Genomic DNA, 55,431 nt, shown 5'->3' with positions numbered 1-55,431 from the left:
GCTGGCCATCGCAATGACGTGCTGCCAGCTGTCTTCACGCTCTTCATCGTCCGGCTGACGATCGCGCGGCAACTGCTGCAGCAGCAATCCGCGCGCTTCGCCATTACTGGCATCGAGCCAGAAGCGGGTGTTGAGCTGCTGCGACTGAACGAAGTAATTGGTGAAGCATTCCGACAGCGTGGCGCCATCGAGGTCGACGGTGCCCTGGTAGCGCTGGCCTTTGATCGGGTCGATGGTCAAGGTCAGGTGGCCGTCCGGCATCAACTGCGACAGGGTCGCGTCGTCAGGAATCTGGTCAGCCTCATAGCGCGCCATGCCGCGGATCTCACGCTCGCTCGAGCACTCCATCATCAGCAGTGGGATCGGCCCTGCCGAACGCGCCTGCAGGATCAGCAGCCCGTCGAACTTGAGCGCACCGACCAGCAGCGAGGTCGCCGCCATCAGTTCACCAAGCAGCTTGGCGACCGGTTGCGGGTACGGATGGCGAGCCAGCACATCGGCATAGCTCTGGTCGAGCGACACCCACTCACCGCGCACATCGCGCTCGTCGAAGATGAAACGTTGGGTGAAATCTGTATCTGGCAAGTCGCTCATGGTTGTCTGGCTATCTAAAAATGATGACAAAATAATTACAGGGAGTTACGAACCCCCGTGGCAGAGCGCTCAAAAGGCCGCTCCGTTTCCTGTTGGCAATAGAGGTATTTTATGGACAATCGACCACTGTTCCAAGCAAGGTGGTCCTGGGGCCCCTTGGCAGCCTGCACTTTGCTGCCTATCGCCCTACTGTGTTTCTGGTTATGGCCCATTGGCCAGATCTTGTGTCTGACAGTCGACGAATGGCTATTCCATAGCCTGAACTCACCGCTGGCCGATCACACCCTCTGGCGTTACACCTGGACCGTCGGCAGCCTACGGCCCTTCGACATCGTCGTGGGCCTGATCCTGCTAGCCCTGCTCATCCGTGGCGACTGGGTGTTCAAAGCCTGTCAGGTGCGCCAGGCGTTTTTCGGCTTCCTGGTCACCCTGTTGCTCTTAGTGGTGATTCGCGCGCTGTTTTCCAAGTGGGTGGATGCAATGGGCTGGCAACACGACAGTCCGTCGATGATGTTCGACGACGCCGTGCACCTGAAGGATTACTACCCCAACCTCGAAGCCAAGTGGGAGCTCAAAGACCGCTCCAGCAACAGTTTCCCTGGCGACCATGCCTCGGTGCTGTTGATCTGGGCGCTGTTCATGAGTTTGTTCAGCCGCCGCCTGATTCAGCACCTGGTGATCTGGGGTCTGGCGTTTCTGTTCATGATGCCGCGCCTCGTCGCGGGCGCGCATTGGGGCCAGGACGATTACATCGGCGGGCTGCTGATGGCGGTGCTGGCGTTGGGCTGGAGCTGCCACACGCCGCTGGCGGCCAAGGCAAGCGAAGCACTGGTGCGTTGGACAGAACCGTTGTTCGGGTTGCTGGGGCGGGTACCGTTTGTCGGGCGATTAGCGATCCTTCGTTAGCCGCCTGGGCGTTGCCCCACTGCCATCGCCGACAAGCCGGCTCCTGCAACAATCATCGTGGGGGCTGGCTTGAAAGCGATAGGGCGCAAGGCATCCCAACTACTCGAAACTGCCGTGCAGTTGGTGAATCTGACGCCGCTGCTTCTTGTTCGGCCGGCCATCGGTGGTTACGCCCATCGCCCCTGCCTTGCGCATCTCGGCGGCCTGCTCCCGGCGCCGCACGCTATCCTCGGTCTCCTCGTACAAGGTCTGCGCCTCTGGCGCGCCACGGCGCACCACCGAAAGCGCCTTGACTACCACCGTGCGTTCATCGAAGCCGGTCCGCAGCACGAATTCGTCCCCCACCCGTGGCTCCTTGCCAGGCTTGCAGCGCTCGCCCCGGCAATGCACCTTGCCACTCTCGATAGCCGCCTTGGCCAGGGCGCGGGTCTTGTAGAAGCGCGCTGCCCACAGCCATTTGTCGAGGCGTACTTTGTCGTCGTCTTCCGGCTTCTGAGCCATCCCGATACCTCAAATTCTGTCTTTCATCGAACTGTACTACCTTCACTAACGGATGCAAAAAGTCCGCGCCGTGCTTACAGTTCACCACCTCATTCGCAGGGTGTGCTTAGTGAAGACATTTGACCATCTGACAGTGATCGGCCTGCGCGAGTGGGTCGCCCTGCCCGACCTCGGCGTCGCAGGCTTGCGCGCCAAGATCGACACCGGCGCCAGCACGTCCAGCCTGCATGCCACCGACATCGAACCCTTCGAGCGCGATGGCCAGCCGTGGGTGCGCTTCACCGCTCACCTGGGTTCGGTGGTGCAACTGCGTCACCGTCGCTGCGAGGCGCCGCTGGTGACCATGAAAACCATCAAGAGCTCCAACGGCCAGGCCCAGACCCGCTACGTGATCCGCACATCGCTGGCCCTGGGCGATGGTGTGTGGGAGGTCGAATTCACCCTGGCCTGCCGCAAGAACATGCGTTACCGACTGCTGCTGGGGTCCAAGGCACTCATCCATGGCCAACTGGTGGTCAACCCGGGCCTTAAATACGTTCAAGACAAACCGGCCTTCCCGGCCACTCTCTCCACTGTCACAGGTGCTGCATGAAGATCGCTGTGCTGTCGCGCAATCCGCGTCTGTATTCCACCCGCCGCCTGGTCGAGGCCGGTACCCAGCGGGGCCATGAAATGGTAGTGATCGATACCTTGCGGGCCTATATGAACATCGCCAGCCACAAGCCGCAGATCCACTACCGCGGCAAGCCACTGGAAGGCTTCGACGCGGTCATTCCGCGCATCGGTGCCTCCGTGACATTCTACGGCTGCGCAGTGTTGCGCCAGTTCGAGATGATGGGTGTCTACCCACTCAACGAGTCGGTCGCTATCGCCCGCTCGCGGGACAAGCTGCGTTCATTGCAGTTGCTGTCACGCCGTGGCATCGGTTTGCCGATCACCGGCTTCGCCCACTCGCCGGATGACATTCCCGACCTGATCCAGATGGTCAATGGTGCCCCGTTGGTGATCAAGGTGCTCGAAGGTACCCAGGGCATTGGCGTGGTGTTGTGCGAGACCACCAAGGCAGCCGAGTCGGTGATCGAGGCGTTCATGGGCCTGAAGCAGAACATCATGGTTCAGGAATACATCAAGGAGGCCGGTGGCGCGGATATCCGTTGCTTCGTGGTTGGTGACAAGGTGATCGCCTCGATGAAGCGCCAGGCCAAGCCGGGCGAGTTCCGCTCCAACCTGCACCGAGGTGGCGTCGCCAGCCTGATCAAGATCACCCCTGAAGAGCGCATGACCGCCATTCGCGCCGCCAAGGTCATGGGGCTGAGCGTAGCCGGGGTGGACATCCTGCGCTCCAACCACGGGCCGCTGGTGATGGAGGTGAACTCATCGCCAGGGCTTGAAGGCATCGAGGTGACCACCGGCAAGAACGTGGCCGGGATGATCATCGAGCATCTGGAGAAAAATGGCGGGCCGAATCAGACCCGAACCAAAGGTAAGGGATGAGGGTGATGGCGCCGGCCTATTTTGCGGCTAGAGTCGCTCCCACAGCTACAGCGCAGCGCTCAGGCACTGCGCAGTCCCTATAGGCGCGGGTCTACCCGCGCAGAGACCGGCACAGCCCTGAAGGATCAGACGGCATTACGCGGCAGCAACAGCCCCAACGGCAGACGCACCCGCGCCTCGATCCCGCCGCCAGACCGGTTGCGCAGTTCCACATTTCCGCCGTGCTGCGCCGCGATCCGCTTGACGATCGCCAAGCCCAACCCGGTGCCCTTGCCGCCCCGGGCACGGTCACCGCGGATGAACGGGTTGAAGATGGTCTCAAGCTCCGATTCGTCGATCCCCGCCCCACGGTCCAGCACGCTGAGCACCACGTACGGCGCGCTTTCATCACCCGACACGTAAGCCGCCACCTCGACGCCTTTGCCGGCATGGTGCAACGCATTGCCAATCAGGTTGCCGAGCATGCGCTTGAGCGAAACCCGGCGCAGCGGGAACGGTGGAATCGGCTCCAGGCACAGGCGCACCCGCTCCTCGGGCTGGTTGTAGGGCGCAACCACCTCGCGCACCAGGTCCGCCAGGTCCACTTCCTCCACCGGCTCGTCACGGCCATCCCGAATGAAGGCCAGGAACTGGTCGAGAATAGCGTCCATGTCCTCGATGTCGCGGACCATGTCGTCGGTCAGCTCGCTGTCGTTGGCCATCAGCGACAACGACAGGCGCAGGCGCGTGAGCGGTGTGCGCAGGTCGTGCGATACCCCTGCCAGCATCAGCTCGCGCTCGCGACCGGCCTGCTCCACATCCTCGGCCATCTGGTTGAATGCGCGGTATACCTCGGTCATCTCGCTGGGCGTATCGCTGATCGGCAGGCGCACGCTGCGGCCCTGGCCCAGTTGGCGAGCCGCAAACACCAGGCGCTTGAGTGGCTGGTTCAGCTGCCGTACGAAGATCCACGCCGACGCGGTGGACAACAGGCCGATGGCCAGGAACCAGCCCAGCACGTTCCAGATTTTCTGCCCGCGCAGCGGGTGCGGGTACAGCGGCACCTTGAGCCAGCCAGGCCCCAGGCTAGGCGCATTGACCCACAAGGCCGGCGGCGCATGCACGCGCAGGCGAACTTCGGTGTCCTCGCCCAACTCGGCCTGCATCTGCCGCTGATAGATTTCGCTGTAAGGCCAGTGCTGCTCACCCTCGGGCACCCCGGAACCCGTGACCCGGATAAGCCCTGCCGCTTCGGCGATCTTGTCGCGGTTTTCTTCATCCGCAGCCCAATAGGCCCGCAGGGTGAGTGCCACGCCGTGGCTGTACTGGCGGTCGACCAGCACGTCCTCGTTCATCAGCAGGTAGACCAGGGTCAGCGCCTTGGAGAACAGGACGACGATCAGCACCAGCCACAGGGTGCGGGCGAAGAAACTTTGCGGAAACCAGAGAGGCGTTTTCATCGAGGACAACTACTGCACAGACGCGAGACTGGCTCGCCAACAACGCCGACCGGCGCAGACGAAAACAGGGCGACCCGTTCGGGTCGCCCTGTCGCGTCCTGGCAAGCCAGCAGGCCGACCATCATTTGCCGGCGTTTCCGTCCGGCACGAAGACATAGCCCACACCCCAGACCGTCTGGATGTAGCGCGGCTTGGACGGGTCCGGCTCGATCATGCGGCGCAGGCGCGAGATCTGCACGTCGATGGAGCGCTCCAACGCGTCCCACTCGCGACCACGGGCCAGGTTCATCAGTTTGTCGCGGGTCAGCGGCTCGCGGGCATGCATGACCAGGGCCTTGAGCACTGCGAACTCGCCGGTGGTGAGCATGTGCACTTCATCGCCACGCTTGAGTTCGCGGGTGGCCAGCGACAGCTCGTAGTCGCCGAAGGTGACCGACTCGTCCTCGCTGCCCGGCGCACCCGGCACGCTTGGCGCCTGGCGACGCAACACGGCCTTGACCCGCGCCATCAGCTCGTCCGGGTTGAACGGCTTGCCCAGGTAGTCGTCAGCCCCCAGCTCCAGCCCCTTGATACGGCTGAGCTCGTCGCCCTTGGCGGTGAGCATGATGATGGGGATCTGGTTGTTGGACTGGCGCAGCCGTTTGCACGCGGAAAGGCCGTCTTCGCCAGGCATCATCAGGTCCAGCACCACCAGGTTGAACACTTCACGCGACAGCAGCCGATCCATCTGTTCGGTGTTGGGCACTGCACGGGCGCGGTAGCCCTTGCTGGTGAAGAAACGTTCCAGCAGGCTGCTCAGCCCTGGATCGTCATCGACGATGAGAATTTTTTCGCCTTCAGCGTTGTTTGCAGTGCCGGTCATGAATAACTCCTCTGATATCGCCGTGCATTATGGCGTAGCCATTGCTGCGCGTGCCGTGAGCATTGTTAGCAGATTTTTCCCATGGTGCCACTTCCTGGCCGCGCAGCAGTGGCTGGGCGCCATCACCGCAAGCCGTCCCCGATGGGTATAATGCGCGGCTTTCACCCTGTGTCGCCGGGCCTTGAGCCCCACCGCGGCCCCCAGCATTCACATTTGTCAGGTGGTTTACATGGACAGCATCAACAGCCGTATCGCCGAGGAACTGGGCGTACGCCCCCAGCAGGTCGAAGCGGCCGTGGGCCTGTTGGACGAAGGCTCGACCGTGCCCTTCATCGCCCGTTACCGCAAGGAAGTGACCGGCAGCCTGGACGACACGCAATTGCGCCACCTGGAAGAGCGCCTGCGTTACCTGCGCGAGCTCGACGAGCGCCGCGCCAGCATCCTGGCCAGCATCGAGGAACAGGGCAAGCTGACCCCGGAACTGGCCCGCGAGATCAAGCTCGCCGACACCAAGACCCGCCTCGAAGACCTCTACCTCCCCTACAAGCAAAAACGCCGCACCAAGGGCCAGATCGCCCTGGAAGCCGGCCTGGGCGAGCTGGCCGACGGCCTGTTCAACGACCCGCAGCTGACGCCGGAAACCGAGGCCGCGCGCTTCGTCAACGCCGACAAGGGCGTCGCCGACGTCAAGGCCGCTTTGGAAGGCGCCAAGTACATTCTGATGGAGCGCTTCGCCGAAGACGCCGCCCTGCTCGACAAGCTGCGCAACTTCCTCAAGCAGGAAGCGGTGCTCAGTGCACGCGTGGTGGCCGGCAAGGAAGAGGAAGGCGCCAAGTTCCGCGATTACTTCGCCCACGACGAGTTGCTGCGCAACGCTCCGTCGCACCGCGCCCTGGCCATCTTCCGTGGCCGTAACGAAGGTGTGCTCAGCGCCTCGCTGAAAGTCGGCGAAGAGCTGCCCGGCACCCTGCACCCGTGCGAACTGATGATCGGCAACCACGTCGGCATCGAGAACCGCAACCGCCCGGCCGACAAGTGGCTGGGCGAGGTGGTGCGCTGGACCTGGAAGGTAAAGCTGTACACCCACCTGGAAACCGACCTGTTCGGCGAGCTGCGCGACAACGCCGAAGGCGAGGCGATCAACGTCTTCGCCCACAACCTGCATGACCTGCTGCTGGCCGCCCCAGCTGGCCCACGCGCTACCCTGGGCTTCGACCCGGGCCTGCGCACCGGCTGCAAGATCGCCGTGGTCGACGCCACCGGCAAGCTGCTGGACCACACCACCGTGTACCCGCACGCACCGAAGAATGACTGGGACCGCACCATTTCCATCATGGCCGCCCTGTGCGCCAAGCATTCGGTGGAACTGATCGCCATCGGCAACGGCACCGCCAGCCGCGAGAGCGACAAGCTGGTGGCCGAGCTGGTGAAAAAGTACCCCGCCCTGAAGATCACCAAGATCATGGTCTCCGAGGCCGGCGCTTCGGTGTATTCGGCATCGGAACTGGCTGCCCGCGAATTCCCGGACCTGGACGTGTCGATCCGTGGCGCCGTGTCGATCGCCCGCCGCCTGCAGGACCCGCTGGCCGAACTGGTCAAGATCGACCCGAAATCCATCGGTGTCGGCCAGTACCAGCACGACGTGTCGCAGGTGAAGCTGGCTCGCGGCCTGGACGCCGTGGTCGAGGACTGCGTGAACGCCGTGGGCGTGGACGTCAACACGGCTTCCGTTGCGCTGTTGACCCGCATCTCCGGCCTGAACGCCACGCTGGCGCAGAACATCGTCGCCCACCGCGACGCCAATGGCCCGTTCGCCACGCGTGCCGCGCTGAAGAAAGTCAGCCGCCTGGGCGAAAAAACCTTCGAGCAGGCCGCCGGGTTCCTACGGGTGATGAACGGCGACAACCCGCTGGATGCCTCCGCGGTTCACCCGGAGGCCTATCCGCTGGTGCAACGCATCGCCGCCGACACCGGCCGCGACATTCGCTCGCTGATCGGCGACAGCGCCTTCCTCAAGCGCCTCGACCCGAAGAAGTTCACCGATGAAACCTTCGGCCTGCCGACCGTCACCGACATTCTGCAGGAACTGGACAAGCCCGGCCGCGACCCACGCCCCGAGTTCAAGACCGCCACCTTCCAGGACGGCGTCGAAGACCTCAAGGACCTGGAGCCCGGCATGATCCTCGAAGGCGTGGTCACCAACGTCACCAACTTTGGTGCCTTCGTCGACATCGGCGTGCACCAGGATGGCCTGGTGCACATCTCGGCGCTTTCGGAGAAGTTCATCAAGGACCCACGTGAAGCGGTCAAGGCCGGCGATGTGGTCAAGGTCAAGGTCATGGAAGTGGACATCCCGCGCAAGCGCGTCGGCCTGTCCATGCGCATGAGCGATACCCCGGGCGAGAAGGTCGAGGGCAACCGTGGGGGCGGCAACCGCGGCAACGGCGGCAACCGTTCGCAGCAGGCGCCCCGCCAGCGTGAAACCGCGACAGCCGCGCCGGCCAACAACGCCATGGCGGCATTGTTCGCCAACGCCAAGCAGCTGAAGAAGAAGTAATGGACGTTCCTCGCGAATACGTCGAAAGCGCCTTCAGCCAACTGCTGGGCTGCCGCCTGCAACGCCTGGACACAGGTGTTGCCGAGGTGGCCCTGGCGGTCGAAACGCACCTGCGCAACCGTGGCCAGAAGTTGCACGGTGGGGCGATCTTCAGCCTGGTGGACATCGCCATGGGCCTGGCCTGCTCGGCCAGCCATGGCTTCGACCAGCAAAGCGTGACCATCGAATGCAAGATCAACTACCTGCGCGCCGTCAGCGACGGCGACGTGCTGTGCACCGCCCGCGTATTGCACGCCGGGCGCCGCACGCTGGTTGTCGACGCTGACGTAGTCCAAGGCGACAAGCTGGTGGCCAAAGCGCAAGGAACCTTCGCTGTTCTCTAGCTCCCAAAGCAGTATCTGCGGTATTTTCGGCAGCAGATGAGGGCCGCTTCGCAGCGCGAGGCGGTCCCAAGTCGGCGCTGGCACTGCCGAGAACCCAGGCAAACCAGGCGACAACGCCAGTTCCTTTTCCAACTACCCTTGTAGACCGTCAACGCTACCCCCATATTGGGGCGACTGACGCGTGAAGGAATCCATCTTGAGCGACCTCCTCAACCGCCGCCTGAGCCTGCTCGGCGCCAATCTTCCCCTGCTCAAGCAGTGCCTGCACGGTATTGAGCGCGAATGCCTGCGCGTGACCGACGAAGGTCGCCTGGCCCAGACCCCACACCCGGAAGCATTGGGTTCGGCGCTGACCAACGAGCAGATCACCACCGACTATTCCGAGTCGCTGCTGGAGTTCATCACCCCGGCACTGGCCGACCCGGCCAAGGTGCTCGAAAGCCTTGAACAGACCCACCGCTTCGTCTACAGCAAGCTGGGCGACGAGTACCTGTGGAGCCCGTCGATGCCCTGCACGTTGCCGGCCGAGGAGGATATTCCGATCGCCGAGTACGGCACCTCGAACATCGGCAAGCTCAAGCATGTCTATCGCAAGGGCCTGGCCCTGCGCTACGGCCGCACCATGCAGTGCATCGCCGGCATCCACTACAACTTCTCCCTGCCTGAAGCCCTCTGGCCGCTGCTGCGCGAGGCCGAGGGTGGTCAGGAGAGCGACCGCGACTACCAGTCCTCGGCCTACATTGCGTTGATCCGCAACTTCCGCCGCTACAGCTGGCTGCTGATGTACCTGTTCGGTGCCTCGCCGGCGCTGGACAAAGGCTTCCTGCGCGGTCGTCCGCACCAGCTCGAAGAGCTGGACGCCGAGACCCTGTACCTGCCCTACGCCACCAGCCTGCGCATGAGCGACCTGGGCTACCAGAGCAACGCCCAGGCGGGCCTGACGCCTTGCTACAACAACCTGTCGAGCTACACCGACAGCCTGCGCAAGGCCGTCGGCACGCCCTACCCGCCCTATGTCGAAGTGGGAACCCACAAAGATGGCGAGTGGGTGCAGCTGAACACCAACATCCTGCAGATCGAGAACGAGTACTACTCGAACATCCGCCCCAAGCGCGTGACCTACACCGGCGAGCGGCCGATCCAGGCCCTGACCTCGCGTGGCGTGCAGTATGTCGAGGTGCGCTGCCTGGACATCAACCCGTTCCTGCCGGTAGGCATCGACCTGACCGAAGCGCGTTTCCTCGACGCGTTCCTGCTGTTCTGCGCCCTGGAGAACAGCCCGCAGCTGGACAACGGCGAATGCGGCCAGTGCACCAGCAACTTCCTTACCGTGGTCAAGGAAGGCCGCCGTCCTGGCCTCGAACTGCGCCGTGACGGCCAACCGATCGGCCTCAAGGCATGGGCCAGCGAGCTGATCGAGCGTATCGGGCAACTGGCCGAACTGCTCGACCGAGCCAACGGTGGCGACGAGCACGCCAAGGCGCTGCGTGCCCAGCAGGCCAAGGTCGATGACGCTTCGCTGACCCCTTCTGCCCAGGTACTGGCGCGCATGACCGAACATGACGAATCTTTCGTCAAGTTCGCCCTGCGCCAGAGCCGCCTGCACGCCGAGACCTTCCGAGACCAGCCCCTGCCCGTCGAGCGCCAGCAGGCTTTCGAAACCCTAGCCCGCGAGTCGCTGGCCGAGCAGGCGCGCCTGGAACAGCAAGAGGTCGGCGACTTCGACCTGTTCGTCGGCGCCTACCAGGCCAGCATTCTGGCGATCAGCAACTGATGACCCGTACCGTCACCCCCCGCAAGCCACGCGCCAGCAGCCAGGCCAGGATCGAAGCGATCCTGGCAGCGGCACGCGAGCTACTGGCCGATCAAGGGGTGGCAGGGTTGTCGATCTACAGCGTGGCCGATCGGGCGCAGATTCCACCGTCGTCGGTGTACCACTTCTTCGCCAGTGTTCCGGCCTTGCTCGAAGCCTTGACCGCCGATGTGCATCGCGCCTTCCGCGAGGCCCTCAGCGCGCCCATCGACAGCTCGGCATTCAACACCTGGCATGAGCTGTCACGGCTGATCGAAGAGCGCATGCTCGCCATCTACAACGAAGACGCCGCTGCCCGCCAGTTGATTCTGGCGCAGCACGGCTTGAGTGAAGTGGTGCAGGCTGACCGCCAGCACGACATGGAGTTGGGCGAGCTGATGCACAAGCTGTTCAACCAGCACTTCCAGTTGCCGGTGATGCCTGTGGATGTGGATGTGTTCGCCTTGGCCATGGAGCTCAGCGACCGGGTGTATGCGCGGTCGGTGCAGTTGCATGAGGCGATTACCCCACGCATGGCCGAGGAAGGCAAACGGGTGTTCGAGGCGTATCTGGGGCTTTACCTGCCGCCGTTTCTGAGCAAGCGTCCGGTTTGAGATTGTTGGGGCCGCTGCGCGGCCCCGGATGGCCAACCTCACAACTTGGCGATGGACACTTCGGTCGACTTCACGAAGGCAATGACCTCACTGCCAACCTGCAGCTCCAGCTCCTTCACGGAACGGGTGGTGATCACCGAGGTGACGATGCCGGAGGCGGTCTGCACGTCGATTTCCGACAGTACCGGGCCTTCGAGGATTTCTTTCACAGTGCCTTTGAACTGGTTGCGGACATTGATCGCTTTGATGGTCATGACTTGATTCCTTCTATTTGGCTTCTGGGGTTCAGTGCGCCCAACGCAGTTGCGTGGGCAAAGGGGCTACAGGGTCCGGCTCGGGCGCAGCGCCCGGCACGGAAAGAACACGGTCGAGCACTTCGCTTTCCAACGCCGCCAGGCGGTGCGAGCCACGCGCCCTGGGCCTTGGCAAGTCGACGACCAGGTCGAGACCGACCTCACCGTCCTCGATCAGAATCACGCGGTCGGCAACGGCAACCGCTTCGCTGACATCGTGGGTAACCAGCAGCACGGTAAAACCGTGCTGGCGCCACAGCCGTTCGATCAGTTGCTGCATTTCGATCCGGGTCAGAGCATCCAGCGCACCGAGCGGCTCATCCAGCAGCAGCAGGCGCGGCTGATGGATCAGGGCACGGGCCAGGGCCACGCGCTGTTTCTGGCCACCGGACAGCGCCGCCGGCCACTCGTTGGCGCGATCGGCCAGGCCGACCGCCTCCAGGGCATCCAGCGCCTTCGTCCGCCAGTCGCCCGACAGGCCCAAGCCGACGTTGTCGATCACCTTCTTCCAGGGCAGCAGGCGTGCGTCCTGGAACATCAACCGGGTTTCCTCGCGCGCCTCGGCCAGAGGCGCAGCACCGGCCAGAAGCTCGCCGGCAGTAGGCTTGTCGAGACCGGCCAGCAGACGCAGCAAGGTGCTCTTGCCGCAGCCGCTGCGGCCAACGATGGCGACGAACTGACCGGCCGGGATGTGCAAGTCGATGCCACGCAACACTTCACGTTTGCCAAAGGTCTTGCGCAGGTCGTTGGCAGCCAGGGGGATGCCACGCAGCAGGCGTGGCGGCTGTTCATTGAGCACGGTCATGCGCCCTCCTTCTTCGCCGGCTGATAGGCCGGGTGCCAACGCAGCCAGACACGCTCCAGACCACGGGCCGCCAGGTCGGCGAGCTTGCCAAGCACGGCGTACAGGACGATGGCCAGCACCACGACGTCGGTTTGCAGAAACTCACGGGCATTCATGGCCAGGTAACCGATGCCGGCGTTGGCCGAAATGGTCTCGGCAACGATCAACGTCAGCCACATGAAGCCCAGGGCGAAGCGCACGCCCACCAGGATCGAGGGCAGCGCCCCCGGCAGGATCACCTGACGGAACAGCGAGAAGCCTGACAGGCCGTAGCTGCGCGCCATTTCCACCAATGCCGGGTCGACATTACGGATGCCGTGGTAGGTGTTCAGGTAGATGGGGAACAGCGTGCCCAGCGCCACCAGGAAAATCTTCGCCGACTCGTCGATGCCGAACCACAGGATCACCAGTGGAATCAGCGCCAGGTGCGGCACGTTTCGAATCATCTGCACCGAGCTGTCGAGCAGGCGCTCGCCCCAGTTCGACAACCCGGTGATGAAGCCCAGCACCAGGCCGATGCTGCCACCGATCAAGAAACCTAGGCCTGCCCGCCAGCCACTGATGGCCAGGTGAGACCAGATCTCACCGCTGCGCACCAGCTCGACCCCGGCACTGATCACCGCGCTCGGGGCCGGCAGGATGCGGGTCGACAGCCAGCCAGCGCTGACCGCCAGTTGCCAGACGGCCAGGAGCAATACCGGCAGCGCCCATGGCGCCAGACGCTGCTGCAAGTTGGATGACGTTGCACGACTCATGGCCTGGCCCTCAGCTCTGCGCGACGGATTTGGGCAGGATGTCGTTAGCCACCATCTCGCCAAACGGGCTCACGTAGCCACCACTGCTCGGTTGCTGTGGACGCTGTACATCCAGGTGGGGGAACAGCAGTTCAGCCACGCGATAGGACTCTTCCAGGTGTGGGTAGCCCGAGAAGATGAAGGTATCGATGCCCAGTGCCGCGTATTCCTTGACCCGCTGCGCCACCGTCGGGCCGTCGCCCACCAGTGCAGTGCCTGCGCCACCGCGAACCAGGCCGACGCCGGCCCACAGGTTGGGGCTGACTTCCAGCTTGTCGCGGTTACCGTTGTGCAGGGCCGCCATGCGTTGCTGGCCGACCGAATCGAACCGCGCCAACGAGGCCTGGGCGCGAGCGATGGTGTCGTCGTCCAGGTGCGAGATGAGCTTGTCGGCGGCGGCCCAGGCTTGCTCGTTGGTTTCCCGCACGATTACGTGCAGACGAATACCAAAGCGTACTTCCCGGCCCTGCGCCGCGGCCTTCTCACGCACCTGGGCGATTTTCTCGGCCACGGCGGCCGGCGGCTCGCCCCAAGTCAGGTACAACTCGACCTGTTCGGCGGCCAGATCCTGGGCAGCCTCTGAAGAGCCACCGAAATACAGCGGCGGACGCGGCTGCTGGATCGGCGGGTAGAGCAGTTTGGCGCCCTTGACCTGAATGTGCTTGCCGTCGTAATCCACCACTTCGCCTTCGAGCACCTTGCGCCAGATGCGGGTGAACTCGACGGACGCTTCGTAGCGCTCCTGGTGGTTAAGATGCAGGCCATCACCGGCCAGCTCGTCCGGGTCGCCACCGGTAACCAGGTTGAACAGCGCACGGCCATTGGACAGACGATCGAGGGTCGCCGCCTGGCGGGCAGCGACGGTCGGCGAAATGATGCCTGGGCGCAGGGCGACGAGGAATTTCAGGCGTTGAGTCACGGGGATCAGCGATGCCGCGACCAACCAGGAGTCTTCGCAGGAGCGCCCGGTGGGAATCAGCACACCACCAAAGCCAAGGCGGTCGGCGGCCTGGGCGATCTGCTGCAAATAGCCATGATCGACTGCGCGGGCGCCCTCGGAAGTACCCAGGTACTTGCCGTCGCCGTGGGTCGGAAGGAACCAGAAAATGTTAAGGCTCATTGGAGTTGTCTCCTCAAGGGTGGCTCAAGCCGGCGCGGCGCCCCGGCGTAGCGAATGGTTCAAGGCGCGCTGGCGACCTTGGCCGGGGGTGTCCAGATCACGTCCTTGATGCTCAGCGGCTTGGGAATCAGCTTGAGCGCTTGGAAGGTGTCGGCGATCTTCTGCTGCGCGGCGACCACTTCCGGCGTCAGCGGCGCGGCACCGTAGCCTTGGCGCTTGACCGACGTCAGGGTGATGTCGGCAGGTAGGCCAAGCAGCGGCGCTACCTGTTCGGTGACTTGCTGCGGGTTGGCCTTGGACCATTCACCCACACCGCGCACCTCATCGATCAGCGTGTTGATCACCGCCGGGTGCTGGGTCGCGTAATTGCGGGTAGCCAGGTAGAACTGGTGGTTGTCGACCAGGCCTTTGCCGTCGCGCAGGGTACGCGCCTGCAGCTGCTGCTCAGCGGCGGCCTGGTAAGGGTCCCAGATCACCCAGGCATCGACGCTGCCTCGCTCGAAAGCGGCGCGGGCATCGGCAGGCGGCAGGTAGACCGGCTGGATATCGCTGTACTTGAGGCCGGCGTCTTCCAGGGCGCGGACCAGCAGGTAATGAACGTTGGAGCCTTTGTTCAGGGCAACTTTCCTGCCTTTGAGATCCTTGACCGACTGGATCGACGAACCCTTCGGTACCAGGATCGCTTCGCTGTGCGGCGCAGGTGGCTCATAGGCGACATAGAGCAGGTCAGCGCCAGCTGCCTGGGCGAACACGGGTGGCGTTTCGCCGGTCACGCCGAAGTCAATGGAGCCAACGTTCAACCCTTCGAGCAGCTGCGGACCGCCGGGGAATTCGGTCCATTGCACCTGAATGCCTTGCTCGGCCAGGCGCTTTTCCAACGTACCCTTGGCCTTGAGCAGCACCAGGGTGCCGTATTTCTGATAACCGATACGCAGGCTTTCAGCCTGGGCCTGAGTGATGGCGCCGAAGGACACAGCCGCCGCGAACAGGGCGACCAGACCACGACGCAAGAAGACTGTGCGCATGGCGCTCTCCTGTGCGAATGAGGTTCGGGTTGCACCTGCTTGCCTCGTTGACGGGCGAGTAAGGTGGAAAAGCAGTGAAGCGGTGTTGCCGGGTCAGATGCTCCAGCGAGCACTGATCAGGCGTTCGTTGAGTACGCCAGGGGCCACGGCGCTCGGCCGACGGGCCAAGGCAACGTGGAAGGTTTCCAGCGAGTCCAGCAGCCGCGCTTCCAACGCGGGTGTCAGCTGGGCAGGCTTGCTGCCCTCTGCGTAACTGACCTGGCTGTCGTCGGCGAAGATCCCTTGCAGGGTCTCTTGCGCCTTAAGTGCCGACAGCACGGGCTTGAGTGCGTAATCCACCGCCAGCATATGGGCAATGCTGCCGCCGGTAGCGATGGGCAAAACGATCTTGTGCACCAGGGCGCGCTCGGGCAGCAGGTCGAGCAGGGTTTTCAGGGCACCAGCGAAAGACGCCTTGTACACCGGGGTTGCGACTATCAGGCCATCGGCCTGGGCGACCACCTGCTGGAAGTGCTGGACATGCGGGCTGTCGAAACGCGCATGCAGCAGGTCCTCGGCTGGAAAGTCACGCACCTGGAAGTTCACCACTTCGACACCACGCTCCTGTAGCCAATGGCGCGAACGCTCGAGCAGCACGCCAGAGCGTGAACGAGGACTGGGGCTACCACCGATAGAGACGACCAGCATTGGAGCGCTTCCTTGAGTTCTATGGGGAGAGACATTAACAGTCGGCTTATATATCTAGAAATCATATTTTTTTATTTGTTTATTCCATTTTGCATTTGCATTGATGCGTCAATCGAGCGCCGCCCGCACGGCGCATCGCGAGCAAGGCTCGCTCCTACGTTTGTTTCGGGCCAGTTATGCCAGCGGGAAATGCGCGCGACCGCTTTGGCGTGCGCCGCGATATCGAGCCGAACAAACAAGGCGGTCGCGCGCGTCTGTCACAGGCGTTATTGGCCGTAAACAAACGTAGGAGCGAGCCTTGCTCGCGATGCGCCGCGCGGGCGGCGCTCGTTCTCATGATCACCGTACCTCTCGCGCCAATCACCCAGCGGCCCGAACACCATTCCTGCAGCCATAAAAAAGGGCCGTCGAAACGGCCCGAATATCCCTGCTATGGCTAAGAGCAATGCAACGAGGATCCTTAACGATTAGGTTGCGGGGTCAGACGCAGATAGGGCTTCACGGCACGGTAGCCTTTAGGGAAGCGCTGCTTGATCTCGTCCTCGTCCTTCAGCGACGGCACGATCACCACGTCGTCGCCGTCCTGCCAGTTACCTGGCGTGGCGACCTTATGGTTGTCGGTGAGCTGCAGCGAGTCGATCACCCGCAGGATTTCGTTGAAGTTGCGCCCGGTACTGGCCGGATAGGTAATGGTCAGGCGCACCTTCTTGTTCGGGTCGATGACGAACAGCGATCGCACGGTGAGGGTATCGCTGGCGTTGGGGTGAATCAGGTCGTACAGGTCGGACACCTTGCGGTCGGCGTCAGCGATGATCGGGAAATTCACCACGGTATTCTGGGTTTCGTTGATGTCGTCGATCCAACGGTGGTGGGAGTCGACTGGGTCTACCGACAGCGCGATGACCTTGACGCCGCGCTTGGCGAAATCGTCCTTGAGCTTGGCGGTCAGGCCCAACTCGGTGGTGCATACCGGCGTGAAATCGGCCGGGTGGGAGAACAGCACACCCCAGCTGTTGCCGAGCCATTCGTGGAAGCGGATATTGCCTTCGCTGGACGCTTGTTCGAAATCGGGGGCGATGTCGCCAAGTTTGAGACTCATGGGCTGCGGCTCCTGTGCTGTGTTTGCCTTATGGGATTCAATGTGCCTGCATTCGATTCAAAACAAAAAGAATAAATATTGATTTATTTATAACCAGGTGGAATACAGAAGTTGAGACACAAAAAAGCCTCGCACTAGGCGAGGCTCTTTTTGTGGTTACGACTTACAGGAAGCTGTAAGTGTAGTTCACGATGAAGCGAGTTTGATCCTGGTCGTTCGCGGAGCCCGAACCCGTGCCACGGTAGACACCCTGGCGAAGGCTGAAGCCAAGACCTTTGAGGGTGCCTTCCTGCAGAACGTAGTCGATGCGCGCGTCACGCTCCCACTCGCTGAAGGTGCCGTGGCCATCAGTGCTGCGACCATCTTCACCACGCAGATAAGCTACCGACGCCTTCAAACCAGGCACGCCCAAGCTTGCAAAGTCGTAGGAGTACTGGCCGAAGGTGGTGTTTTCACCGGCTTTGGCGAACTGGTTGATCATGCTGTCGGTGAACAGGTAGAAGCTGGAACCTGCAGCGCCCTCATTGACGAGGCTACCTTGGTTCAGCCACACGAAACCACCGTCGTCGCTAACCTGCTGATGACCCAGCATCAGCGCGTGGCTACCAAGGGTGTAGGTGAACATTGCGGACCAGGTCTTGTTGTCCACTTCACCCTTGTTCTTGGCATAACCGTTGTTGTTTTTGAACTCGTACCCAGCTTCGCCGTTGCGGCCGTCCTTGCTGCTATCGAAGTAGCGCAGATCAGTCTTGAAGGACTGATCGTCAGCGATCTTGAACACATGGGTAGCGCCCAGGAAGTGCTGCTTGTAGAAATCTTCAAGATTCGAGTAGTAGTACTGAAGGGTCAGGTCGTTTGTGACCTTCCAATCGGCACCAGCGTAGCGGAACTTATTGCTTTCCTGAGTAGCACCCTGAACCGACAGACCAGTTCGGTTGCTAGATGCACGGCCCATCGCATGAGTCAGCTGACCAGCATTGATGGTGAGGTTGTCGATTTCCTTCGACTGAATGGTGCCACCCTCGAAGGTCTGGGGCAGCAGACGGCCGTCGTTGGCAACCAGGATCGGCAGGTTCGGAGCCAGCGCGCTACCGAAGTGCGCTTCGGTTTTCGAGAAGCGAGCTTTGGCGTTGGCGCCGAAACGAGCCCACTGGGCCGCAGAGCCTTTGCCATCATCCGGGAAGAAACCACTCTTGTGATAACCCTCACCACCATCCAGGTGGATACCCCACAGTGCCTGGGCATCAACACCGAAACCTACAGTGCCTTCAGTGAAACCGGAGATGTAGTCGAGCTTGAAGCCCTGACCCGATTCACGCTGGTCCGGACGCTCGAAGTTGGTAGTGCTGCTCGCGTGAGCTTCACGGTTATCGTTATTGAAATACATGGTGCGCGAGCTCAGGGACAGCTTGCTGTCCTCTACGAAACCGGCAGCGCCTGCTTGTTGGGCGAGAACCCCCAGTGCCACGGCCAGAGCCAGGCTGGACTTGTACATGTTTTGCTCCTCTACGTTCTAATTCTTGTAGGTCTCAGGTGGCCAGGTCTTCTGCCGTGCTCACCATGGATTGGCGATTTAGTCCCAAAGTGTGACTGTCTAGTCAATGGTTACTAAACATTTCTAGACTTTGGTCTAAGGCGCCGCCTGGGCTACAGGATAATGACAATCCTATAAATCCAAAATGACCGTTTTATGAATTTCTAAGATTTTTGCGGAATAAGGTAGGAACCTTTACAGCCAAAAGTTGTATCGTCCGCGCAAATCATACCTTTAGGTTATTTGCAAACGTTTGCCAACCTGCTAGCCGCCCACCTCTCTTCTAAAGGCAAAAGAGCCTAGCAGCGGAAGCCTGTTTCGCCAGCGGCACCCAGACCACTTGACAAGGGTTAAAACCTTTGGCTCCTAAGCTAATTCCAAAACGTTATTTATTTCTGATTTCTTAGATCATCTAGTCTTCTCGCCATCCATCACCACGATTGCCTGACGAGGAGTTCAACCATGATCCCGCACGCTCCGCTGCGCCTGTTCGCCGCCCTGACCCTCGCCAGCGCCAGCTGGTTGGCCCAGGCCGCTGACCTGACCGTGGCCTACCAGACCACCGTCGATCCGGCCAAAGTGGCCCAGGTCGATGGCGACTATGAAAAAGCCAGCAAGGCCAGCATCGACTGGCGCAAATTCGACAATGGCGCCGACGTGATCACCGCGGTGGCCAGCGGCGATGTGCAAATCGGCTACCTGGGCTCCAGCCCGCTGGCTGCCGCCGCCACCCGCAAACTCCCGGTCGAGACGTTCCTGATCGCCACCCAGATCGGCGCGGGCGAAGCGCTGGTCGCTCGCGACACCATCAAGACCCCGCAAGACCTGATCGGCAAGAAGGTCGCGGTGCCCTTCGTCTCGACCGGTCATTACAGCCTGCTGGCGGCGCTCAAGAGCTGGAACATCGATCCGTCCAAGGTTCAGATCCTCAACCTGGCGCCTCCGGCCATCATCGCCGCCTGGAAACGTGGCGACATCGACGCCACCTACGTTTGGGACCCGGCCCTGGGCGTCGCCAAGGAGAACGGCAAGGTGCTGATCACCTCCGGCGAGCTAGCCGAGAAAGGCGCACCGACCTTCGACGCGTGGATCGTGCGCAAGGACTTCGCCGCCAAGCACCCTGATGTGGTCAAGGCCTTCGCCAAGGTCACCCTCGACGCCTACGCCGACTACCGCAAGGACCCTAAAGCCTGGTTGGCCAACCCTGACAACGTCGCCAAGCTGGCCAAGCTGTCCGGCGCCAAGCCATCGGACATCCCTGTGCTGCTGCAAGGCAACGTCTACCCGCTGGCCGCCGACCAGGCCAGTGCGCTTGGCGCGCCGACGACCCAGGCCCTCACTGACACGGCCACCTTCCTCAAGCAGCAAGGCAAGGTCGACGCAGTGCTGCCTGACTACTCGCCGTATGTCAGCGCCCAGTACATCCCCAACTAAGACTGCAACCGACGGGAGGCTGTCATGGCCTTGCTTGAGCTGGAGCGCATCAGCGCACAGTACCCCGGCACCACCACCCCGGTGCTGGCCGACATCAACCTGAGCCTGGGGCCGCGCCAGCTGCTGGTGGCCCTCGGGCCTTCCGGCAGCGGCAAGACCTCGCTGCTGAACCTGATCGCCGGCTTCGTCGCCCCCAGCGGCGGACGCATCACCCTGGATGGTGTCCCGGTGCAAGGCCCTGGCGCCGAGCGTGGCGTGGTGTTCCAGGACGATGCCTTGCTGCCTTGGCAGAACGTGCTGGGCAACGTCGCCTTTGGCCTGGAACTGGCCGGTGTCGCTCGCCCGGAGCGCGAGGCCAAAGCTCGCGAGATGCTGGCCCTGGTCGACCTGGAAGGCTTCGGCGAGCGGCGCATCTGGCAGTTGTCCGGCGGCCAGAAACAACGCGTGGGCCTGGCCCGGGCGCTGGCGGCAAACCCTCGGGTACTGCTGATGGACGAACCGTTCGGCGCCCTGGATGCCTTCACCCGCGAACAAATGCAAGAGCTGCTGCTGCAGGTATGGCAGCGCACCGCCAAGCCGGTGTTCCTGATTACCCACGACATCGAGGAGGCGGTCTTCCTGGCCTCCGAACTCGTCTTGCTGGCGCCGAGCCCCGGCCGCGTGGTCGAACGCTTGCAACTGGACTTTGGCCAGCGCTACGCGGCTGGCGAACCGGCCCGGGCGATCAAGTCCGATCCTCGCTTCATCGAAACCCGCGAACACGTGCTGGCGCGAGTGTTTTCCGAACGTGAAACGGCCCGCCGGGAGGCATCCGCATGAGCATCCTCGAACTGCCGGTTGCCACCAAGCGTACCGCGCCAGCGGCCAAGCCCCGCAAGCCACTGCCAACCCGCTGGATCAGCGCTCTGACCCTCGGGTTGCTACTGTCCTTGTGGTGGCTGGTCACTGCCGCTGGCTGGATCGAACCTTTGTTCCTGCCCTCGCCCGCCGACATCCTGGCCAAGGCGTGGACGCTGCTTACCCAAGGCTACATGGACGCCAGCCTGTGGCAGCACCTGGGCGCAAGCCTGGGCCGCATCGGGCTGGCGCTGGTCGCGGCAACGCTGACCGCCATCCCGGTCGGCATCGCCATCGGCTACAACCGCGTGGCCCGGGGCATCCTCGACCCGCTGATCGAGTTCTACCGCCCGATTCCGCCGCTGGCCTACCTGCCGTTGATCGTCATCTGGTGCGGTATCGGCGAGCTGTCCAAGGTGCTGCTGATCTACTTGGCGATCTTTGCTCCGATCGCCATCGCCACCGCCACCGGCGTGCGCACCGTCGACCCTGCCAAACTGCGGGCCGCGCAATCGCTGGGCGCTACCCAGGCGCAATTGATTCGCCACGTGATCCTGCCAAGTGCCCTGCCCGACATCCTCACCGGCATTCGGATCGGCCTGGGTGTCGGCTGGTCGACCCTGGTGGCCGCCGAGCTGATCGCCGCCACCAGCGGCCTGGGCTTCATGGTGCAGTCTGCGGCGCAGTTCCTGGTTACCGACGTGGTGGTACTGGGCATCCTGCTGATCGCGCTGATCGCCTTCGCCCTGGAGATGGGCCTGCGCGCCCTGCAACGCAAGCTGGTGCCCTGGCATGGGCAAAGCCACTGATTTCCGACTGACCACGCTGGCACGCCGGCGCTAGAACGAGACAAGACATGAGCCTGACCGTTACCCCTCTCAGCCCAGCGCTCGGTGCGCTGATCAGTGGCGTGGATATCAGCCGCGAGATCACCGTCGAGCAACGCGATGCCATCGAACAAGCGCTGCTCAAGCATCAGGTGCTGTTCTTCCGCGACCAACCGATCACGCCTGAACAGCAGGCCCGTTTCGCTGCCCGCTTCGGCGACCTGCACATTCACCCGATCTACCCCAATGTGCCGGAAACCCCGCAGGTGCTGATCCTCGACACCGCGGTCACCGACGTGCGCGATAACGCGGTCTGGCACACCGATGTGACCTTCTTGCGCACCCCGGCGCTGGGCGCGGTACTTAGCGCCAAGCAGCTGCCGGCCTACGGCGGCGATACACTGTGGGCCAGTGGTATCGCCGCCTTCGAGGCGTTGTCAGCGCCGCTGCGCGAGATGCTCGACGGTCTGACCGCCACCCATGACTTCACCAAGTCGTTCCCGCTCGAGCGCTTCGGCACCACGGCTGAAGACCTGGCGCGCTGGGAAGCTACCCGCCGCAACAACCCGCCGCTGTCTCACCCGGTGGTGCGCACTCACCCGGTGAGCGGGCGCAAGGCGCTGTTCGTCAACGAAGGCTTCACGACTCGCATCAACGAGTTGAGCGAACTGGAGAGCGAGGCGCTGCTGAAGTTGCTGTTCGCCCACGCCACGCGGCCAGAGTTCAGCATTCGCTGGCGGTGGCAGGAGAACGACGTGGCCTTCTGGGACAACCGCGTGACCCAGCATTTCGCGGTGGATGATTACCGGCCGAGCCGGCGGGTGATGCATCGGGCAACCATCCTGGGGGACGCGCCGTTCTGAATGCCCTCGGCCGGTGGCCGCGGCCTTGTGTCGCGAAAGGGCCGCAACGCGGCCCCCGCGATCTATCGGACCAGGTGCAGGAACTGCATGTGCCGTTCGTACTGGTCGAGTATGTCGTTGATGATCTGCTCCTTGCTGTAGCCCACCAGGTCGTAGTTCTGGCTGCCCTCGCTCAGATGCACCTCCGCCCGGTAGTAGCGGCGGTTCTTCAAATCCTGGGTCCCCAATCCACCCAAGGCGAACGATGGCGTGAAATACCCGCGCATCTGCACCTGGTAAAGGAATGGCTGCTCCTCGCCATGGCCAATCTTCAGGCTGACGTTGTCGTGACTCGGGTCGTCCTGGGTAATCAGCGCCAGGCCCTTCTGCTCGAACACTTCGGTCACGTCGGCAATCGCCGGGCGCACCACGTCATCCATGAAGCGATACACCTCATCGCGTGACGGGAAGTGCACCGCCTGGCTCAGACGCTGGCGCCAGCCACCACGACCACGACGTGACTGGGCGAACGGCGCCAACGAGTGCATCTGCGCGATCTGCCGCTGGGACTCCAGGTAAAACGCCTTGTGCAGCCCCCACATCATGCTCAGCAAAATCAGCGAGAATGGCAGCGAAGTCAGCACCACCGCCGACTTGAGCGAGTCGATGCTGCCAGCGAACAGCAACCCGCTGGTGATCAGCGCCGTCATCGCGCCCCAGAAGATCCGCAGCCAGTTCGGCCCATCTTCATCGGCACCACCGCCCTTGGCGGACAGCGTCGACAGCACCACCGTGCCCGAGTCGGCCGACGTGACGAAGAACACGAAGCTGATGAAGACCGTCACCGCGATGACGGTCTTGCTCCACGGGTAGGTTTCCAGCAGCAGGTACAGACTCATCGACGGGTTATCCAGCGCCGACTGCCCGAGCGCGGTCATGCCGTGGTTGATCACCTGGTCCAAGGCGCTGTTGCCGAAGATCGACATCCACGCCAGGGTGAAGCCCAGCGGAATCAGCAGCACGCCGAAGACGAATTCGCGGATGGTCCGGCCACGGGAAATACGTGCGATGAACAAGCCCACGAACGGAGCCCAGGCAATCCACCAGGCCCAGTAGAACACCGTCCAGCCGCCGAGCCAGTCGCGATTCTCACCGTAGGCGTATACATCGAAACTCTTGCGCGGCAAGGCACCGAGGTAGTCGCCGAGGTTCTGGATCAGGGTGTTGAACAAGTGCTGGGTAGGCCCGGCGAACAGCACGAACAGCAACAGCGCACAGGCCAGGAACAGGTTGATGTCGCTCATCACCCGCACGCCCTTCTCGACCCCAGCCACCGCAACGGCTACCGCCGCACCCATCATCAGGGTGATGAGGATGACCTGCACCCACTGGCTATGGCTGATACCGAACAGGTAGTCCAGCCCGGAATTCAGGTGCAGCACGCCGAAACCCATGTCGGCACCGAGGCCGAAGACCGTGGCAATGATGCCAAAGCCGTCAACCGCATAGCCGATGGGGCCGTTGATACGCTTGCCGATCAGCGGATACAGCGCCGACCGCAGGGCCAGCGGCAGGTTGTGGCGGTAGGCGAAGTAGGCCAGGGCCATGCCGACGAAGGCGAACACGCCCCAGCCATGCAGGCCCCAGTGCAGGAACAGGATCTGCATCGCCTGGCGCCCGGCCTCCGCCGTACCCGCTTCGCCCTGAGGCGGTTGCAGCATGTGGGTCAGCGGTTCGGAGACGCAAAAGAAGAACAGGGTAATGCTGATGCCAGCGGCGAACAGCATGCCGGCCCAGGACAGGTAACTGAACTCGGGTTCGTCGTGGTCGGCACCGAGCTTGATCTTGCCGTAGCCGGACAAGGCGGTGACCACCACGAAGACCAGGTACAGGGTCATCGCCAGCATGTAGTACCAGCCGACCGTGTTGGCCGCCCAGTTCTGTGCCGCCAGCAGCCACTCACCTGAGGCTTGCGGGAATGCGATGACCACCAGGCCGAACAAAAGGATGAAACTTGCCGCGAAGTAGAACACCGGAGGGTTCATGCGGATCTTGCCGTGGGCAAGGGAAGCGGTCGGTGCACTCATTGGGCATGCACCTCGTCGAAGGACGTGAGGTTCGGATTGAACGGGTTCAGCAAAGGAATCCTCCTGTTGAACACCGGCAGCGGACCAGCGTTTTTCGTTGAACAAGCGTTCAAGTTAAACATGGATCGACTTTCAATGCGACCTGGGGTGCCGACTGGCGAAGGTAGAACCAGCTTGTGGCGGGGCTCCCACAGGCTCACTCAGGCCCCTGTGGGAGCGGGTTCACCCGCGATGGCGCCAACCCGACCCGCCCCCCATCAGGTCAAGTCTTGTCCTGGCAATCCAACTGCAAATTCGCCTGGGTGATGTTGCTCTCGGCTGGCACGCTGCGCGTCAGCCACACGTTGCCGCCGATGGTCGACCCCTTGCCAATGGTGATCCGCCCCAGAATAGTCGCCCCGGCGTAGATCACCACATCGTCTTCGACGATCGGGTGGCGCGCCAGGCCCTTGTGCAACGTTCCCGACTCGTCGCTGGGGAAGCGCTTGGCGCCCAACGTCACCGCCTGGTAGATACGGACCCGCTCACCAATGATGGCGGTTTCACCGATCACCACACCGGTGCCATGGTCGATGAAGAAGCTCGGGCCAATCTGCGCACCCGGGTGTATGTCGATACCCGTGGCCGAGTGCGCCAGCTCCGAGCTGATCCGCGCCAACAACGGCAGGCCGGCCTGATAGAGGTGGTGCGCCAGGCGATGGTGGATGATCGCCAGAATGCCGGGGTAGCACAGCAGGACCTCATCCACACTACGTGCCGCTGGGTCGCCGTGGTATGCGGCCAGCACATCGGTGTCGAGCAGCACACGCAGATTCGGCAGGGCCGCAGCGAAGTCCTGGATCAAGCGCAGGGCCTGGGCGTCCACGGTACTCAGGTCGCCCTTGTTGTGCCTTGCCGCGTAACGCAACTCCAGGCGCGCCTGGGCCAACAGCGCGGTCAGCGCGGCATCGAGGGTATGACCGACATAGAAGTCTTCGCTTTCTTCCCGCAGGTCCACCGGCCCCAGGCGCATGGGAAACAACGCCCCGCACAACTGTTCGAGAATGTGCCGCATGGCCTCGCGCGAGGGCAGTTCGCGCCCGCCTTGCTCACCACTGCTACGGCCATTGCGGGTGCGCCACTGCTCCCGGGCGCTGCGCAGGCCGCTGACGATGCTCTGCAATTGCCAATGCCCAGATGAAGATTGTTCGCTCACGGTGTTCTCCTGCCGGTGTTCTCGAATAGGCACGCATCCCCTGTAGCAACCGGCTTGTCGGCTACGGCATCCGCCGCCCACAAAGGAAGTGCCAGCCTTTTGTCCCACGATACGTCAATTCTCCCCCTTGGAAAAAACAACGCTTTATTCCATCCTGAGCTAACTCGGGCATAAGCTGATTCAAAATCGGGATTTAGGAATAACAACCTGATTTTTTATTATTTCCCGACCTATCAAATTCACCCCTATAGTCGCCAACCACTACTTCCACAACAAGCGCGGGGCCTGTCATGCCGAAATTTGCCAAACCGCTACTCAACGCTACCCTGGCCGTCCTGCTGGGCGCCGGTCTGCTCAGCCAGGCCTTCGCTGGCGAGCAACTGAAAACCATCCAGGAAAAAGGCGTGATCAACGTCGGCCTGGAAGGCACCTATCCCCCCTTCAGCTTCCAGGACGAAAACGGCAAGCTGACCGGCTTCGAAGTGGAGCTTTCCGAGCTGCTGGCCAAAGAGCTTGGGGTGAAGGCCAAGGTCCAGCCGACCAAATGGGATGGCATTCTCGCGGCACTGGAATCCAAGCGCCTGGACGTGGTGATCAACCAGGTCACCATTTCCGAGGAGCGCAAGAAGAAGTACGACTTCTCCGAGCCCTACACCGTCTCCGGTATCCAGGCCCTGATCCTGAAGAAGAAGGCTGACCAGCTGAACATCCACAAGGCGGCAGACCTGGCGGGCAAGAAGGTCGGCGTGGGCCTGGGCACCAACTACGAACAGTGGGTGAAACAGGACGTCCCGCAAGCCGATGTGCGCACCTATGAAGATGACCCAAGCAAGTTCGCCGACCTGCGCAACGGCCGCATCGACGCGATCCTGATCGATCGTTTGGCCGCGCTGGAGTACGCGCAGAAAGCCAAGGACACCCAACTGGCCGGCGATGCGTTCTCGCGCCTGGAGTCCGGTGTTGCCTTGCGCAAGGGCGAGCCTGAGCTGCTGGCGGCCATCAACAAGGCGCTGGACAAGCTCAAGGCTGACGGCACGCTGGCCAAGCTGTCCGAGAAATACTTCGGTGCCGATGTCACTAAATGATCGCTGAAAGCCTGCAACTCGTTGTCGATTCCGCGCCCTTCCTGCTCAAGGGCGCGGGTTATACGGTACTGCTCAGTGTCGGCGGCATGTTCTTCGGCCTTGTGCTGGGGTTTGCCCTGGCACTGATGCGCCTGTCGAAAATCCTGCCACTGAACTGGCTGGCACGTGTCTACGTGTCGTTCTTCCGGGGCACACCCCTGCTGGTGCAGTTGTTCGTCATCTATTTCGGCATGCCACAGATCGGTATCGAGCTCGATCCGATCCCGGCATCGCTGATCGGCCTGTCGCTGAACATGGCGGCCTACATCTGCGAAATCCTGCGGGCGGCCATCTCGTCGATCGACCGCGGCCAGTGGGAAGCCGCCGCCAGTATCGGCATGACCCGCACCCAGGCCATGCGCCGGGCCATCCTGCCGCAGGCCTTGCGAACCGCACTGCCGCCGTTGGGTAACAGCTTCATTTCATTGGTCAAGGACACTGCCCTCGCGGCGACCATCCAGGTGCCAGAGCTGTTCCGCCAGGCGCAGTTGATCACCGCACGCACCTTCGAAGTCTTCACCATGTACCTGGCTGTTGCGGTGATCTACTGGATTCTCTGCAGCATCCTCGCGCACTTCCAGAACCGCATGGAAGCGCGGGTCAACCAGCACGACCAGGAGCATTGAGCATGATCGAAGTAAAAGGCCTGACCAAGCAGTTCAAGGGCCAGACCGTGCTCAACGGTATCGACCTGACGGTGCAGCCCGGCGAAGTGGTGGCCATCATCGGCCCCAGCGGCTCGGGCAAGACCACCTTCCTGCGCTGCCTGAACCTGCTGGAAACCCCTGATGCCGGGCAGATCCAGATCGGCAACATTCGCATCGATGCCAACCGCCCGCTGGGTAGCCAGCAAGGTGCAATCCGCCAGCTGCGCCAGCAAGCCGGCTTCGTGTTCCAGAACTTCAACCTGTTCCCCCACCGCACGGCCCTGGAAAACGTGATCGAGGGGCCGGTGATCGTCAAGAAGACCCCGAAAGCACAAGCGGCGGAATTGGGCCGGCGGTTATTGGCCAAGGTGGGCCTGGCTGGCAAGGAAGATGCCTACCCACGGCGCCTGTCCGGTGGCCAGCAGCAACGGGTCGCCATTGCCCGCGCCCTGGCCATGGAGCCGGAAGTCATCCTGTTCGACGAGCCGACGTCGGCGCTCGACCCCGAGCTGGTCGGAGAAGTGCTGGCCACCATCCGTGGGCTGGCCGAGGAAAAACGCACCATGATCATCGTCACCCACGAGATGAGCTTTGCTCGCGACGTGGCGAACCGGGTGATTTTCTTCGACAAGGGCGTGATCGTGGAACAGGGCGAGGCCAAGGCACTGTTCGCCAACCCCAAGGAAGAGCGCACACGGCAGTTCCTGCGCAAGTTCCTGGGAACTGCGGCCGGCGATTGAAGGCCATCAGCCGGCGCGCTGGACCTTCAGTCAGCCGGCTGCTTGAACACGTAGAACAGATTCGGCTCGCTGACCAGGTAGATCGTTCCGGCTTCATCCATGGCGATACCCTCTGCCTGCGGTACCGTTTCCTTCAACCCCTGATAGCCCTTGCGCAGCGACAAGGAGCTCAGCGGCCGGCCCTCCACATCCAGTTCCAGCACCAGGCGCGACTCGTCGGACAGCGCCAGCAAGTGCCCGCTGCGCTCATCGAACTGCAGGCTCGACAGGTCCCGTACGAACAGCCGTGAATCGCGCTCGCGGTCCTGCACCACATGCACGGCGTAGGGCTGTTCGGGGTTGGCATGCGGGAAGCCATGAACCTCATAGATCATCATCGGATCCCGCTCCTTGGCCACGAACAGGCGCTTGCCCGCCGAGTCGTATGCCAGGCCCTCGAAGCCCTTGTTTCCGTTCAGGCCAATGCCCAGCGTCAGTTGCTCGGCATCATGGGCATCAAGGAACATCGTGTCATCGTCCAGACGCACACGGATCAACCGCTGCTGGCGTTCGTCGGTGATCACGTAGCTGTTCGGCCCGACGTACTCCACAGCTTCGGGATCGCCGAACCCGGTCAATGGAACACGGCGTAGAATGCGGCCAGCCAACGACAGCTCGATCAATTCCGAGCGCTTGTTGGTCACTGTGAAGAGGGTCTTGCGGTCGGGGTCGTAGGTCAGCGCCGAAACGTCATCGTCCAGCCCTTCGACAGGTTGCGCCTCGACCACCACCCGGTAGCGATCCAGGCCGATGCTCTGCTGCGCAGGCTGCCACCAGGTCTTCAGGTTGAACCAGCCCCGCTCGAACAGGCGAAACTCATAGCCGGCCACCACCAACATGCACAAGGCAAGCAAACCGAAGGTGGCAAGGATCAGTGGCGGGCGGACAAAACGGCGCATAACGGCAGACTCGACGTGAGGATGGCGAATCTAACCATGATCAACTGAAGTAAAGCTTAATGCTGGCGTAAGAATGGCCCGAAGCAATCTTCAGTCTTTTCTGAAGCGATAGAACAGGTTGGGCTCGCTGACCATGTACAGGTTGCCTTGGTCATCCATGGCCACCCCCTCGGCACGCGGCACGGTGTCTTCCAGGCCGTTGAAACCGCCCAGCAGCGTCATGAAGCTGACTTGCAGGCCCTGTTCGTCCAGCTCAAGCAGCATGTTGGAGTCAGCCGACAGCGCGAGCAAATGGCCGGTACGCGGGTCAACGTCAAGGGCCGACAGGTTGCGCAGGTCCAGTTCGTCATTAGGCAGCGATTGCTTCTCGCCCTTCAAAGGGCTGCGGCCATCGGTGCTCCAGGTGAATAGCTTCGGCGGGCGTTCTTCCCCGATGACCAGCCGCTGTCGCAGGGGGTCCCAGGCCACCGATTCGTAGCCCTTGTTGCTCTTGACCGACTCACCCAAGTCGTAGCTCTGGAAGTCGGTTCGGTTCAAGGCCGTGGTGTGCTCATCCACCTTGACCAGGGTCAGGTCGTGGCGGCGCTCGTCGACAATGGCCAGGTGCCCGTCCTCCAGCACAGCGACGCCTTCGGGGTTCTCCCAGCCGTTGAGTGGCATCTTGCGCAGCACATCGCCATCGAGGCTCAACTCGACCAGGAACGGATTCTTGCCCATGACGGCGAACAGGGTGCGGGTGCGCGGGTTGAAGGACAGGTCCGATGCCTCGTCGTCCTCCATGCCCGGCAAGACCTTGGCGTCGATGTCAACCCGATAGTTCGGCAGCCAGACGCTCTCGCTGCGTTCGGCCGAGCTCTCGAAGCGCTCCTTGACCCACAGCAGCCCCCGGTCATCCCAGTGCATCGCCACGGCAACGCCGTAACCGATCACGGCCGCCACGGCCAGCCCGAACGGCCAGCGCAGGAAGAAGCGACGCTTGTGACGGGAGGTGGCAGAGGCGCTGGGGGAGGGAGCCATGCGAAGAGTTCCTGGAATGTGCCGGGCTAACGCTGGCGCCGGTAGATGGACGATGATCAGCGCATTATCCAGATGGTTTGTGAAAAAACTGTCTTGCACACGCGCTGAAGGCCACCTGGCCGACAAGCCGGCTCCCCGGTCAAACCGTGCAACCTGTGGGAGCCGGCTTGCCGGCGATATCCGGCGATGCCGGCAGGCCAGCCGTCAGAGCACGCGGCTTTCGAAACGGCTGACGCCCGGCAGCTCCAGCACCAGCTCATCGCCCACGCTGAACGGGCCAACGCCGGCTGGCGTGCCGGTCAGAACCACATCGCCCGCCTGCAGGGAAAAGTGCGCGGCAATGTGCTGGATCATCGGCACGATGGGGTTGAGCATCATCGCGCTGTTGCCATCCTGGCGCACTTCGCCATTGATGGTCAGGCGAATGCCAATGTCGGTCAGATCCTCGAAGCTGGCGGCGGAAACGAACGGCGGCAGCACGCAGGCACCATCGAAGCTCTTGCTCAGCTCCCACGGCAGGCCCTTTTCCTTGAGCTTGGCCTGCACGTCGCGCAGGGTCAGGTCCAGGGCTGGCGCATAACCGGAAATAGCGTCGAGCACCTCTTCCTCGGTCGGCTTGGTGGACAGCGGCTTGCCCAGCAGAACTGCGATCTCCGCTTCGTAGTGAACCGAGCCACGGTCGGTCGGAATCTTGAAGCCACCTTCCAGCGGCACCACGCAACTGCCTGGCTTGATGAACAGCAGCGGCTCGGTGGGAATGGGGTTGTCCAGTTCCTTGGCATGCTCGGCATAGTTACGGCCGATGCACACCACCTTGCCCAGTGGGAAGTGGATGCGCGTGCCGTCTACGTACTGGTGCTGGTAACTCATGGCCGACTCCTCTGGATACTGCTTTTTATTCAGGAGCGAAGATCTTACCCGGATTCATGATCCCGTTAGGGTCGAAGACGGCCTTAATTGCCTTCATGCAGGCAATTTCTTCAGGCGAGCGGCTGTAGCCCAGGTAGTCGCGCTTGGTCATGCCTACGCCGTGCTCCGCGGAGATCGAGCCGTCATAGCGCTGCACGATCTCGAACACCCACTTGTTGACCTTGGCACAGGAGGCGAAGAAATCATCCTTGCTCATAGAGTCGGGCTTGAGGATGTTCAGGTGCAGGTTGCCGTCGCCGATGTGGCCATACCAGACCACTTCGTAGTCCGGGTAGTGCTCGGCGACAATGGCGTCGATGTCACGCAGGAAAGCCGGCACTTTCGAAACGGTGACCGAGATGTCGTTCTTGTACGGCGTCCAGTGGGAGATGGTCTCGGACAGGTACTCGCGTAGCTTCCACAGGTTCTTGAGCTGGGTCTCGCTCTGGCTCATCACCCCATCCAGCACCCAGCCCTGCTCGACGCAATGCTCGAAAGTGGCCAGGGCCTCGTTGGCGACGTCCTCGGTGCTGGCCTCGAATTCCAGCAGGGCATAGAACGGGCAGTCGGTCTCGAACGGTGCCGGCACATCGCCTCGTGCCATGATCTTGGCCAGGCCCTTGTCGGAGAAGAACTCGAAGGCGGTCAGGTCCAGCCTGGCCTGGAAGGCATGCAGCACTGGCATGATCGAGTCGAAGTCCGGTGTGCCCAGCACCATGGCAGTAAGGTTGCGCGCAGCGCGATCCAGGCGCATGGTGGCCTCGACCACGAAGCCCAGCGTACCTTCGGCACCGATGAACAGCTGGCGAAGGTCATAGCCTGTGGCGTTCTTGATCAGGTCCTTGTTCAATTCGAGCAGTTCACCCTTGCCAGTGACCACCTTGAGGCCCGCGACCCAGTTGCGGGTCATGCCGTAGCGAATGACCTTGATCCCACCGGCATTGGTGCCGATATTGCCGCCAATCTGACTGGAGCCGGAGGAAGCGAAGTCCACCGGGTAATACAAGCCATGTTCTTCGGCGAACAATTGCAGTTGGCGGGTGATGACACCCGGCTGACAGACCACGGTGCGGTCGAAGGCATTGAAGTCGAGAATCTGGTTCATGTAGTCGAAAGCGACGACGACTTCGCCGTTGGCCGCCACGGCGCCGGCAGAAAGCCCGGTCCGCCCGCCAGAAGGCACCAGCGCGACCTTGTGGCAATTGGCCCAGCGGACGATGGCCTGTACCTGCTCGACCGTCTTGGGAAAGACGATGGCCGAGGGTGCTGGGGGAAAATGCTTGGTCCAGTCCTTGCCGTAGGTATCAAGGGAAGCCGCGTCGGTCAGCACCCGGCCAGGGTCGACCAGGGTCTTCAGTTCATCAATTACCGCCGGGTGGGTCATCGCCGGAACTCTCGACTTATTCATAGTCACCCTGAGCACTCTTCACCTGTCGGGATAAGCTCAGATTGTGTCGCGTATGCTAGCATAGCCCCCCTGCTGTTCGTGCTAAGGCCGACACCGCGCCGCTTTACCCCCTCGCCATTTTTTCTCCGGGATACAGGTTTACGCAGATGAGCAAGACTTCTCTCGACAAGAGCAAGATCAGGTTCCTTCTTCTTGAAGGTGTGCACCAGAACGCGGTGGATACCCTCAAGGCTGCCGGGTACACCAATATCGAGTACCACACTGGCTCGCTGCCAGAGGCGGAACTCAAGGAAAAGATCGCTGATGCCCACTTCATCGGCATCCGCTCGCGTACCCAGCTGACCGAAGAGATCTTCGACAGTGCCAAGAAACTGGTCGCTGTCGGCTGCTTCTGCATCGGTACCAACCAGGTCGACCTGAACGCTGCCCGCGAGCGCGGCATCGCCGTGTTCAACGCCCCGTACTCCAACACCCGTTCGGTGGCCGAACTGGTACTGGCTGAAGCCATCCTGCTGCTGCGCGGCATCCCTGAGAAAAACGCCTCGTGCCACCGTGGCGGCTGGATCAAGAGCGCGGCCAACTCGTTCGAAATCCGTGGCAAGAAACTGGGCATCGTCGGCTACGGCTCGATCGGTACCCAGCTGTCGGTCCTGGCCGAAAGCCTGGGCATGCAGGTCTACTTCTACGACCCGCTGACCAAGCTGCCGCTGGGTAACGCCACCCAGGTCACCAGCCTGCACGAACTGCTGGGCCTGGCCGACATCGTCTCGCTGCACGTTCCTGAGCTGCCCTCCACCCAGTGGATGATTGGCGAGAAGGAAATCCGTGCGATGAAGAAGGGCTCGATCCTGATCAACGCCGCCCGTGGCACCGTGGTCGAACTGGATCACCTGGCCGCCGCCATCAAGGACAAGCACCTGATCGGCGCCGCCATCGACGTATTCCCGGTCGAGCCTCGCTCCAACGACGAGCAGTTCGAAAGCCCGCTGCGTGGCCTGGACAACGTGATCCTGACCCCGCACATCGGTGGTTCCACCGCCGAAGCGCAGGCCAACATCGGCCTGGAAGTGGCCGAGAAGCTGGTCAAGTACAGCGACAACGGTACCTCGGTATCGTCGGTCAACTTCCCGGAAGTGGCCCTGCCAGCGCACCCAGGCAAGCATCGCCTGCTGCACATCCACGAAAACATCCCTGGCGTACTCAGCGAGATCAACAAGGTCTTCGCCGAAAACGGCATCAACATCTCCGGTCAGTTCCTGCAGACCGACGAGAAAGTGGGTTACGTGGTAATCGACGTGGACGCCGAGTACTCGGACCTGGCGCAAGAGAAACTGCAGCACGTCAAGGGCACCATCCGTTCCCGCGTACTGTTCTGAGTTTCCACCGCTAACGAAAAAGGCGACCTTCGATGAAGGTCGCCTTTTTTATTGCCTGTGTCCCGGCTCTTTCGCGAATGAACCCGCTCCGGCAGCTTCAGCATGCGAAAGGAGCAGCAATCATTTCACGGTTACCGTGATTTTCTTCGACTCGACGCTCGGCTTGAACGGCACGTGATACTGGTCGCCCAGCACCAGCTGCAAGGTGTGCTTGCCTGGGGTCAGGGTAATGGTCGCTTCGGTCTGCGCCTTGCCGAAGTGCAGCACTTGCGGGCCGGCCGGCAGCGGCGCGTTGTTCTCCGGCATCAGGCTGGTTGGCAATGGCTGATCGGCAGCCGGTGCTGTGTCGACATCCACCAACAGGTGGTGATGGCCGGTGTGCGGGGTCTGGTCGCCAGCGGGCTTGAGCGCCATGCCTTCGATACCGAACTTGACGGTAAAGGTCTTGTCGACCGTGGCACCATCGGCGGGGGAAACGATGAAGACCTTGGCATCCTGGGGCGGTTCCTGGCTCTTGAGCGCATCCGCAGCGCCGGCGAACACCGATACCCCCATCAGCAAACCGGCGACGGCAGCACGCGAAAATAGGCTGTTCATTCACTTCTCCTGTGATTCACTTATTGGCCGCCCCCAGTAAAACGAATGGCGGCGGTAATTCACCATAGCCCACAAAGAGAATTTTTTCAGTTAGGGTTAAACCTCGCCAAGGCTTCAAGGTCATAGGCTGCGCTCGACCGTGACGAGGAAGAAAGTCGCGGCGAAGGTTATTCATCTGCCAAATAAAAGGGGCATTCATGCGTTCGACCATAGGCGTACTGCTGGCAGTACTGATCACTCCATTGGCTCAGGCCGAGCTGATAGATGAAATCAACGACCGCGGCGAACTGCGCATTGTCGTGCAGGCTGATAACAAGCCTTACGCCTTCAAGGAAAACGACCGCCTGACCGGCTTTCAGGTCGAGTTTGGCCAGGACCTTGCCCGTGAGCTGGACCTGCGCGCCGAGTTCATCGAGGCGCCTGCTGCCGATGTGCTACCAGGCGTAGAAAGCGGGAAGTACGACGTCGCACTGACGGCGGAGCAAGCACAGACCGCCGCCAACGGCACATTGGATGTCAGCCAGCCTTATGGCGAGAAGCAGCTGGTCATTCCGTTCCAGAAGGACAACCCGGCCTTCCAAAGCGCGCTGAACAATGCCCTTCAGCGCCTGAAGGACAGTGGCCGTACCGCACAACTCGAACAGAAGTGGTTCAAGGCGATTCAGACAGCCGAGCCAGCGCCCGCTGCGCTTGCTCCAACTCCAGCTCACTGAACACCAGCACGCCCTCGCGCCGCAGCAATGCCGCCGTGACGCCCTCCCCCGGCACCTTCACCGCGCTGAAGGTGCCATCGTAGGTCAAACGGTTGCCACACGAGGGGCTGCCGGCTTTGAGCACCGCCACGCCGATCGCGTGCTGGCGCACCAACGCCAGCGCCTGCCGCGCCCCAGCCAGAAAGGCACCGCTGACATCCTCCCCGGTGACTGTCAGCACCTGCGCCATGCCATCGAGTACCTGTCCGCCTTGCCCGCCCGGAATCTCCGCAGGAGGACGCGGCGTCGGCAAGCCGCCGGCCACTTCCGGACACAACGGCACTACACGGCCTTCGGCCTGCCAGCGCTGCAACTGATCGTGGTGCCCGCTGGCCCGGCCGTCGTAGCGCACCGGTTGCCCCAGCAGGCAGGCGCTGACCAGGACCTTCGGCAAGTCAGAAGGGTTCGTTGCCACGGCGGCGGAACCAGCCCGTCAGCGACAAGCGCTCGCGCCCGGCCGGCAAGACTTCATGGGGAACATCACCCGAGAGGAATACCACCAGGCTACCGGCCAACGGCAGGACGTCGTGCTCGACTTCGTCGGCCAGGAACATGCGCAACTGGCCGCCGTCCTGGGGCTGCCAGTCTTCATTGAGGTAGAACACCGCCGAAACGCTGCGGCGATCATCGTCGCGGAAACGATCCAGGTGCCGGCGATAGAATGCACCCGGTGGATACAGGGCGAAATGGCATTCGAAGTCCTCGAGCCCCAGGAACAGGCTACGGTTGATGGCCTGACGCAAGCAGTCCATGGCTTCGAGATAGCGATCGCAGGCGTCGGCCTGACCGGGGTCGATCCACTGGATCTGGTCGCCGCGAATGGCCTCGCGCACTTCCTGGGAAGCGCCCCGTCCAACCCCGGCAGGGTTGAGTTCGCCTTCGGCATGACGGCGCCGACACTCGGCCGCCAGGGCGCGCACCAGGTCCGCAGGCAAGAAAAGGGCCTGCTGCGACCAGCCACGGGTGGCGAGGTCATCGACGACGGCCGACAGCATAGGGTGTTCAGGAGAGATGTGCATGGCGCGCATCATATCCATTAGCCATGACCACGGACAGCGCCACTTGGCTGAGAACCACGCTGATATCTCGACAAAATACCGCCGAGCCAAGGACAATAGCCGCCTGCCGACAGGAGTCCTGAATGCGCCGTCTGTTTTCCCTGCTTCTGCTGATGATCTGCACCATGCCTGTCTGGGCAGACAGCCTCGATCAACTGTACAAGGCCGCCGGCTGGCCCGACCAGCGCGCCCATTTCAACGATGCCCTGACCGCTGCCCAGCAGCGCTACCGCAACAGTTTGCCGCCTGCCGTCTACCAGGCCCTGGTCAACAACAGCAACCAGCGCTTCCAGGCCCAGGCCATGGACCGCCGTGCCCAGGCGCAACTGCGCGCTACCCTGCCCAACCCTTCGCCAGCGCTGGCCTTTTTCCAGTCGCCACTGGGGCGCAAGGTGGTGGCGGCTGAACTTCAAGCTACCCGCAAGGACCAGTTGGCCAAGAATGCCAAGGGCCTGCCAAAGGTCCAGGCCAGCGACGACCGCCTGCTGATCATCGGCCACCTGGCCCAGGCCTTGCCGGCACGCGAGGCCGGAGCCGAAGTGAGCCTGGCGATCGCCGGCGTGGCGGCCGACAGCCTCAGCTCGATGATCCCCGGACTGTTCGGGGGCGGGCAGGCCCAGGGCATGCTCGACGGCCAGCGCCAGCGCCTGATGTCGCAAATCGGCGAAGACCTGAACAACACGCTGCTGTATGTCTATCGCGACTTGTCCGATGCCGAGCTGGAGCAATTCGCCACCTTCGCCGAGTCGCCTGAAGGCAAGGCGTACTACCAGGCAGCCCTTGCCGCTGTGCGTGCGGGGCTGGCGGTGGGGCAAAGTACCGAGGATCTCAAGTAGTCACGCCCAGCCGCTGGTCGATGAATGCGAAGTAGCGCTGGCGGATGCCAGGCAACTCGTTGGCCAGGTGGTGTCGTGCTTCCGGCAGCATCAGAATCTGTGGTTCGCGGAATTTGGCCTTGAGCACCTTGAGGTTATGCTGCCAATCCACCGTGCCGTCTGCCTCGCCCTGCACGATCAGCGGTTGCCGCGTGCTGCGCGGCGCCGCCTCGATCCGCTTGACCCAAGCCGCCAACGCCCCAACCCAGGCCGTGGGCAGGCGCCGAGGTTGGAGCGGGTCCGCTTCGAGAAAGGGCAAGAAAGCAGGGTCGTTGGTGTTCTCGCTGAAGCGCCGCTCGATGCCATTGACGAAGTGGCGCAACACACAATAGCTCAACTTCGACCAGCGCCACCCCCTTGGCCGCACCAACGGCGCCAACAGAATCACTTGGCCATCGGACGGGCTATGCTCGCCCTTGCTCAACAGGTGGTCGATCACGATTGCCCCACCCGTGCTTTGCCCACACAGGTGCCATGGACGAGGTAGCTCAAGCATGCGCGCCTGCTCGAACAACGCATCGAGCACCTGCTGGTACAGCGCAAAATCCTTGATGCTGGCGCGCTCGCCGCTAGACAGGCCGTGGCCTGGCAGGTCGCAACTGATGACCGCATAACCCAGGCCCAGGGCCCATTCGATCACATGTCGGTACAGGCCCATGTGGTCGTAGTAACCGTGCATCAGAAATAGCGTTGCCGTCGGCTCCCTGGGTAGCCACACCTGGCCGACCACCTCGAAACCCGCTGCCTGGAAGCGGCCAAGCCAACTGCGGGCCGGCAGGTCCAGGCCGTAGAAGCGCTGGTATTGCTGGGCCTGCGCCGACAAACGCTCACAGGCTGTCAGCGGTGCAAGGCTGGTACGCAGGTGATTGGGGTCGAAAACAGCGGGCATCAGGTGCATCCACGGTAGAGCAAGTATTGATCTGGGATATTCAGCTCTGCCTGGCGTCATGGCAAGCTTGCTGACCTTCGAACGCACTGCACTGCCGCTCGCACAAGGCTCCGGAAACCCCATGAACGCCCACGTCATCAAGCCTGCAATCACCCTACTGGCACTTGCACTCTGCGCCGCCGGACTGTGGTGGGCCTACGATAGTTTCCAGTCCCGTTACCTGCGCTCGTTCGACAACCAGGCCACCCTGTTCGACGGCAGCCAACTGCGCCTGCCTGCAGAGCTGGCGGGCCCCGGGCCGATCCGGGTGGTGCACTTCTGGGACCCAGCTTGCCCCTGCAACGTCGGCAACCAGCAGCACCTGGGTGACCTGGTCAGCCACTTTGCCGACCAAGGCGTCACCTTCTTCGTCGTGCACAAGCCAGGCAGCCACGGCCAGTTGCCAGCCAACCTCAGCAGCCTGAAACCTATCACCCGTCTTCCCGGCAGCGAGCAGCTGCCAGCCTCACCTGCCGTGGCGATCTGGGACCGCCAGGGCCGCCTGGCCTACTTCGGCCCCTATAGCGAAGGCGCGGTGTGCAATGCCAGCAACAGCTTCATTGAACCCATCCTCAAGGCGTTGCTCGACGGCCGCCCAGTCACGGCCTCCAACACCTTGGCCGTCGGCTGCTATTGCACTTGGGCCGGGTGACGCTCGCGCGCAGGGTTACCCACCACCACAGCACCCGCAGGCACATCGCGCGTGACCACGCTGCCCGCGCCGATCACGGCATCGTCACCGATGGTCACGCCTGGCAAGATGATCGCCGCCCCACCGATCCACACGTTGTTACCGATAGTCACCGGCCGACCACTTTCAAGGCCGGTTCGCCGCAGTGCCGGGTCGAGGGGATGGTCGGCGGTATAGATCTGCACGGCGGGTCCGACCTGGCAGTCGTCGCCGATCCGCACAGGCAGCACATCCAGAATCACGCAGTTGAAATTCATGAAGCTGTTGCGGCCGATGCTGATGTTGTAGCCATAGTCGCAATAGAACGGCGGCCGGATTACCGCACCTTCGCCAGCATGACCGAAGTGTTCGGCGAGCAGGCCATGGCGCTGTTCGTTGAGCAATTCGAAGCTGTTGTTGTATCGCTGCATCCAGTGTTTGTTGGCGATCTGCTCGGCCTGGAGTTCAGGACAACTGGCGTGGTAAAGCTGGCCACTGAGCATCTTCTGTTTTTCGCTGAGGGACATGGGTACGGCTCTCCAAGGGCTATGCTCTGTTCGCGAATCCGTCGATGATCGGACCACAGTTTTGGCGTTCATGCACACAAGGAGTATCGATGAAGCGCAGCTTGACCGTGTTGGCCCTCGTCATGGCGGTGGCCGCGGGAGCCGGTTACTGGTACGTGCAAGGCAAGTTGCCGCGACGCGAGGGCGAGGTTGCCTTGGCCGGCCTGCAAGCGCCGGTCAGCGTGCGCTACGACGCCCGGGGGGTGCCGCACCTGCAGGCACGGAACGAGCAAGACCTGTACCGCGCCCTGGGTTATGTGCACGCCCAGGATCGGCTGTTCCAGATGGAAATCATGCGCCGGCTGGCCCAGGGTGAACTGGCCGAAGTGCTGGGCAGCAAGCTGGTGCCCACAGACACCCTGTTCCGCAGCTTGCGCATCCGCGAGCAGGCTGCGCTCATGGCGCGCCGCCAAGACCACAGCGCGCCGGCCTGGCAAGCCCTGCAAGCTTATCTCGATGGCGTCAACGCCTGGCAGAGCAGCCACCCCAAGCCCATGGAGTTCGACCTGCTAGGCATCACGCCGCGCCCGTTCACCGCCGAGGACACCCTGAGCATCGCAGGCTACCTGGCCTATAGCTTTGCCGCTGCGTTCCGGACCGAGCCTGCGCTGACCTACATTCGCGATCAACTCGGCCCACAGTACCTGACTCTGTTCGATCTGGACTGGAAGCCCCAGGGTGACTTGAACGCCCCCCTGGCGGCTGCCGACTGGACCAGCCTGGAAACCCTCGCCCGGCTCAGCCAAGAAGCGCTGGGCGATGCGGGCATCCCGCAGTTCGAGGGCAGCAACGCCTGGGCCATAGCCGGTAGCCGCACCCGCAGCGGCCTGCCCCTGCTGGCCGGCGACCCGCACATCAGCTTTGCGGTGCCGGCGGTGTGGTATGAAGCCGAGCTTTCAGCCCCCGGCTTCAACTTGTATGGGTATTTTCAGGCACTCAACCCCTTCGCCATGCTCGGGCACAACCGCGACTTCGGCTGGAGCCTGACCATGTTCCAGAACGACGATGTCGATCTGATCGCGGAGCGGACCAATCCGGCCAATGCCGAACACGTGATGGTCGATGGCAAGTGGCGCCCCCTCGAAAAGACAGAGCAGAAGATTGCAGTCAAAGGTGAAGCGCCAGTCACCCTCACCCTGCGCCGCTCCCCCCACGGCCCGATCGTCAACGATGTGCTCGGTGCCACCGCCAGCACCACGCCCATTGCCATGTGGTGGGCGTTCCTCGAAACCGAGAACCCAATCCTGGAAGGCTTCTACCAGCTCAACCGTGCGGACACCCTGGGCAAGATGCGCGAGGCGGTGGCCAAGGTGCAGGCGCCCGGCCTGAACTTCGTCTGGGCCAACGCGCGCGGCGACATCGGCTGGTGGGCGGCGGCGAAGCTGCCGATACGCCCCGATGGCGTGAACCCAACCTTCATCCTCGACGGCGCCAGCGCGCAGGCGAACAAGCTGGGCTTCTACCCGTTCAGCGTCAACCCACAGCAGGAAAACCCAGCCAGCGGCTACATCGTGTCAGCCAACTTCCAGCCACCCGCCACGGTGCCCGTACCGGGCTATTACAACTTGCCGGATCGGGGCCGCCAACTCGACCGCCGGCTGGCCGACCCTGATATCAAGTGGGACACCCGCAACAGCCAGTCCCTGCAATTGGACACCAGCAACGATTATGGCCCTCGCACCCTGGCACCACTGCTGTCGACCCTGCGTGCGGTGGCCCAGGGCGACGAGGAAAAAGAGCTGGTCGAACAGCTGGCCGCCTGGCGCGGCGATTACCCGCTGGACTCGATCAGTGCCACGCTGTTCAACCAGTTTCTCTATGAGCTGGCGTTCGCGGCCTTGCATGACGAACTGGGTGATACCTGGTTCCCGGTGTTGATCAGCACCCGTGCCATCGACGCCGCCCTCCCACGCCTGGCCGCCGACCCACAGTCGCCCTGGTGGAACCTGCGCGGCGGCAATGAACGCACCGACCGGACGGCCATCGTGCGCATGGCCTGGCAAAAGAGCCTTGTGCACCTGCGGGATACCTTCGGCAAGGACCCGGCGAGCTGGCAATGGGGCAAGGCCCACACCCTCACCCACAACCACCCGCTGGGAGCGAAGAAGCCGCTGAACCTGTTGTTCAATGTCGGTCCATTCGCGGCGCCCGGCACCCATGAGGTACCGAACAACCTCTCGGCGAAGATCGGCCCGGCGCCCTGGCCGGTCACCTACGGGCCTTCGACGCGGCGGTTGATCGACTTCGCAGACGCCTCGCAAGCGCTGACCAGTAACCCGGTCGGGCAGAGTGGCGTGCTGTTCGACACCCATTACGCCGACCAGGCCGAGGACTACATCAACGGCCGCTACGCCAAAGCGCAAATGGGCGTCATACCGGCCCAAGGCACGCTACGATTGAACCCGGCACATTAACCAGCAAGGCACCCCCATGCAGAAACACTTCATCGAAATCGACGGCGCCCGCATGAGCTACGTCGACCAAGGCCAGGGCTTCCCGGTCCTGCTGGGCCACAGCTACCTGTGGTCGGCCCAGATGTGGCAACCGCAGATCGAGGCGCTGTCACAACACTTCCGAGTCATCGTCCCCGAGCTGTGGGGCCATGGCGACTCCGACGCGCCACCGGCCACCACTACCGACATGGGCGCCCTGACTCGCCAACACCTGGCGTTGCTGGATGCCCTGGATATTCCCAAGTGCCACTTGGTAGGCCTGTCGGTCGGCGGCATGTGGGGCGCACAGTTGGCCATCGAGCACCCGACGCGTATCGACCGCCTGGTGCTGATGGACACTTACCTGGGTGCCGAACCTGAAGCGACCCGGCTGAAGTACTTCGGCCTGCTGGATGCCGCCAGTGCAGCAGGCTGTTTCCCGGAGCCGCTGCTGGATATCGTCGTGCCGATTTTCTTCCATGCCGAAGGCCAGACGGTGCCAGCGGTTCGCGAGCGTTTCCGCGCGGACCTGAAGGCCAGCACCGCGCAGGCCATTCGCAACAGCCTGGACCCCATGGGCCGGGTGATCTTCGGACGCCCCGACCTGCTGGCGCGGCTGGGTGAACTGGCGGCGCACAGGACCATCGTCCTCTGTGGCGACCAGGACATCCCCCGGCCGCCGGCCGAGTCTGGCGAAATGGCAAGGATCATCGGCTGCCTGGCGGCGCAGATCCCGTTTGCAGGACACATCTCCAGCCTTGAGAACCCGCAGGTGGTGAATGATTTCCTGCTGAGCTGGTTGCCGCGCAGCGCCTGAGAAGAACGGCGCGCTCCTATCGGCCGAAAACGAAAACGCCGACACACAGGTGTCGGCGTTTTCACATCAGGCAACGCGTTAACGGCGCATCAGAACGCCGGCAACACTGCACCCTGGTACTTCTTGGTGATGAATGCCTTCACCTCGGGGCTGGTCAGGGCCTTGGCCAGCTTCTGGATGGCTTCGCTGTCCTTGTTGTCCGGACGCGCCACCAGGAAGTTCACATACGGCGAGTCGCTGCCCTCGATCACCAAGGCATCCTTGGCAGGGTTCAGGCCGGCTTCCAGCGCGTAGTTGGTGTTGATCATGTCCAGGTCGACCTGGTCCAGCACACGCGGCAGCATGGCCGACTCCAGCTCACGGAACTTGAGCTTCTTGGGGTTCTCGGCGATGTCTTTCGGCGTGGCCAGCGCGTTCTTCGGATCTTTCAGGGTAATCAGGCCAGCCTTCTGCAGGAGCAGCAGGGCACGGCCGCTGTTGCTGCCCTCGTTAGGGATTGCAATGGTGGCGCCTTCTTTGAGCTCGGCCAGGGACTTGACCTTCTTCGAATAGCCACCGAACGGCTCGACGTGCACGCCGATCACGGTTTCCAGGTGGGTACCCTTGCCTTCGTTGAAGTTCTGCAGGTACGGCAAGGTCTGGAAGTAGTTGGCGTCCAGGCGCTTCTGGTCGACCTGCACGTTGGGCTGGACGTAGTCGGTGAAGACCTTGATCTGCAGGTCGACACCTTCCTTGGCCAGGGTCGGCTTGATCAGCTCCAGGATCTCGGCATGCGGTACGGGGGTCGCTGCAACTACCAGTTTCTCGGCGGCGCAGGCCAGGCCGGCGAACGACAGCGCAGCGGCCAGGGCAGTGGTCAACAGAGTCTTCTTCATGGTGTTCCTTGTTATGAACCTGGGCCATCGGTGATGGCAAAGTCGGGTGCCCAACCGTTCTAGCGGGGGGGCGTGAGGCGGACAATACCGAGATTTTTTATACCGTAACAATATCTTTTAATTAGCTGCTTATTCCAAAATCAAAAAGCCATCACCCACTTTGCTTATGAGCCCTGTTGCCCGCCGTCTAGCGCGGGATATTCAGCAGGTCCAGGTGCTCCGGCAGGATCTCTTCACCGTCACAGACCAGCAACGCGAAGTGGATGACATTTTCCAACTCGCGGGTATTTCCAGGCCAGGCGTGGGCTTCGAGCGCGTGCTGCGCAGCCTCGCTGATCAGCGGCACAGCGCGCTGTTGCCGCACGCTGTAGATGCCGACGAAATACTCGGCCAGCGGCAGGATATCGCCACGCCTTTGGCGCAGCGGCGGCAGGTCCAGCGCGCCTTCGCGCAGGTACAGGTAAAGCCTCTCGTTGAATCGACCGGCCTTCACCACTCGCGCCAGATCGACGCTGGAGGCAGCGACCAGGCGTACATCAACCGCCTGCGGTTGCTGGGCGCCGACCCGGGTGACTTCACGGGTCTCGAGGGCGGCAAGCAGCTTGCCCTGAACAGCCAGCGGCAAGTCGGCTATCTCGTCCAGGTACAAGGTGCCGCCATTGGCCGACCCGAACCAACCGGCTCGACTGCTGGCGGTTCCACCATGGGCGCCGGCGCTGTAGCCGAACAGTTCGGCATCGGCATAGGTGGGACTGATGGCCGCGCAGTTGACCGACACGAACAGCCCGCTGCGATCACTGGCCCGATGGACCTGACGCGCCAGCAATTCCTTGCCGGTGCCGGTTTCACCCCGTATCAACACTGGCAGCGGTTGGGGGGCCAGTCGCTCCAGCGCCTGACGCAAGGCCTGCGAACGAGGGTCGATGAACACCAGCGCCTTGGCACGGATGCTCAGGGGGCTTTTGTCCAGTTCAGGAAAGGTCAGCAGCGGCTGGCCAAATGGGTTTTGAAGGGTCATGACGAACTCCCGCCCCAGACCTGCGATGGCCGGGCGTCAGGTGCAGCGGTAATCGGTAGGGTCGCTCAGGCGCGGCGCAGTGCGCGCTGTTCGACCCGGCTTTGCAGGCGGTACAGGTAGGCGAAGCCCTGCTCCCAGCGCTCATGTCCGGACTTCACGTTGATATGTCCGGCGTTGGCCAACAACCCCGCTTCGGCACCCCAGGCGCGAGCCAGGTACAGCGCACGGGGCACGCTCACCGCCGGGTCATTGTCGGAGCTGACCACCTGGCTGGGGAACGGCAGTGCCTGCAGCGGGATAGGCGCAAAGTTGCGCAGTGCCGGCGCACAGGTAGGGCGCTCGACATCGGCGGGCGCCACGAGCAATGCACCGCGCACTCGACGTAGCAGGGACGGGCTGGCGTGTGCAGCCCAATGGGCCACGGTAATGCAACCCAGGCTATGGGCAATGAGAATCACCGGCGAGCGTTCAGCGGCGATGGCCTGCTCCAGTGCTTGAACCCAATCATGGCGTTGCGGGGTCAGCCAGTCGTGCTGTTCGACCCGGGCACTGTTGGGCAAGGTACGCTGCCAGTGACTCTGCCAGTGGTTGTCTGGCGATCCTTGCCAGCCCGGCACAATCAGGTAACGAATCGACTCATTGCGCATGGGGACGCCTCCAGTAAGTTTGCGTGCTTGGAGACCAGTATAGGGAGGGAGTTATATTCGTAAAGGAATAAGAAGCTATTTATTAATAACCAAAATTACTGCCGTCCGTGAATGCAAAAAACCCGGGACATGCCCGGGTTCTTTGTTTCTGGCGGCTCAGATATCCGCCACCTTCTGCCAAACCTTCGGCCGGAAGAACAAGGTCTCCCCACGGGCCAATCCGGTAAGGCTGTCGTGATCCTTGACCACCTCTGCCTCGATCAGCTCGCTCTGCCCCTCCACCTTCAAGGTCACCCGGGTCGTGGCGCCCAATGGGCGAATGTCCCGCACCTCTGCCGCGTGATGTCCTTCCGTCTCGTGCCGCGACAGCGACACCTCGTGCGGGCGGAACAGCACATGGTGGCCTTCGCTCAAGCTCAGGCGGTTGGAGTCACCCAGGAAGTGATAGACGAAATCGTTGGCCGGCTTTTCGTACACCTCACCTGGCGAGCCAATCTGCTCGATCACGCCCTTGTTCATCACCACGATGCGGTCAGCCACTTCCATGGCCTCTTCCTGGTCATGGGTGACGAACACCGAGGTCAGGTTGATGTCCTCGTGCAGGCGCGCCAACCAGCGGCGCAGCTCTTTACGGACCTTGGCGTCCAGGGCGCCAAATGGTTCATCGAGCAACAGCACCTTGGGCTCTACCGCCAGTGCGCGCGCCAGGGCGATACGCTGGCGCTGGCCACCGGACAACTGCTCGGGGTAACGGTCGGCCAGCCAGTCGAGCTGAACCATGTTCAGCAGCTCGTGCACCTTGTCGGCAATCTTGCTTTCGCTCGGACGCTCGCCCTTTGGCTTCATGCGCAGGCCGAAGGCAACGTTGTCGAACACACTCATATGGCGGAACAGCGCGTAGTGCTGGAACACAAAACCCACGTTACGGTCGCGCACATCGTGGCCGGATACGTCCTCGCCGTGAAACACGATGCTGCCCTGATCCGGGGTTTCCAGGCCAGCGATGATGCGCAGCAGCGTGGTCTTGCCGCAGCCGGACGGGCCGAGCAAAGCCACCAGCTCACCGCTGTGGATATCCAGGTTGATGTTGTCCAGGGCCTGGAAGCTGTTGAAGCGCTTGCTGACGTTACGAACTTCGATCGACATGAATTATTCCTCCGCTGCGCTTTGGCGCAGGCGGTTAATACGGTTCTCGCTCCACTGCTTGAGCAGCAGGATGAAGAGCGCCAGGATCAGCAGCAGGCTGGCCACGCTGAAGGCCGCGACGTGGTTGTACTCGTTGTAGAGGATCTCCACGTGCAGCGGCAAGGTATTGGTGACGCCGCGAATATGGCCAGAGACCACCGACACCGCGCCGAACTCGCCCATGGCCCGGGCGGTGCACAGCACCACGCCGTAGATCAGGCCCCACTTGATGTTCGGCAAGGTCACGTGCCAGAACATCTGCCAGCCGTTGGCACCGAGCAGGCGTGCTGCTTCTTCTTCCTGGGTCCCCTGCTCCTGCATCAGCGGGATCAGTTCACGGGCCACGAAGGGCACGGTAACGAAAATGGTCGCCAGGACGATGCCCGGAAGGGCGAACACGATCTGGATATCATGGTCCTGCAACCAAGGCCCGAAAAGGCCCTGTGCACCGAACATCAGCACATAGACCAGACCTGCGATGACCGGCGAGACCGAGAACGGCAAGTCGATCAGGGTGACCAGCAGGCTTTTGCCGCGGAAGGTGTACTTGCTCACGCACCATGCGGCGCTAACACCGAATACAAGGTTCAGCGGCACAGAGATGAACACCGCCAGCAGGGTGAGCTTGAGCGCCGACAGTGCGTCTGGCTCGAAGATTGCCTCGAAGAACGTACCGAAGCCATTCTTGAGTGCCTGCGACACCACGATGAACAACGGCAACAACAGGAACAGCGTGAAGACCAGCCAAGCCAGACCGATCAGTACCCGTCGCGAAGTAGCACTGCCACGACGGGCGGCGTTGGCGGCGGCAGCGGCGCCAATGGATGAACTAGACATGAGCCACGGCCTCCTTCAAGGGGTTTCGATGCGGCGCTGCAGCAGGTTGATCAGCAGCAGCAGGATGAAGGAAACCACCAGCATCAGCACGCCGATGGCCGTGGCGCCGGTGTAGTCGTACTGGTCGAGCTTGACCATGATCAGCAACGGCAGGATCTCGGTCTTCATCGGCATGTTGCCGGCAATGAAGATCACCGAACCGTACTCACCCACGCCACGGGCAAAAGCCAGGGCGAAACCGGTCAGCCAGGCGGGCAGCAGCGCTGGCGCCAGGATGTGGCGAAACACTTGTAGCGGCTTGGCACCCAGGCAGGCAGCGGCTTCTTCGACTTCACGCGGGATATCCGCCAGCACCGGCTGCACGGTGCGCACCACGAACGGCAGGGTGACGAAGGTCAGCGCAAGCGTGATGCCCAGCGGGGTGTAGGCGATCTTGAAGCCCAGATCGGTGGCGAACTGCCCTACCCAGCCGGCCGGTGCATACAAGGCCGTCAGGGCGATACCCGCCACCGCGGTGGGCAGGGCGAACGGCAGGTCGATCATCGCATCGATGATCTTGCGTCCCGGGAAGGTGTAGCGCACCAGCACCCAGGCCAACAAGGTGCCGATCACGCCATTGATGATGGCGGCGAACAGCGCAGTGCCGAAACTCAGCTTGAGCGCGGCAAGCACTCGCGGCGCGCTGACGATGTTCCAGAACTGTTCCCAGGTGAGCTGTGCGGCATGCACGAACATGGCGGCCAGTGGTATCAGCACTATCAGACTGAGGTACACCAAGGTGTAGCCCAGTGTCAGCCCGAAGCCGGGTATGACGGGGGAAATGCGACGCGACATAAATATCCCTGGTTTAACGCACTTGGCCCGGCAATTCTGCCGGGCCGGTGCAAGCTTCTGAATCACGCGGCCGCCGCCACAGGAGATCGCGATTCCTAATGGCAGCGGCCTCGTGTCGCGAAAGGGCTGCATAGCGGCCCCCGCGCTTTTTCATGACCCTTACTGTGCCTGATAGATCTGGTCGAATACACCGCCGTCATTGAAGAACTTAGGTTGTGCAGTCTTCCAGCCGCCGAAGTCCTTGTCGATCGTCACCAGTTCCAGTTTCGGGAACTGCTTGCCGAATTCGGCGGCCACCTTCGCGTCACGCGGACGGTAGAAGTTCTCTGCGGCGATCTTCTGGCCTGCAGGGCTATACAGATGCTTGAGGTACTCCTCGGCGATCTTCTCGTTACCCTTCTTCTGGGCGTTCTTGTCGACCACGGCCACCGGCGGCTCGGCCAGAATCGACAGCGAAGGCACGACGATCTCGAACTTGTCGCTACCGCCATCTTCCTTCAACGCCAGGAAAGCTTCGTTTTCCCAGGCCAGCAGAACATCGCCCTGACCATTGTTGACGAAGGTGATGGTCGAGCCGCGGGCGCCGGTATCCAACACTGGCACGTGCTTGAACAGCTCCTGCACATAGGCCTTGGCCTTGTCTTCACTGCCACCGGTTTTCAGGCCGTAGGCCCAGGCGGCCAGGAAGTTCCAGCGGGCGCCACCAGAGGTTTTCGGGTTGGGGGTGATGACCGAGACATCCTGCTTGATCAGGTCGCCCCAGTCCTTGATGCCTTTCGGGTTGCCCTTGCGCACCAGGAACACGATTGTCGAGGTGTACGGGGTGCTGGCATCCGGCAGGCGCTTCTGCCAGTCCTCGGGCAGCGACTTGCCAAGCTTGGCGACTTCGTCGATGTCTCCGGCCAGGGCCAGGGTCACCACGTCAGCGCGCAAGCCATCGATCACCGCGCGGGCCTGCTTGCCCGAGCCGCCATGGGATTGCTGGATCTTCACCTTGTCGTCCGGGTGAGCCTGCTGCCAGTGCTTGATGAATTCGGCGTTGTACTGCTGGTACAGCTCACGGGTCGGGTCGTAGGACACGTTCAACAGTTCGTAGTCCTTGGCGATGGCGGAACCGGCAAAAACAGCACTGGCCAGGGCGGCGAGCGCATAACGGCGGATGGACATGGTGAAGCTCCCGATTGGCATTTTTCTAGTTTTGAATGTGAATCGCGATCAGCCGGACTTGTTGCCAGGCTGCTGCAGGCGGAACTTCTCCTTGCGCTCGATCTGTACGACCTGCGCGTTGTGCACGGTTATCTCCACCGCACCGAAACGCAGATCGCGCAAGGCGCTCTGGATCTCACGCAGAATGGTGGCTTCGTCCTGACCGTCGATGCTACGCAGAGATGCACTCATGCTCGTTCTCCTTGGAGTGAGGTGCCGGGCAGAGGTTTGAAGGGGATGTACGCCTGGCTTGAGTGCAATAGTAGTGAGGTGGGTTTATTCTTAAAAATACTGTTTAAGAATTTTTATATAACCAAAATTAAGTCGCGATTTTACACGCGACAAAAAGCCTCGGTGGGAGCGGGCGTGCCCGCGAATGCGGCAGTGAATCCACCATCGCATTCGTGGGCATGCCCGCTCCCACAGGGTTTAATGTTGGGTTTTAGTGCTGTGTTCAGGCTCGCGGATCTTGTACCAGGCCACATACAACGCCGGCAGGAACAACAGCGTCAGCAGGGTAGCCACGATGATCCCACCAATCATGGCGTAGGCCATCGGCCCCCAGAACACTTCGCGGGCAATCGGGATCATGCCAAGGCTCGCCGCTGCCGCCGTCAGCAGAATCGGCCGGCGCCGGTGGTTGGTGGCCTCCACCACGGCATCCCAGGGCGAGAAGCCCTGCGCCTCGAACTCGTCGATCTGGGTCACCAGAATCACCGAGTTGCGAATGATGATCCCGGCCAGGGCCAGAATCCCCAGGATTGCCACGAAGCCCATGGGCGTGCCGGTGGGCACAAGGGCGATGATGACACCGATCAATCCCAGCGGTGCCACGCTCACCACCAGGAACAGCTTCTGCACACTGTGCAGCTGGATCATCAGGAAGGTCGCCATGAGGAACAGCATCAGCGGAATGACTTTGCGGATCGGCCCCTGCGCCTTGGCGCTTTCCTCCACGGTACCGCCGGTGGCCACCTCGTAGCCGGTCGGCAGTTTGCTGATGAATTCGTCGATGCTCGGTTTGAGCTGGGTCACCAGGTCGGTGGGCTGGATGTCGCCGGTCACCGAGGACTTGATGGTGATGGTCGGCTTGCGGTCACGACGCCACACCAGCGGTTGCTCCAGCTCATAGCGCACGGTGGCGAAGGCCAGCAGCGGAATGGAAGTCCCGTTGGGGCTGACGATTTGCAGGTTCTGCAGGGTATCGGGCGAGCCTCGTTCGCTGTCTTCGGCGCGCGCGACCACGTTCACCAGGTAGATGTTGTCGTTGACCTGGGTGATCTGCACGCCGCTGACGATGCTGTTCATCACATTGGCTACATCCTCGGACGAAAGCCCAAGCTGGCGTGCCTTGTCCTGGGCAATTTCGATGCGCATCACCTTACCGGGCTCGTTCCAGTCATAGATCATTTCACCGATATGCTCGTTGCGGTCGAGCAAGGTCGCCAGTTCGATGGCGTGCTTGCGCACCTGGTCGATGTCCGGGCCGCTGATCCGGTACTGAATCGGCCGCCCTACCGGTGGGCCCATTTCCAGCGACTGGACGTTGGTACCGATGCCGACGAACTCCTCGCGCAGTAGCTTTTGCAGGCGGTCCATCATGGCCTGGCGCTCTTCGAAGCCTTTGCTGACGATCACTAGCTGGGCGTAGTAAGGGTTCTGCAGTTGCTGATCGAGCGGCAGGTAGAAGCGAATGGCGCCCTGGCCGATATAGGTGCTCCAGTGCACCAGGTCCGGATCGTCCTTGATCTTGGCTTCCAGCCGGTCGACTACCTTGCGGGTCTCTTCGATCGAGGCATTTTGCGGCAGGTTCAGGTCGACCAGGATTTCCGGTCGGTCCGAGGAGGGGAAAAACTGGTTCTGCACGAAACGCTCGCAGAAGATGGCCAGGACGAACAGCAGCACGGTGCCGATGATGGTCAGCCAGCGGTTGCGCATGCACCACAGCAAGCCATTTTCGAAGGCCTTGCCCACCCGCCCCGGCTCGGCTTCATGGGGCTTCACCTGACTGCTGAGAATGTGCACACCCAACACCGGCGCAAAGAACACCGCCACCACCCATGACACCATCAGCGCGACGGCGATCACGGCAAACAAGGTGTAGGTATATTCACCGGCGGAACTGGCATTGAGCCCGATGGGCACGAAGCCCGCCACGGTCACCAAGGTGCCGGTCAGCATAGGAAAAGCGGTGGAGGTGTAGGCGAAAGTGGCTGCCTGCTCCTTGCTCTCGCCCATCTCGAGCCGCGTGACCATGACCTCCACGGTGATCATCGCATCGTCCACCAGCAGGCCCAGGGCGATGATCAGTGCACCCAGGGAAATCCGCTGCATGGTGATGCCGCTGTATTCCATGAACACGAACACCATCGCCAGCACCAATGGAATCGAACAGGCCACCACCAGGCCGGCACGCACCCCAAGGCTGACGAAGCTCACCCCCAGCACGATCACCACCGCCTCGAACAGGGCACTGGTGAAGCCACCGACAGCCTGCTTGACCACCACCGCCTGGTCGGAAACAGTGTGCACTCCGACCCCTATCGGCAAGTCTTCGACCACCTGATCCATGCGCTTTTTCAGCGCCGCACCAAACACCTGGATATTGCCACCGGCCTTCATGCCGATGGCCAGGCCGATGGCGGTTTGGCCGTTGTAGCGGAACATGGGCGATGGTGGGTCGACGTAACCGCGCTCGATGTCGGCAATGTCCGCCAGGCGGAAGAACCGGTCGTTGATGCGCAGGTTGACGGTTTCCAAGTCTTTCTCAGAGGCGAATTGCCCGGTGGTCCGCAGCGAAATGCGCTCCGGACCCGCCTCGATCACGCCCGCCGGCGTGACGGCGTTCTGCGATTGCAGGGCCTGCATGACCTGCCGCTGGTCTATGCCCAGCGCCGCCAGTTTGCGGGTCGAGAAGTTCAGGTACAGCACTTCGTCCTGGGTGCCGACCAGCTCGATCTTGCCGATATTGGGCACATCACGGACCTCGGCCCTGGCCTGCTCCACATAGTCACGCAATTGGCGCAGGGTGAGGCCATCGGCGGTGAAGGCGTAGATCGAACCGAACACATCGCCGAACTCGTCGTTGAAACCAGGGCCCTGGATACCCTGGGGGAACTGACCGCGTATGTCCTGGATCTTCTTGCGCACCTGGTACCAGATGTCCGGGATGTCCTTGGCCTTGGTGGTATCGCGAAGATAGACATAGACCGTGGACTCGCCGGGGCGGGTATAGCTCTTGGTGTAATCGAGCGAGTCGAGCTCCTCAAGCTTTTTCTCGATGCGGTCGGTGACCTGGTACAGCGTCTCGTCCTGAGTCGCCCCTGGCCAACGGGTCTGGATCACCATGGTCTTGATGGTGAACGAAGGGTCTTCCTCACGCCCCAGGTTGAAGTACGAAAAGATCCCCATCAGCAAGCCGACGAACATCAGGTACCAGACGAAGGACTGATGCCGGAGCGCCCATTCGGACAGGTTGAAGCTTCCTTTCATTGCGCGTCCTCATCGAAGGCGACCTTCTGGCCAGGCTTGAGACTGTTCACACCCGCCGTGACGACCCGCTCGCCGGGCTGAACGCCTGAGGCCAGAACGATGCTGTCGTGGGTGCGCTCGATCAGCTTCACGTCGCGGACAGCCACAGTCTTTTGCTGCGGATCGATCACCCAGACCTGCGGCTTGCCATCACGCTCGAGCAATGCGCTCAGGGGAAGTTCGCTGCGTGGCGTGATCGCCGAGCTCAGGGTCACGCTGATGGCAGTACCCAAATGGAAAGCCGCGGGCGTACTCGCCAAGGTCAGGCGTGCACGTCGTGTGCGGGTCGTGGCATCCGCCTGGGGCTCCAGTTCCCGTAGGGTGGCAGTGGTGCTGATAGTGGGATCGAGCTGAGAGGCCACGGTGAAGGTAACGCCCTCGCCGAGCTGGTCGGCCAGGCTGATCGGCAAGTCGATGACCGCCTCCTTGACGTCCGGGCGGGCCAGGGTGACCACGGCCTGACCGGCAGTGATGGTCTGCCCGGCTTCGGCCTGCCAAGCGGTGATGACTGCCGCGTGATCGGTGCGCAAGGTGCTGTAGTCGAGCTGGTCGCGAGCCTGGCTGACTGCCGAGCGCGCCTGCTCGAGCGCAGCGCCAGTCGTCTTGAGGTTGGTCTGGGCGATGTCCAACTGGGCCTGGGCGCCGACACCGCGATCATACAATTGCTGCTGGCGGCGGGCGTCGGCCTGGGCATTGATCCACTGCGCCTGCACCTTCGCCAGGTCGCCCTCGGCGGCACGCAACTGGTTTTGCTGGTCGGTCGGGTCGAGCGTGGCCAAGGTATCGCCTGGTTTCACCTGGGCGCCAACGTCCAGCCAGCGCCGGGCGATGCGACCCGAAACACGAAAGCCCAGGGTGCTTTCGAAGCGCGCCTGGATGCTCCCGGCAAAGCGCCCGAGCTGGGATTGCTCCAGCGGCTCGACCTTGACCGACAGTACTGGCCGGATCGGTTCAGCCACCTGTTGCTCATCGCCGCATCCGGCAAGCAGCAGGCCGGCCAATGGCAACAGCAGCAGGCGCTTCATAGCTCACCTCCTTCGGCCTTGGCGTCGATCTTCTCCACTTGCATGCCCGGGTGCAGCAGCTGCCCACCATTGACCACGACGGTCTCGCCGCTCTTGAGGCCGCTGGCGACCACGATCTTGCCGGTGAGGTAGCGGGTGACTTCGACCTTGCGCAGCTCGACCTTGTCGCCCTCGCCCACCACCCAGACCGCTGGCTCGTGCAGGGCTTTGGTCAGCGCGGCCCAGGGCAGCTCGATGCTCGGCCGGCCTTCAGCATTGGTGGTGGCGGTGACGGGTGCGCCCAGCTGCATGCCGGGCGGCACATCGCGCAGGCCTACCTTGACCTGTACCGTGCCGCTCTGCGCGGAGACGGTCGGGGTGATTTCCCGAACGAAGCCCCGCGCCTTCACCTTCGGGTTATCCAGCAGACTGACGATGACACCTGCATCGCTGGGCGGCGCTACCAGCAACGATTCATAGACGTTGAACACTGCATCACGGTCGCCATCCTGGGCGAGGCTGAAAATCGGCATGGTCGCCTGCACCACCTGTCCGACCTCGGCCTGGCGCTCGGTGATGACGCCATCGGCTTCGGACACCAACGCGGTGTAGCTCAGTTGTTCGTTGGCGTTGGCCAGTTGCGCCTGGGCGGCCTTCAGCGCGCTCTGGTTGCTGCGCAGGGCGGCTTCGGCGGAGTCGTATTCGCTCTGGCTGGTATAGCCCTTGGGCAGCAGCTTCTGTTGCCGGACGAACGCCGCGCTGGTCTGCGTGACCCGAGCCTGGGCAGCGAACACCTCGGCCTTGGCCGAGTCGACGTTGTTCTGCAAGTCTTTCGGATCCAGCCTCGCCAGCACCTGGTTGGCCTTGACGTGATCCCCCACATCGACGCTACGCGAGATGATCTTGCCGCCGACCCGAAACGACAGGTCAGTCTGCACCCGCGCCTGTACATCACCGGTCAGCGTGACCCTGGCGGCGAAATCGGTTGGTTGGACCTCCAGTACCCCCACCCGAGGCAGTACCTCAGGCGTTTCTTCCTTGCTACAGCCCGTGAGCATGTACAACAGCCCCAGGCAGACGACCGACAGCAGACGCGTCACCGTCATGCAGGCCTCCTGGCTTGCGCGCGAACGATTCTTGGGATGCGACTGTTAGCGTAGATCAGGCTTTGGGAAACGGCACTGATGGCAGGAAGGTGGGGAAATCATGGCGGCTTCGAGGGCGCCTTCGCGGGGAAACCTGCGCTTGCAGATTCCGCATGAGCCCATCGCTACAGAAAACCTGCCCATGATTGGCCTGTGCGGCGGGAGAAACGTTTGGCGCATGTTGCGTCAGCGACCCAACCCCTCTGGGATGCGGCTTGGCTTTGAGTCCCTGGTGAGGTCTTCGCGGGTGAACCCGCTCCCACAGGCTCAGTGCAGCCTGCATGAGACCTGTGGGAGCGGGTCACCCGCGAAGAGGCCGGTCAGGCCGACGCAGTGGCCGGAGCCGGGCGCCGCACCTGGGGCTGCGATACGTTCGCCGCCGCACCTTCTTCGATCGCCTGCTGAATCGCCTTGCGACGACGCTCTTCGGCCTGGCGGCTGAAGTACCAGACCAGGAAGGTTACCAGCGACACCGACAGCAGGATCAGGCTGGCCACGGCGTTGATTTCCGGCTTCACGCCCAGGCGCACCGCCG

General features: G+C 62.4%; 56 protein-coding genes (2 of these 56 cut by a window edge). 20 read left to right on the top strand and 36 right to left on the bottom strand.

From position 1 onward, the window contains the following. A protein-coding gene (hslO, locus tag H620_RS0109460; RefSeq protein ID WP_023382890.1) for an Hsp33 family molecular chaperone HslO crosses the window boundary here: on the bottom strand, positions 1–594 show its 5' portion. Its footprint begins 306 nt before the window's first position; 594 of the gene's 900 nt are visible here — the first part of the coding sequence; its start codon is at positions 592–594; its stop codon lies beyond the left edge, outside the window. 111 nt (positions 595–705) lie between these two features. Between hslO and H620_RS0109455 the strand changes: the two genes are divergently transcribed. Continuing rightward, the gene (locus H620_RS0109455) at positions 706–1,500 is read left to right on the top strand and encodes a phosphatase PAP2 family protein (RefSeq protein WP_023382891.1); all 795 of its coding nucleotides are present in this window, start codon (positions 706–708) and stop codon (positions 1,498–1,500) included. A gap of 99 nt (positions 1,501–1,599) precedes the next feature. Here H620_RS0109455 and H620_RS0109450 read toward each other — a convergent pair whose 3' ends face one another. Continuing rightward, entirely contained in the window at positions 1,600–2,001 is a 402-nt protein-coding gene (locus tag H620_RS0109450; protein ID WP_023382892.1) for an RNA-binding S4 domain-containing protein, read from the bottom strand. A 109-nt stretch (positions 2,002–2,110) separates the two neighbouring features. On the opposite strand from H620_RS0109450, the gene rimB reads away from it, so the two are divergent. Then, positions 2,111–2,593, top strand: a complete 483-nt coding sequence (gene rimB, locus H620_RS0109445; protein WP_023382893.1) for a retropepsin-like aspartic endopeptidase RimB — start codon at positions 2,111–2,113, stop codon at positions 2,591–2,593. Next, positions 2,590–3,495 (top strand): 30S ribosomal protein S6--L-glutamate ligase, encoded by a 906-nt coding sequence (gene rimK / locus H620_RS0109440; RefSeq protein WP_015268602.1) that lies wholly within the window; start codon positions 2,590–2,592, stop codon positions 3,493–3,495. Before rimB ends, rimK begins: the two co-directional genes overlap by 4 nt. A gap of 125 nt (positions 3,496–3,620) precedes the next feature. Here rimK and H620_RS0109435 read toward each other — a convergent pair whose 3' ends face one another. Both H620_RS0109435 and ompR read right to left on the bottom strand, forming a co-directional pair. Further along, positions 3,621–4,934: an ATP-binding protein gene (locus H620_RS0109435; protein ID WP_023382894.1), complete on the bottom strand. Its 1,314-nt coding sequence runs from the start codon at positions 4,932–4,934 to the stop codon at positions 3,621–3,623. A gap of 121 nt (positions 4,935–5,055) precedes the next feature. Then, positions 5,056–5,796, bottom strand: a complete 741-nt coding sequence (ompR, locus tag H620_RS0109430) for an osmolarity response regulator transcription factor OmpR (protein WP_023382895.1) — start codon at positions 5,794–5,796, stop codon at positions 5,056–5,058. A 229-nt stretch (positions 5,797–6,025) separates the two neighbouring features. Between ompR and H620_RS0109425 the strand changes: the two genes are divergently transcribed. The 4 genes from H620_RS0109425 (at position 6,026) to H620_RS0109410 (ending at position 11,142) form a co-directional block, all read left to right on the top strand. After that, positions 6,026–8,353, top strand: a complete 2,328-nt coding sequence (locus tag H620_RS0109425) for a Tex family protein (protein ID WP_023382896.1) — start codon at positions 6,026–6,028, stop codon at positions 8,351–8,353. Continuing rightward, the gene (locus tag H620_RS0109420) at positions 8,353–8,736 is read left to right on the top strand and encodes a PaaI family thioesterase (RefSeq protein ID WP_023382897.1); all 384 of its coding nucleotides are present in this window, start codon (positions 8,353–8,355) and stop codon (positions 8,734–8,736) included. The genes H620_RS0109425 and H620_RS0109420 overlap by 1 nt, the downstream gene beginning before the upstream one ends. Positions 8,737–8,932: 196 nt before the next feature. After that, complete coding sequence (gshA, locus tag H620_RS0109415; protein ID WP_023382898.1) at positions 8,933–10,510, top strand: glutamate--cysteine ligase; 1,578 nt, start codon at positions 8,933–8,935, stop codon at positions 10,508–10,510. Further along, positions 10,510–11,142, top strand: coding sequence for a TetR/AcrR family transcriptional regulator (locus H620_RS0109410; protein ID WP_023382899.1), 633 nt, complete (start codon positions 10,510–10,512; stop codon positions 11,140–11,142). The genes gshA and H620_RS0109410 overlap by 1 nt, the downstream gene beginning before the upstream one ends. 38 nt (positions 11,143–11,180) lie before the next feature. Here H620_RS0109410 and H620_RS0109405 read toward each other — a convergent pair whose 3' ends face one another. From H620_RS0109405 to H620_RS0109370, 8 genes are all read right to left on the bottom strand, one after another. Further along, complete coding sequence (locus tag H620_RS0109405; protein ID WP_008095172.1) at positions 11,181–11,396, bottom strand: TOBE domain-containing protein; 216 nt, start codon at positions 11,394–11,396, stop codon at positions 11,181–11,183. A gap of 31 nt (positions 11,397–11,427) precedes the next feature. After that, the gene (gene ssuB / locus H620_RS0109400; protein WP_023382900.1) at positions 11,428–12,240 is read right to left on the bottom strand and encodes an aliphatic sulfonates ABC transporter ATP-binding protein; all 813 of its coding nucleotides are present in this window, start codon (positions 12,238–12,240) and stop codon (positions 11,428–11,430) included. Beyond that, the gene (gene ssuC / locus H620_RS0109395) at positions 12,237–13,034 is read right to left on the bottom strand and encodes an aliphatic sulfonate ABC transporter permease SsuC (protein WP_027907225.1); all 798 of its coding nucleotides are present in this window, start codon (positions 13,032–13,034) and stop codon (positions 12,237–12,239) included. Before ssuC ends, ssuB begins: the two co-directional genes overlap by 4 nt. A 10-nt stretch (positions 13,035–13,044) precedes the next feature. After that, entirely contained in the window at positions 13,045–14,193 is a 1,149-nt protein-coding gene (gene ssuD, locus H620_RS0109390) for an FMNH2-dependent alkanesulfonate monooxygenase (RefSeq protein WP_027907224.1), read from the bottom strand. Positions 14,194–14,252: 59 nt separating this feature from the next. Further along, positions 14,253–15,218, bottom strand: coding sequence for a sulfonate ABC transporter substrate-binding protein (locus H620_RS0109385; protein WP_023382903.1), 966 nt, complete (start codon positions 15,216–15,218; stop codon positions 14,253–14,255). 93 nt (positions 15,219–15,311) lie between these two features. Then, on the bottom strand, positions 15,312–15,905 hold the full coding sequence (gene ssuE, locus H620_RS0109380) for an NADPH-dependent FMN reductase (protein WP_023382904.1): 594 nt from the start codon (positions 15,903–15,905) through the stop codon (positions 15,312–15,314). Between the two features lie 460 nt (positions 15,906–16,365). Next, positions 16,366–17,004 carry a peroxiredoxin gene (locus tag H620_RS0109375; protein WP_023382905.1) on the bottom strand — a complete coding sequence of 213 codons (639 nt, stop codon included), beginning with the start codon at positions 17,002–17,004 and terminating at the stop codon, positions 16,366–16,368. Positions 17,005–17,167: 163 nt separating this feature from the next. After that, a complete protein-coding gene (locus H620_RS0109370; RefSeq protein WP_023382906.1) occupies positions 17,168–18,499 on the bottom strand; it encodes an OprD family porin in 1,332 nt (443 codons plus the stop codon). A gap of 501 nt (positions 18,500–19,000) precedes the next feature. Between H620_RS0109370 and tauA the strand changes: the two genes are divergently transcribed. From tauA to tauD, 4 genes are read left to right on the top strand one after another with little or no spacing between them, the layout of a single operon-like run. After that, entirely contained in the window at positions 19,001–19,972 is a 972-nt protein-coding gene (gene tauA, locus H620_RS0109365) for a taurine ABC transporter substrate-binding protein (protein ID WP_023382907.1), read from the top strand. Between the two features lie 24 nt (positions 19,973–19,996). Beyond that, on the top strand, positions 19,997–20,791 hold the full coding sequence (gene tauB, locus H620_RS0109360; protein WP_027907223.1) for a taurine ABC transporter ATP-binding subunit: 795 nt from the start codon (positions 19,997–19,999) through the stop codon (positions 20,789–20,791). Continuing rightward, positions 20,788–21,618, top strand: a complete 831-nt coding sequence (gene tauC, locus H620_RS0109355; RefSeq protein ID WP_023382909.1) for a taurine ABC transporter permease TauC — start codon at positions 20,788–20,790, stop codon at positions 21,616–21,618. The genes tauB and tauC overlap by 4 nt, the downstream gene beginning before the upstream one ends. A gap of 47 nt (positions 21,619–21,665) precedes the next feature. After that, a complete protein-coding gene (tauD, locus tag H620_RS0109350) occupies positions 21,666–22,499 on the top strand; it encodes a taurine dioxygenase (RefSeq protein WP_027907222.1) in 834 nt (277 codons plus the stop codon). Positions 22,500–22,561: 62 nt separating this feature from the next. On the opposite strand, the gene betT is transcribed toward tauD, so the two are convergent. Both betT and epsC read right to left on the bottom strand, forming a co-directional pair. Further along, positions 22,562–24,523, bottom strand: a complete 1,962-nt coding sequence (betT, locus tag H620_RS0109345) for a choline BCCT transporter BetT (RefSeq protein WP_209439657.1) — start codon at positions 24,521–24,523, stop codon at positions 22,562–22,564. A gap of 304 nt (positions 24,524–24,827) precedes the next feature. Further along, positions 24,828–25,760 carry a serine O-acetyltransferase EpsC gene (gene epsC / locus H620_RS0109340; RefSeq protein ID WP_027907221.1) on the bottom strand — a complete coding sequence of 311 codons (933 nt, stop codon included), beginning with the start codon at positions 25,758–25,760 and terminating at the stop codon, positions 24,828–24,830. 290 nt (positions 25,761–26,050) lie between these two features. Between epsC and tcyJ the strand changes: the two genes are divergently transcribed. From tcyJ to tcyN, 3 genes are read left to right on the top strand one after another with little or no spacing between them, the layout of a single operon-like run. After that, the gene (gene tcyJ / locus H620_RS0109335) at positions 26,051–26,845 is read left to right on the top strand and encodes a cystine ABC transporter substrate-binding protein (protein WP_023382913.1); all 795 of its coding nucleotides are present in this window, start codon (positions 26,051–26,053) and stop codon (positions 26,843–26,845) included. Beyond that, positions 26,842–27,510: a cystine ABC transporter permease gene (gene tcyL, locus H620_RS0109330; protein ID WP_023382914.1), complete on the top strand. Its 669-nt coding sequence runs from the start codon at positions 26,842–26,844 to the stop codon at positions 27,508–27,510. The genes tcyJ and tcyL overlap by 4 nt, the downstream gene beginning before the upstream one ends. Before the next feature lie 2 nt (positions 27,511–27,512). Continuing rightward, entirely contained in the window at positions 27,513–28,271 is a 759-nt protein-coding gene (gene tcyN / locus H620_RS0109325) for an L-cystine ABC transporter ATP-binding protein TcyN (protein ID WP_023382915.1), read from the top strand. A gap of 26 nt (positions 28,272–28,297) precedes the next feature. Here tcyN and H620_RS0109320 read toward each other — a convergent pair whose 3' ends face one another. The 4 genes from H620_RS0109320 to H620_RS0109305 form a co-directional block, all read right to left on the bottom strand. Next, a complete protein-coding gene (locus H620_RS0109320; protein WP_023382916.1) occupies positions 28,298–29,209 on the bottom strand; it encodes an SdiA-regulated domain-containing protein in 912 nt (303 codons plus the stop codon). A 90-nt stretch (positions 29,210–29,299) separates the two neighbouring features. Continuing rightward, positions 29,300–30,226 (bottom strand): SdiA-regulated domain-containing protein, encoded by a 927-nt coding sequence (locus H620_RS0109315; RefSeq protein ID WP_027907220.1) that lies wholly within the window; start codon positions 30,224–30,226, stop codon positions 29,300–29,302. Positions 30,227–30,430: 204 nt separating this feature from the next. Then, positions 30,431–31,096 (bottom strand): fumarylacetoacetate hydrolase family protein, encoded by a 666-nt coding sequence (locus H620_RS0109310; protein ID WP_023382918.1) that lies wholly within the window; start codon positions 31,094–31,096, stop codon positions 30,431–30,433. 25 nt (positions 31,097–31,121) lie between these two features. Next, on the bottom strand, positions 31,122–32,519 hold the full coding sequence (locus H620_RS0109305; protein WP_023382919.1) for an FAD-binding oxidoreductase: 1,398 nt from the start codon (positions 32,517–32,519) through the stop codon (positions 31,122–31,124). A gap of 170 nt (positions 32,520–32,689) precedes the next feature. On the opposite strand from H620_RS0109305, the gene serA reads away from it, so the two are divergent. Continuing rightward, positions 32,690–33,919, top strand: coding sequence for a phosphoglycerate dehydrogenase (gene serA / locus H620_RS0109300; protein WP_023382920.1), 1,230 nt, complete (start codon positions 32,690–32,692; stop codon positions 33,917–33,919). A 120-nt stretch (positions 33,920–34,039) separates the two neighbouring features. On the opposite strand, the gene H620_RS0109295 is transcribed toward serA, so the two are convergent. Both H620_RS0109295 and H620_RS26920 read right to left on the bottom strand, forming a co-directional pair. Further along, entirely contained in the window at positions 34,040–34,516 is a 477-nt protein-coding gene (locus H620_RS0109295) for a DUF4399 domain-containing protein (protein ID WP_023382921.1), read from the bottom strand. Between the two features lie 16 nt (positions 34,517–34,532). Further along, on the bottom strand, positions 34,533–34,715 hold the full coding sequence (locus H620_RS26920; RefSeq protein WP_148299941.1) for a hypothetical protein: 183 nt from the start codon (positions 34,713–34,715) through the stop codon (positions 34,533–34,535). Between H620_RS26920 and H620_RS25675 the strand changes: the two genes are divergently transcribed. Continuing rightward, positions 34,714–35,229 (top strand): substrate-binding periplasmic protein, encoded by a 516-nt coding sequence (locus tag H620_RS25675; protein ID WP_023382922.1) that lies wholly within the window; start codon positions 34,714–34,716, stop codon positions 35,227–35,229. The genes H620_RS26920 and H620_RS25675 overlap by 2 nt on opposite strands. Here H620_RS25675 and H620_RS0109285 read toward each other — a convergent pair. Beyond that, positions 35,168–35,683 carry a 2-thiouracil desulfurase family protein gene (locus H620_RS0109285; RefSeq protein ID WP_027907219.1) on the bottom strand — a complete coding sequence of 172 codons (516 nt, stop codon included), beginning with the start codon at positions 35,681–35,683 and terminating at the stop codon, positions 35,168–35,170. The two genes, H620_RS25675 and H620_RS0109285, sit on opposite strands and share 62 nt — an antisense overlap. Beyond that, positions 35,664–36,296 carry a 2OG-Fe(II) oxygenase gene (locus tag H620_RS0109280; RefSeq protein ID WP_081669665.1) on the bottom strand — a complete coding sequence of 211 codons (633 nt, stop codon included), beginning with the start codon at positions 36,294–36,296 and terminating at the stop codon, positions 35,664–35,666. The genes H620_RS0109285 and H620_RS0109280 overlap by 20 nt, the downstream gene beginning before the upstream one ends. A 113-nt stretch (positions 36,297–36,409) precedes the next feature. Here H620_RS0109280 and H620_RS0109275 point away from each other — a divergent pair, with 113 nt between their 5' ends. Beyond that, positions 36,410–37,162, top strand: coding sequence for a DUF2059 domain-containing protein (locus tag H620_RS0109275; protein WP_023382925.1), 753 nt, complete (start codon positions 36,410–36,412; stop codon positions 37,160–37,162). Here H620_RS0109275 and bipL read toward each other — a convergent pair. Next, a complete protein-coding gene (gene bipL / locus H620_RS0109270; RefSeq protein WP_023382926.1) occupies positions 37,155–38,090 on the bottom strand; it encodes a phospholipase BipL in 936 nt (311 codons plus the stop codon). The genes H620_RS0109275 and bipL overlap by 8 nt on opposite strands. 121 nt (positions 38,091–38,211) lie before the next feature. Between bipL and H620_RS0109265 the strand changes: the two genes are divergently transcribed. After that, positions 38,212–38,781, top strand: a complete 570-nt coding sequence (locus H620_RS0109265) for a DUF6436 domain-containing protein (protein ID WP_027907217.1) — start codon at positions 38,212–38,214, stop codon at positions 38,779–38,781. Here H620_RS0109265 and H620_RS0109260 read toward each other — a convergent pair. Next, on the bottom strand, positions 38,760–39,326 hold the full coding sequence (locus tag H620_RS0109260) for a sugar O-acetyltransferase (protein WP_023382928.1): 567 nt from the start codon (positions 39,324–39,326) through the stop codon (positions 38,760–38,762). The two genes, H620_RS0109265 and H620_RS0109260, sit on opposite strands and share 22 nt — an antisense overlap. 89 nt (positions 39,327–39,415) lie before the next feature. On the opposite strand from H620_RS0109260, the gene H620_RS0109255 reads away from it, so the two are divergent. Continuing rightward, positions 39,416–41,779 (top strand): penicillin acylase family protein, encoded by a 2,364-nt coding sequence (locus tag H620_RS0109255; RefSeq protein ID WP_027907216.1) that lies wholly within the window; start codon positions 39,416–39,418, stop codon positions 41,777–41,779. A 16-nt stretch (positions 41,780–41,795) separates the two neighbouring features. Next, positions 41,796–42,614, top strand: a complete 819-nt coding sequence (locus tag H620_RS0109250) for an alpha/beta fold hydrolase (RefSeq protein WP_023382930.1) — start codon at positions 41,796–41,798, stop codon at positions 42,612–42,614. Between the two features lie 89 nt (positions 42,615–42,703). On the opposite strand, the gene H620_RS0109245 is transcribed toward H620_RS0109250, so the two are convergent. The 12 genes from H620_RS0109245 to H620_RS0109190 form a co-directional block, all read right to left on the bottom strand. Further along, complete coding sequence (locus H620_RS0109245; protein WP_023382931.1) at positions 42,704–43,489, bottom strand: MetQ/NlpA family ABC transporter substrate-binding protein; 786 nt, start codon at positions 43,487–43,489, stop codon at positions 42,704–42,706. A 187-nt stretch (positions 43,490–43,676) separates the two neighbouring features. Then, a complete protein-coding gene (locus H620_RS0109240; protein ID WP_023382932.1) occupies positions 43,677–44,507 on the bottom strand; it encodes a sigma 54-interacting transcriptional regulator in 831 nt (276 codons plus the stop codon). 65 nt (positions 44,508–44,572) lie between these two features. Next, positions 44,573–45,154: an alpha/beta hydrolase gene (locus tag H620_RS0109235; protein WP_023382933.1), complete on the bottom strand. Its 582-nt coding sequence runs from the start codon at positions 45,152–45,154 to the stop codon at positions 44,573–44,575. Positions 45,155–45,310: 156 nt separating this feature from the next. Continuing rightward, positions 45,311–46,300 carry a sulfate/molybdate ABC transporter ATP-binding protein gene (locus H620_RS0109230; RefSeq protein ID WP_023382934.1) on the bottom strand — a complete coding sequence of 330 codons (990 nt, stop codon included), beginning with the start codon at positions 46,298–46,300 and terminating at the stop codon, positions 45,311–45,313. Positions 46,301–46,303: 3 nt separating this feature from the next. Next, positions 46,304–47,176: a sulfate ABC transporter permease subunit CysW gene (gene cysW, locus H620_RS0109225; protein WP_023382935.1), complete on the bottom strand. Its 873-nt coding sequence runs from the start codon at positions 47,174–47,176 to the stop codon at positions 46,304–46,306. 15 nt (positions 47,177–47,191) lie between these two features. Continuing rightward, positions 47,192–48,010, bottom strand: a complete 819-nt coding sequence (gene cysT / locus H620_RS0109220) for a sulfate ABC transporter permease subunit CysT (protein ID WP_023382937.1) — start codon at positions 48,008–48,010, stop codon at positions 47,192–47,194. 159 nt (positions 48,011–48,169) lie between these two features. Continuing rightward, positions 48,170–49,177: a sulfate ABC transporter substrate-binding protein gene (locus tag H620_RS0109215; RefSeq protein WP_023382938.1), complete on the bottom strand. Its 1,008-nt coding sequence runs from the start codon at positions 49,175–49,177 to the stop codon at positions 48,170–48,172. 48 nt (positions 49,178–49,225) lie between these two features. Next, positions 49,226–49,408 carry a sulfur starvation response protein OscA gene (gene oscA / locus H620_RS0109210; RefSeq protein ID WP_016489716.1) on the bottom strand — a complete coding sequence of 61 codons (183 nt, stop codon included), beginning with the start codon at positions 49,406–49,408 and terminating at the stop codon, positions 49,226–49,228. A gap of 237 nt (positions 49,409–49,645) precedes the next feature. Beyond that, positions 49,646–52,708 (bottom strand): efflux RND transporter permease subunit, encoded by a 3,063-nt coding sequence (locus H620_RS0109205; protein WP_023382941.1) that lies wholly within the window; start codon positions 52,706–52,708, stop codon positions 49,646–49,648. Further along, positions 52,705–53,772 (bottom strand): efflux RND transporter periplasmic adaptor subunit, encoded by a 1,068-nt coding sequence (locus H620_RS0109200; protein WP_023382942.1) that lies wholly within the window; start codon positions 53,770–53,772, stop codon positions 52,705–52,707. Before H620_RS0109200 ends, H620_RS0109205 begins: the two co-directional genes overlap by 4 nt. Continuing rightward, a complete protein-coding gene (locus H620_RS0109195) occupies positions 53,769–54,857 on the bottom strand; it encodes an efflux RND transporter periplasmic adaptor subunit (RefSeq protein WP_027907215.1) in 1,089 nt (362 codons plus the stop codon). Before H620_RS0109195 ends, H620_RS0109200 begins: the two co-directional genes overlap by 4 nt. Positions 54,858–55,216: 359 nt before the next feature. Then, positions 55,217–55,431, bottom strand: partial view of an ABC transporter permease subunit gene (locus tag H620_RS0109190; protein ID WP_023382944.1) — the 3' portion only. 679 nt of this gene lie beyond the right edge of the window; the window shows 215 of its 894 coding nt (coding positions 680–894); the start codon falls outside the window, past its right edge; its stop codon occupies positions 55,217–55,219.

This window comes from Pseudomonas taiwanensis DSM 21245, from assembly GCF_000425785.1.
In the GTDB taxonomy this organism is placed as follows: domain Bacteria; phylum Pseudomonadota; class Gammaproteobacteria; order Pseudomonadales; family Pseudomonadaceae; genus Aquipseudomonas; species Aquipseudomonas taiwanensis.
This window is presented reverse-complemented; position numbering and strand designations above follow the sequence as displayed.

Bases quoted from the DNA above. Each gene is read 5' to 3' on its own strand.
- H620_RS0109280 (WP_081669665.1), bottom strand. From the start codon at position 36,296: ATGCGCGCCATGCACATCTCTCCTGAACACCCTATGCTGTCGGCCGTC.
- H620_RS0109420 (WP_023382897.1), top strand. From the start codon at position 8,353: ATGGACGTTCCTCGCGAATACGTCGAAAGCGCCTTCAGCCAACTGCTG.
- H620_RS0109410 (WP_023382899.1), top strand. From the start codon at position 10,510: ATGACCCGTACCGTCACCCCCCGCAAGCCACGCGCCAGCAGCCAGGCC.
- rimK (WP_015268602.1), top strand. From the start codon at position 2,590: ATGAAGATCGCTGTGCTGTCGCGCAATCCGCGTCTGTATTCCACCCGC.
- H620_RS0109310 (WP_023382918.1), bottom strand. From the start codon at position 31,096: ATGAGTTACCAGCACCAGTACGTAGACGGCACGCGCATCCACTTCCCA.
- H620_RS0109295 (WP_023382921.1), bottom strand. From the start codon at position 34,516: ATGAACAGCCTATTTTCGCGTGCTGCCGTCGCCGGTTTGCTGATGGGG.
- H620_RS0109375 (WP_023382905.1), bottom strand. From the start codon at position 17,004: ATGAGTCTCAAACTTGGCGACATCGCCCCCGATTTCGAACAAGCGTCC.
- H620_RS0109305 (WP_023382919.1), bottom strand. From the start codon at position 32,519: ATGACCCACCCGGCGGTAATTGATGAACTGAAGACCCTGGTCGACCCT.
- H620_RS26920 (WP_148299941.1), bottom strand. From the start codon at position 34,715: ATGAATGCCCCTTTTATTTGGCAGATGAATAACCTTCGCCGCGACTTT.
- H620_RS0109260 (WP_023382928.1), bottom strand. From the start codon at position 39,326: ATGTCCCTCAGCGAAAAACAGAAGATGCTCAGTGGCCAGCTTTACCAC.
- bipL (WP_023382926.1), bottom strand. From the start codon at position 38,090: ATGCCCGCTGTTTTCGACCCCAATCACCTGCGTACCAGCCTTGCACCG.
- H620_RS0109200 (WP_023382942.1), bottom strand. From the start codon at position 53,772: ATGAAGCGCCTGCTGCTGTTGCCATTGGCCGGCCTGCTGCTTGCCGGA.
- H620_RS0109425 (WP_023382896.1), top strand. From the start codon at position 6,026: ATGGACAGCATCAACAGCCGTATCGCCGAGGAACTGGGCGTACGCCCC.
- H620_RS0109195 (WP_027907215.1), bottom strand. From the start codon at position 54,857: ATGACGGTGACGCGTCTGCTGTCGGTCGTCTGCCTGGGGCTGTTGTAC.
- H620_RS0109435 (WP_023382894.1), bottom strand. From the start codon at position 4,934: ATGAAAACGCCTCTCTGGTTTCCGCAAAGTTTCTTCGCCCGCACCCTG.
- ssuB (WP_023382900.1), bottom strand. From the start codon at position 12,240: ATGACCGTGCTCAATGAACAGCCGCCACGCCTGCTGCGTGGCATCCCC.
- ssuE (WP_023382904.1), bottom strand. From the start codon at position 15,905: ATGCTGGTCGTCTCTATCGGTGGTAGCCCCAGTCCTCGTTCACGCTCT.
- tauD (WP_027907222.1), top strand. From the start codon at position 21,666: ATGAGCCTGACCGTTACCCCTCTCAGCCCAGCGCTCGGTGCGCTGATC.
- H620_RS0109320 (WP_023382916.1), bottom strand. From the start codon at position 29,209: ATGCGCCGTTTTGTCCGCCCGCCACTGATCCTTGCCACCTTCGGTTTG.
- betT (WP_209439657.1), bottom strand. From the start codon at position 24,523: ATGAACCCTCCGGTGTTCTACTTCGCGGCAAGTTTCATCCTTTTGTTC.
- H620_RS0109205 (WP_023382941.1), bottom strand. From the start codon at position 52,708: ATGAAAGGAAGCTTCAACCTGTCCGAATGGGCGCTCCGGCATCAGTCC.
- tcyJ (WP_023382913.1), top strand. From the start codon at position 26,051: ATGCCGAAATTTGCCAAACCGCTACTCAACGCTACCCTGGCCGTCCTG.
- H620_RS0109315 (WP_027907220.1), bottom strand. From the start codon at position 30,226: ATGGCTCCCTCCCCCAGCGCCTCTGCCACCTCCCGTCACAAGCGTCGC.
- H620_RS25675 (WP_023382922.1), top strand. From the start codon at position 34,714: ATGCGTTCGACCATAGGCGTACTGCTGGCAGTACTGATCACTCCATTG.
- oscA (WP_016489716.1), bottom strand. From the start codon at position 49,408: ATGAGTGCATCTCTGCGTAGCATCGACGGTCAGGACGAAGCCACCATT.
- cysT (WP_023382937.1), bottom strand. From the start codon at position 48,010: ATGTCGCGTCGCATTTCCCCCGTCATACCCGGCTTCGGGCTGACACTG.
- H620_RS0109245 (WP_023382931.1), bottom strand. From the start codon at position 43,489: ATGAAGAAGACTCTGTTGACCACTGCCCTGGCCGCTGCGCTGTCGTTC.
- tcyL (WP_023382914.1), top strand. From the start codon at position 26,842: ATGATCGCTGAAAGCCTGCAACTCGTTGTCGATTCCGCGCCCTTCCTG.
- H620_RS0109215 (WP_023382938.1), bottom strand. From the start codon at position 49,177: ATGTCCATCCGCCGTTATGCGCTCGCCGCCCTGGCCAGTGCTGTTTTT.
- H620_RS0109450 (WP_023382892.1), bottom strand. From the start codon at position 2,001: ATGGCTCAGAAGCCGGAAGACGACGACAAAGTACGCCTCGACAAATGG.
- H620_RS0109275 (WP_023382925.1), top strand. From the start codon at position 36,410: ATGCGCCGTCTGTTTTCCCTGCTTCTGCTGATGATCTGCACCATGCCT.
- cysW (WP_023382935.1), bottom strand. From the start codon at position 47,176: ATGTCTAGTTCATCCATTGGCGCCGCTGCCGCCGCCAACGCCGCCCGT.
- H620_RS0109250 (WP_023382930.1), top strand. From the start codon at position 41,796: ATGCAGAAACACTTCATCGAAATCGACGGCGCCCGCATGAGCTACGTC.
- H620_RS0109405 (WP_008095172.1), bottom strand. From the start codon at position 11,396: ATGACCATCAAAGCGATCAATGTCCGCAACCAGTTCAAAGGCACTGTG.
- tauC (WP_023382909.1), top strand. From the start codon at position 20,788: ATGAGCATCCTCGAACTGCCGGTTGCCACCAAGCGTACCGCGCCAGCG.
- H620_RS0109240 (WP_023382932.1), bottom strand. From the start codon at position 44,507: ATGACCCTTCAAAACCCATTTGGCCAGCCGCTGCTGACCTTTCCTGAA.
- ompR (WP_023382895.1), bottom strand. From the start codon at position 5,796: ATGACCGGCACTGCAAACAACGCTGAAGGCGAAAAAATTCTCATCGTC.
- tcyN (WP_023382915.1), top strand. From the start codon at position 27,513: ATGATCGAAGTAAAAGGCCTGACCAAGCAGTTCAAGGGCCAGACCGTG.
- H620_RS0109455 (WP_023382891.1), top strand. From the start codon at position 706: ATGGACAATCGACCACTGTTCCAAGCAAGGTGGTCCTGGGGCCCCTTG.
- H620_RS0109255 (WP_027907216.1), top strand. From the start codon at position 39,416: ATGAAGCGCAGCTTGACCGTGTTGGCCCTCGTCATGGCGGTGGCCGCG.
- serA (WP_023382920.1), top strand. From the start codon at position 32,690: ATGAGCAAGACTTCTCTCGACAAGAGCAAGATCAGGTTCCTTCTTCTT.
- H620_RS0109265 (WP_027907217.1), top strand. From the start codon at position 38,212: ATGAACGCCCACGTCATCAAGCCTGCAATCACCCTACTGGCACTTGCA.
- H620_RS0109235 (WP_023382933.1), bottom strand. From the start codon at position 45,154: ATGCGCAATGAGTCGATTCGTTACCTGATTGTGCCGGGCTGGCAAGGA.
- H620_RS0109370 (WP_023382906.1), bottom strand. From the start codon at position 18,499: ATGTACAAGTCCAGCCTGGCTCTGGCCGTGGCACTGGGGGTTCTCGCC.
- tauB (WP_027907223.1), top strand. From the start codon at position 19,997: ATGGCCTTGCTTGAGCTGGAGCGCATCAGCGCACAGTACCCCGGCACC.
- ssuC (WP_027907225.1), bottom strand. From the start codon at position 13,034: ATGAGTCGTGCAACGTCATCCAACTTGCAGCAGCGTCTGGCGCCATGG.
- ssuD (WP_027907224.1), bottom strand. From the start codon at position 14,193: ATGAGCCTTAACATTTTCTGGTTCCTTCCGACCCACGGCGACGGCAAG.
- H620_RS0109385 (WP_023382903.1), bottom strand. From the start codon at position 15,218: ATGCGCACAGTCTTCTTGCGTCGTGGTCTGGTCGCCCTGTTCGCGGCG.
- H620_RS0109230 (WP_023382934.1), bottom strand. From the start codon at position 46,300: ATGTCGATCGAAGTTCGTAACGTCAGCAAGCGCTTCAACAGCTTCCAG.
- tauA (WP_023382907.1), top strand. From the start codon at position 19,001: ATGATCCCGCACGCTCCGCTGCGCCTGTTCGCCGCCCTGACCCTCGCC.